This is a genomic window from Arsenicibacter rosenii, assembly GCF_001870735.1.
GTDB classification, from domain to species: Bacteria; Bacteroidota; Bacteroidia; order Cytophagales; family Spirosomataceae; genus Arsenicibacter; species Arsenicibacter rosenii.
In genome coordinates, this window is record NZ_MORL01000009.1 from 230,686 (window position 1) to 271,699 (window position 41,014).

Here is a 41,014-nt window from a genome sequence, read left to right on the forward strand (position 1 = left end):
TTTTTTCAGAAGCGGTTTGAACACCTCAAACCCCATTTACTGACCGATGAGCCGCTGAGTATGGAACGACAGCTCTTGCTGGGTGCGTACTTTACCATGGAGTATTCGCTTGAGTCGGCCGCACTCTTTAACCCGTCGATGATCTGGCACCCCGACCAGACCAATGTACCACCGGGTTTTAAGCGGTTTATCCTCAGTCTCCGTGCGACCGGTGAAGGCCATATTTCCTCCATTTCGTTCCGGATGGGTTATATCGACGAAGAAAGCAAGATTGTTTTGCGGAAGCCTTCGCGCTACGTTACGTCGCCCGAAATTGTGCCGAATCATATTTTCAGTAAACCGCAGTTTGAGCGGAAATTATACGAACTCCGGCTGATCAATGCCATTTCGGAGCGTATGCTGGCTGGTCTGGGCGACGAGTTTAGTCTGGCAGAACTGGAGACCGTCATTAAGCGGATTACGACCCAGTTCCGGTATAATGCAGAATATGAAACCATTGCCAACGGTATTCTGGCACTGGCCCGGTCAAACTATGAGCTGCACTTTGATGACGATCAGCAAATGGACGAACGGTGCATTTTTCCGAGCTCACCGAACGAAACGAACGGCATTGAAGATGCCCGTTTTGTACAGTTTACAGATGATAACGGCGATGTAACCTACTATGCCACCTACACGGCATATAACGGACAGGTGACCTTCCCGCAACTGCTGGAGACCAGGGATTTTACCCATTTTAAGGTCAGCACGCTCAACGGTGCCGAGGTGCAGAACAAGGGGATGGCCTTGTTCCCACGCAAAATCAACGGGCGTTATGCGACCCTGTCGAGGCAGGACGGCGAGAATATCTACCTGATGTATTCCGACGATCTGTATTTCTGGCAGACCAAAGAGCTGATTCTGAAACCGACTTATCCGTGGGAATACGTACAGTTGGGCAACTGCGGCTCCCCGCTCGAAACCAAAGCCGGCTGGCTGGTGCTGAGTCACGGGGTTGGTCCGATGCGGAAGTACGCCATCGGCGCGTTTCTGCTCGATCTCAACGACCCGTCGAAAGTCATTGGCCGGACCAAAGAACCAATCCTCAGTCCCGACGAAAACGAACGGGAAGGCTACGTGCCAAACGTTGTTTACAGCTGCGGGGGCATCCTCAACGGCGATGACCTGATCATCCCCTACGCCATGGCCGATTATGCCAGTAGCTTTGCCATTGTGAATGTAAACGATCTCTTAGCCGAACTGACCAGCGACAGCGGCCAATAGGCAGAATATATACAAAAGCGCGAAGGCCGTCAGATTGACGGCCTTCGCGCTTTTGTAACAGCAACAAACTTTGCTTTATTTTTTCTTGATGGTCTCCGTAATCACACGGTCACCACCAGCTCCGGCATATTTGTAGCTTAAAGTAAACGTTTTAGTAGCCGGATCATACGTATTAACGCCGAACTGTACTGTTGCTGCGCTGGCGGTTCCTCCCGGAACAAGCTTAACAGTATTATCGGCATTAACCGTTAACTGCATTGTTGCTGCAGAGCCAAGATCAGCAAACTCTGTTTCAGACGTTGTTGCATCAATCGTTGTCAGTGTTTTTTCACGATTGATATCACGAGGTCCGGCAGTCGGGTGGTCAAACTTACCTGTCGATTGATATTTCCCGGCATAGATATTATTTACTTTTATTGCAAAAACGGCATCTTTTAAGTTTGATGCGATAATAGCTCCATTTGCCCCGGTAATAGTCAGTGGCAATGCATAGCTTTTCTTCAAATCAATTTTAGACGTGGTCAGATTTACGACAAACGGAACGTCCCGTGTACCGGCTTTGATGGTCAGTTGCGTTGCCGGAATAGTATAGGTCGACGTCGGGAGTAATTCATAGGAAGTCCCTTTCAAGAGGTCCGGGTTTACGCCAATCGTCACCGTAATGTCCTGAGTCAACTTTTGAGGAGAACCCAGGTTTACATTGAACAATGTTGTGGCGATAGCCTTATCGCTAAAATCAACGCCTAATACCTTGTTGCCGCCATCCCCGCCAAAAATACTGACAATTGGCTGAGCGCCTTCGGCATTGATCAAGTCTGTATAGCCTTTGTCTTGCAAGCAACCGCTCAAACTGCCTGCCAGCAGGCCAATGCAGATACTTGTTAAAATATTTTTTCTCATTGTCGATTACATTTTAGGTTTGTCTGATTCCCTGACGGAAACCAGACAAACAAATTACTTCATCCAGAAAATCTTAGTATCAAACTGATTAATTGTACCCTGCGCTTTCACATTGTCAGAGTTAGTACCCAGCTCCTGGTTCGGATACAGTAACCGTGCAGGTTGCTTTGTTCCAACAGCACGAGTCGAAAGCGGCACTTTAGGGAAACCCGTCCGACGGAACTCGGCCCAGGCCTCAAATCCGCCAAACGCACCCAAGGCAATCCATTTCTGGGTAATAATTGCTTCCAGTTTATTAGAAGCTACTGTATATGAACCAGCTGCCTGATCTGAGTAATAGGTTGTGGCTGCTGTAGCGGCATTGGTCACTCCTAAAAATTTGAATGATTCTTTAATACCGGACTCATACAGTGACTGAGCTGTTGCGCCTGTCAGGTAACCTCTGAATGCAGCTTCAGCCTGTAAGAAGAAGCTTTCGGCTGACTGCATCAACACCTGTGACTGATCATATCCTTTCAGAATAGCCGGGCCAAACCCTGATGTTTTTGCATACAAATAGGGGTCGCTACCTTCGCCAAACGGAACGCCTCTCCATGCACCGTCATTTGCTTTTACGGCAAACCGGTCTAAACGCGGGTCATTGGCGTTAACCAGTGTTTTAATAAAGAAGTCAGCATTCGTGTAGAAATCATGGTTACCAGACAGTGTACCGGCAGCTGTAAAACCATAGTTCTCATAGAACGGGTTCTGCTTACCAGCCGTTTTAAGATAGCCTGGCGTTGATAATACATTTTCGTCAACCCCCAGGAAACCACCATCGGTAACTGCTTTTGCAATACCCGCCTGAATCGCGCTTGCTTTCGATGCAACGTTAGTCTGCCGCAGTAAAATGCGCAATTTCAGCGTATTAGCAAATTTCACCCATTTTGTCAGGTTACCCTGAAAGACGATATCAGCCGCTCCCGGACTAGGGTTCTCAGCCGTAATCGGCGATTTTAAGGCGACAACAGCGGCTTCCAGCTGCTTTACCAGATCGTCGTAAATGGTTTGCGCATCGTCATACTTAGGACGCAGAATCGCCGGACCTTTTAAGGCTTCAGAATAAGGCACATTACCATATGTGTCTACGAGACGTTGGTATACCAATACCTTCATTACTTTCGTAATACCCACAAAAGCCAGCTGCTTGTTGGTTGTTGCTGTTTTTTCTACATAGTCGTAGTCAGCCAGGTTATCATACGAACTGGTCCAGATTGCAGAGTAGAACGTACCGGGAATATCATACGTTTTTTCGCCGTTGAACCCAGACACTGATCCGGAAGGAGACCAATGGCCTGCCCAGAAATGGCCTAACTGGTTTGGGTTAAGCTGACCGGCGGTGGCATTCAATGCTGCTGATAAAACGAGTTCCGGAGTTGAGCTTACCGCATCGTTCGGGTTCTTGTTAATGTCCAGATACCCTTCTTTACAACTGCTGGCTAAGAATGTAGCTGCAATTACGAATATATATTTAATGCTACGAATCATGATGGTTGTTTATAATCAATTAAAACACAGCCCGTACAGTGAATCCATATGTACGCGTTGGCGGGGTAATATAAGTGGCGTTAACCCCAACAGCGTTTGAGGTAGTATTATTGAACTCAGGGTCAGTGTAAATGTTCTCTTTTGGCAGGAACATAAACAGGTTACGGCCAACTAAAGCAACGTTCACTTCTTTCAGGAAGCGTGATTTTGCCAACAATGTTTTCGGGAAATCATAGCCAAGCGTTAACTCACGGATTTTCCAGAATGAGCCACTTGTCACAAAGTTCTCACCGATGTTACGCAGGTTGCTGTCATAAGTACCTAAACCACCATCGCGCACCACAATATTGGTATTCGGTGTGTAGCTACCATCAGTATTCTTAGTTACTGAGTTCGGGAACACAAAACGCTCACGGCCATATGTTGTAGTTGCCCACGAAGAACCGGTAAACCACATTGTTTCGGCCAGACCATGCGCTACCAGGTTACCACCGCGGTATTCGGCTGTTCCTGCCAGTGTGAATCCTTTGAAACGCACCGAGGTATTGATACCAAGACGATCAGGTGGGTTTGTTTGCCCTAATGAAATCAGTTCAGGCGCCTTCAGGGGATATCCCGTTGCCGGATCAACGACAATCCGGCCGTCTTTGATCAGGTTGCCCTGCGCATCACGCTCACGCTCATAACCAATTACCTTAACAACCGGGAATTGCTGTCCCTTAACGGCAAAGATCTGATACAACGATGAGTTTACGGCACCGTAATATGAGCTCAGGTTAATTTCATTAAGCCCTTCAGCAATATCAACCACTTTTGTGCTTACCCGCGAGTAGTTGACGTTCAGGTCCCAGCGGAGACCGTTAGCCAGACGTAACGGAGTTGTTTTCAGGTCAATTTCAAAACCGTTGTTGTCTAATCGGCCGGTATTGATAACGGCACCAGAGAAACCGGTTGCCGGCGATACGTCAATACGTACAGTCTGGTTAATGGTCTTTTGCGTGTAATACGACAAGTCGACATTGATACGGTCGTTAAACAATGTAAACTCACCACCTACCTCGTAAGACGTTACAAACTCAGGCTGGATGTTCGGGTTGTTAGCCGTATTGCCCAGTGTATAACCAGCCAGGCTGCCATAAGGGAAACCACTACCCGGAGAAAATACGGTTTCTAACTGATAAGCACCAAAAGTACCCGGCAAGTTGATCTGGCCTACCTTTGTAGCGGCAACACGGAGTTTCGCTGCCGATAACACGTTATTTGCTTTCAGGGCCGGAACTGCATCCGTCAGCACAAATGACAGATCAGCACCAGGGTAGAAAAATGACCGGTTTTCTTTTGCCAGCAACGAACTCCAGTCATTACGTCCCGAAACGTGCAGGAACAAATAATCCTTGTAGCCTAATGTTAAGTCACCATATACACTTTGCTGACGGGCCATATAATCGCTTTCAGAGGCGCCAGGCTCTCCGACACGGTTGCTGACGTTGTACAGCCCCGGGATTACCAAGGCACTTGCTGATGTCTGAATCGATTTATTCTTGCGCTCCTGTACGTTTGTACCCAGGATTACAGTGCTCTTGATTGGCCCAAACGTTTTATTGGCCGTCAGGAAGAAGTCCTGGTTAATCCGCTGAGTATTACCTGAGTAATCTGTTACAGCCCCGGCAATATCCTTAGCACGGTACACATGCAGTTTAGCATAAGGTCCGAACGTATACTTTGACGTATAGTACTTTGAGTCATAAGCCTGGTTCGTGATACCAAAACGGTATAAGAAGTTCAGCCATTTTGTTGCCTGGTACTGTAGTTCTACGTTACCGGTCAAGTAACGGTCAATCCGGTTTTGCCGGTTGATGTCCTTGTCAAAATACGGATTCTGGAAGTAATCGTTGAAGTAATGATTAGGGTTAGCTGGGTTTAACTGACCGTTTTCCAGCCGGAAAGGCTCCCAGTTCCGGTAGTCAGTCATGTTGATGTTGGCCGCCTGATTCAATACGTTGTTGTAAAAACCACCGGTTGTCCCGTTGAAATTACCTACCCGATAATCAATATTAAACCCACCTTTGAACTTGCCATATTGCCGTGTTGCGTTGAAACGGCCACCTGTCCGGCGGTATGAATCACCCGGCAGGATACCTTTTGTCATGACATCCTGCAGTGAAATAAAGAATGAACCGCGGTCATCTCCTGATGAAAGAGAAAGGTCATTCTGAATAGTACTGCCAACGTCATAGGCATTACGCTTACCATTTTTAACCGGCGAGTAAATACCCTTAGCAATTGTTCCATCTTCCAGAGTCTGTCCCAGCACAACTTCTGAACCGTCAAACTCAGGACCATAAGACTGATTCTCAAACGGTATATAGACGCGGCTGTAAGCCTCAGTACCGGCACCAAAACGATCATTCAGCTTGGGCATAAAGCTGATGCTTTCAGCATAAGATGTATTCTGGAACGTAACTTTAGGAACGCCGGAAGAACCCTTTTTAGTAGTAATAATCAAGGCTCCGTTTGATGCTTCTGAACCATAAAGTGCAGCAGCATTAGCACCCTTCAGCACAGATACATTATCAATGTCATTCGGGTTAAGGTAGTTAATTGCGTCTTGCGGCACCTGAGTACCGTCAATCACAACCAATGCCTGATTGTTACCTAACAACGAACGGTTACCGCGCAAAACGATCCGTGTACCCGGGTTAACACCATTGTTAATTGTATTAATCTGTAGACCGGCTACTTTACCTGACAGTGCCTGAGCAACGTTAACGGCTTTACCCTGTACCAGCTTGTCCCCCCGCACGATATCTGTTGCAGAGCCTATCTCTTTCTGCTGACGCACTACCCCTAACGCTGTCACAACAACTTCATTCAGGGTTGAGGCATCCTGTACCAGTTTCACATCAATAACTGTTTTCGTACCAACAGAAATTGTTTGTGAAGCATGGCCTACAAAAGAGAACATCAAATTAGCATTTTGGGGTACCGTGATACGGTATTTCCCGTTTGCATCAGTGGTGGTACCGCGGGAAGTACCTTTCATTACAATACTTACACCGGGCAGTGGAGAATCATCATCGGCCGATGTCACTAAACCACTTACTGTAATATCCTGCGCCAATAATGGCAAACAGAATAGTAACGTCAGTAGCCAGCTACCGAGTAGAACTTTTTTCATAGGGAACGATTATTAGTTTGGTTATTTTGGAAAACTGCCCGCAAATTATAACTTTTTAATTAATCCAGTAAAATTTTAATAAAGTATACTAAACATTTTGCCGCATAATCGGTTGCAGTTTTCTCAATTCAATGTATCAATCAGGCCACTTCATTTAACTATTTCTTAATATGCCCCCTGATAAATACGATTTTTGCAACATTTCGGGGCTCATGTTAAAAAAGTTTAAAATTGGACTTTCAATAAAAAAGGCGGTCCGTACGGTCCCGCCTTTTTTATTGAAAAAATGCCAGATTACAATCGCTTAATACGTTCCGTAACAACCCGATCTCCACCTGATCCAGGGTATTTGTAATTCAGAATGAACGTCCGTGTAGTCGGGTCATAGCGATTTTCCCCGAACTGTGTGGTCGCCGTGCTCGACGCTCCTTTCGGCGTCAGGGTTACCGTATTGTCGGCATTTACTTTCAGCCACATGGTCCAGCCACTGCCGCCCAGATCCGCAAAGTTTGTTTCGCTGGTTGTCAGATCGATCGTTTGCAGCGTTTTCTGCTCATTGATCGCCCGGGCTCCGGCTGTCGGGTGCGTAAAGGTACCCGTGGCCTGATAAGAGCCCTCGTAGTTATTCCGCAGCTTGATGAAAATGATCTTTGTTGCGTAGTTACCGCTTACCGTCACCCCGCCTGTTGCACTTGTGATGCTGATTGGAATGGCAAACAGATCACTTGGCTTAATAGAGCCAGTACTGATCTGTACCGTTACCGGCGCCATACGTGTGCCTGCCTTCACCGTCACATTCGGCGTCGTGATCTGGTAGGTTCCCGCCGTCGGCAGCGTATAAGCCGTCCCGTTCTGGCTGTTATAGGTGTTCAGCGCGCTCTGGTTAATGCCCAGGGCTACCTGAATATCCTGCGACGGCAGATTCGGTGATGCAATATTTACATTGAACGAATAGGATGTCGGCGTTGAAGAGGCCAGAAAACTCTGGTTATCGGCAATGCCATAGAATGCCGACGACGGAATTTCCGCGATCGCACCGGCACCCTGAAAATCCACATAATGTTCATCGTCGTTCAGGCAGCCTGTCAGATTAAAAGCCGTCCCAACCGCAATGAGTATAGCAAGAAGTTTTTTCATGGTTGATTTCGTTTATTTAATCCAGAACACCTTTGTTGTAAACTGGCTGATCTGCCCCTGCGCCTGCACGTTGGTGCCGTTATAGCTATATTCGCTCTGCGGATACAGCAACCGCACCGGAATCTGACGCACGGTCACGCTCGGATCACGGGAGACCGGCACGGCCGGTAAGCCCAGCCGACGGTAATCACTCCACGCTTCGTATGGCGAAAACCCGTTCAGCGATGCCCACTTCTGGGTAATGATGGCTTCGATTTTATTCGGAGACGCATCCCAGCCGACGTTGGCAATGTTCTGTGAATAATACTCCTGTGCGTATTCTTCCGGCGTGCCGGTATCATCCTGCACGTCCAGATTCCGGTATGATTCGGTAATGGCTGTCTGGTACAACGTTTTCGCGCTACCGGTAATCCAGCCCCGCTGTGCGGCTTCGGCCTGCAGGAAGAAAGCTTCGTGCGACGACAGAATCACGGCATCCTGTTCAGCGCTATGCAGCAGTCCCGGTCCGATGCCCGATGTCTGGCTATTGACCAGCGTATTGATGTCGCCGAAATAGGTCCCCCGGTAGGCTCCGCCCGTCGAAGAGGCCGAATAGAAAAATCCCAGCCGCGAATCGTTGGTCTGCGTATAGAAATCGATCCCGTATTTGTTGCCGCGGTACTGGTTATTCAACTCAACCGTTGCTCCGCTCACCGAGTAGCCGAACGCACCGTAGAACGGGCTCTGCCGGTTGGTTGAGTTGGTATAGCCCGGGTTTACCGACGCGTTCTCGCCTTCATGCAGGAAGCCGATATTCGACGCCTTAATTTTGGCCAGTTCCGTCTGGATATAGGCCTGCCGGTCTGACTTTTCCGACTGACGAAGCAGCATCCGTAGTTTAAGCGTGTTGGTAAACCGCGACCACTTGCCCATATCGCCCTGAAACATGATGTCATTGGCACCAATATTCAGGGATTCCTCACCGGCGTTTACCCGCGCATTCCCCTGATTAATCAGAATCAGCGCCGAATCCAGCTGAACCATCAGGTTATCGTAAATAGCCTGTCCGTTTTCGTAAGCCGGCTGCAGGTTGGTAGCCCCTTTCAGTGCACCGGTGTAGGGCACATTACCGTACGTATCCACCAGAATCTGGAAGTGCAGGGCTTTCATTACCTTCGCAATTGCCTGCAGATACGGCTGACTAGCGGCGGCTCCCTGCTTTTCCACAAAATCATAATCTTTCAGCCGCGTATAGGCATCCGTCCAGATGTCGTTAAAATACGTCGTCGTAAACTGATAGTTTTTGTCCGACTGGCTGATTGAATAGTTACCGCTCCAGTTCCAGTAACCCATCCATAAATTAAGGAAGGGGAAGTTGGTAGCGAAATAGGTACCCGTTGCATTCAGGGCCGTTGGCAGTACCAGTTCCGGTGGTGCCGACGTCGCCTGATTCGGGTTATTGTTAATATCGAAGTAGTCGTCTTTACAGCCGGACACTGTCCCCAGCACCACGACCAACGCTCCGATGGCAAATTTCTTTATATTGTTCATGATGAGTTTTGCTTTTAAAAACCTACACTAACCCGGAAGCCGTAGAAACGCGTTGTCGGCGTCTGGTACTCGTTCGTAATCCCGATTGCGTTACTGTTATCCACTGAGAATTCAGGATCGGAGAACACGTTGGTTTTCGGGCGGAACAGCAGCAGATTACGCCCGTTGATGGCTACGTTCAGCGTTTTCACGAACTTCACTTTCTCCAGGAAGGCTGCCGGCACATCGTAGCTGATGGCCATTTCGCGTAAACGCCAGTAGTCAGCGCTGGTTACGTAGCTCGTGCCGGCCTGGTGGTAGGCAGAGTTAGTCCAGAAGAACAGGTTACCGTCGCGGGTGGTCAGGTTCGTGTTCGGTGCGAATGTACCATCGGTATTCTGCACGACTGAATTCGGGAACACGAAGTTTTCGCGGCCGTTGTAGGTTGACCGGATACCGGCACCGGTAAATTCAAGGGCGCTACCCACCGAGTTGTAAATCACAGCACCACCGCGGTACTCCCACAACATGTTCAGGCTGAAGTTGCCATACTTAAACGTATTCGAAATCCCCAGGCGGTGTTTTGGCTGCGTCGAACCGGCGTAAGCCAGATTCGGATCCAGGATGGTTTCGCCGTTGCTACCCACCACCGGACGCCCGACATACTGCCCGGAGGCATCGTAGTACGGGCTGTTCGGGTCGTTGTTGGCACGGGCAATGTCGCTCACATAAATGGCAGGATACGACTTACCAACGGCAGCATACACATCCGAACCGGTTCCGCTGTTGTACGGAATGTTCAGACGGTCCAGATCGCCGTACAGCGACAGTACCTTGTTGGTCAGGTAGGTATAGTTGCCACTGGCTTCCCACGTAAACTTACCGGCCCGGATAATCGGACGGATTTTCAGATCGACCTCGATGCCCTGGTTTTCCATTTCACCGGTGTTGATCAGGGCCGATGTATAACCCGTTGCCCGCGAAATCTGGATCGGTACGGTCTGGTTGGTCGTATTCATTTTGTAATACGCAACTTCCAGATTGAAACGGTTCAGGAAACCCAGTTCTACGCCAATCTCGCGGTTGGTCGTAAATTCCGGCTTCAGGTTCGGGTCATACTGCGTGTTACCCAGCTGATACCCCGACTGGCTGCCATAGGGGAACGAGGTGCCGTTGGTATAGGCGTTGGTTCCGGCAATGAATACGTTCTGTAACTGGTAAGGCCCGACGGTAATGTTACCCACTTTCGAAATACCGCCGCGAAGTTTCAGATAGTTCAGCCATGTAGTGCCCTTCAGTGCCGGAATGGCATCTGACAAAATCACTGACGCATCTACGCTCGGATAAAAGAATGACCGGTTGGCGCTCGACAGCAACGACGTCCAGTCGTTCCGGCCGGTTGCGTGAATAAACGCAAAGTTGCGGAAGCCCACGGTGATATCGCCGAAGACACCCATCAGGCGGCTGCGCTGCATATATTCCGATACTTCCGGCTGGCCAATCACGTTGGAGATGTTATACAGGCCCGGAATCTGCAAAGCAGCGCCGTAATCAGACTGTGTACGGTAGAAGTCCTGCTGGATATGATGGCCCAGAATCAGGTTCGTCGTAAACTCACCGAACTTAGGACTGAACGACACAAGGAGGTCACCGGTAAAGCGGGTTGTCAGCGACATGGCATCCTGCACCCGGGCATTTACCCGTTGCAGCGATGAAGCGATGTTACCCGCACCCCAGGGGTCACCCAGTGCATAGTCGGAGAACGTAACAGCCGCACGGTTGTATTTGTATGAGCTGAAACGCGCCTGGCCACCCACACGATACAGGACATTCATCCATTCAACCGGTTTGTAAGCCACATCCGCAAAGCCCTGCAACGCATAGTTATTGGTTTTCTGGCGCGAGTTTTCGCCCGTTACCTGCCACCATGGGTTCGGATAATAAGCATTGTAATAGCCGTTGACATTGCCATACGGAGAGTTGATATCCGTCAGCCGGGGATCACGGATCGGTACGTGCGCCGGGGTGTTCAGTACGTTCCAGTATACCGGGCGATCCTGTCCGAAGTCGCCGCCGGCCACGTTTGTATTCTGATAGGTGAAGTTAACGGCTGCATTTGAGGTAAACTTATCCACCACGCGGCCGCCTTTTACGCCAATTACCGTACGCTGGTAACGATCGTTCGGAATAATACCGCTCTGATCGAGCCGCTGCAGGTTGAGGCCAAAGTAATTGCTGTTATCACCAACGCGGAAGTTAATGTCGTGCTGCGACAATACGCCCGTGTTAAAGAAATCCCGGCGCGGGTCTTTTTTGGTGGCGCTATATGGCACCATCAATGTATCCAGACCAGATACACTACCGTCAGGATTCCGGATCTCAACGCCATAGCCCAGAGGGACCATGCTGCCGTTGTAGGCCGGGCCAAACTGCTGGTTTTCGTACGGTACATACAGGCGGCGGCCATCACGGTCCAGAAAGGGATTCCCCTCGCCCCCGTTTGAGCCGAACGAGCGCTGCAGCCCGGGCATGTAGGCAACGCTTTCAAACTGAGTTGAGTTTGAATACGAAATCTGCGGGCGGGTAGCGGCGCCACCGCGCTTAGTAGTAATCACCAGTACACCGTTCGACGCATCTGAACCATAAAGTGCTGCGGCACTCGGGCCTTTCAGCACCGTCATGTTCTCAACGTCATTCGGGTTGATGGTGCTCAGGAAACTGTTGTCCGTAATGATCCCGTCCACGACCAGCAAGGCCTGGTTATTTCCCAGAAACGAGCGGTTACCGCGCAGCGTCAGACGGACGTTACTACCAACCCCGCTGTTGACGTTGTTGATCTGCAGACCCGATACTTTACCGGCCAGACCCGTTGCTACGTTAATCGGTGAAGCCTGCACCAGCTGCTGGTTATTCACCTTTGCTACTGAGCCCCCGATTTCCCGTTCATTGCGCTGGATACCAAAAGCGGTAACCACGACTTCATTCAGTGTCGCGGCATCCGACTCAAGCACTACATTGATTGTACTCCGGTTTCCTACCACAACATCCTGCGATTTGTAGCCGACGAACGAATAGGTCAGCGTAGAGTTGCCCGGTACAACAACACGATAGGCACCGTTTCCGTCGGAGGTTATCCCCCGCGTTGTGCCCTTAATTACAATGTTCACACCCGGTAATGGGGAACCATCATCCGAAGCGGTAACCCGGCCACTCACTGTTACGTCCTGCGCCAGCAACGGAACACAGAAAAACAGCGTCAAGAGCCAGCCACCAAATAGAACTTTTCTCATAAACGACAATTGGTTAGCTAATTACTATTATTTGAAAAAGTGTCTACAAATCTAACTCAGACATTTTATTATTCGCAACTTTTTCCCGTCCACAGAATAATTTTTTGCTATTTATTAAATTAAAACCCCGTTAAAATCAAAAAACAGTAATTTAGCCGAACCGAAGGCAAAGAAATAAAACAATCCAATTATTTAACTTTTCCTAGTTAGCTGATAATATAAAATAAACATTTGCACGGTTCATTTGTTAACACCAACTGTTTAAGACGTTAACTGATTATAACACAACATTTTGTATACTAATTATTGACATAAATATACTTATCGGATATAAGGCTGTATTTTGGACTTTATCGTTATTTTTACCCGTCCTATCTTGAGCCTAACCGCCGACTACATTGAAAAAACTATTCTCAAACCTTACATTCTGGGTATTAACCAGCATTACACTGGGTATCTTACTGGGTCATTTCCGGCCCGACATAGCCCTTCAGCCAATTCTGGATGGTCCGGTTAAAACCCGGTTTATGGGGCAGGAGCTAACCATCGGAGCAACCATCAGTGAGCTACTCAGCGGCCTGTTTATCAGCGCGGTAAAGCTGTTCATCAACCCGATTATTTTCCTGACCATCACGCTGGGCATTGTTAGCATGGGCGATCTGAAAAAGGTCGGGAAGGTAGGCGCCAAGGCGTTACTCTATTTCGAGGTAGTGACAACGGTCGCACTTATCATCGGCATTGTGGTGGCCAACGTCATCCGGCCGGGCGACGGCGTCATGACCGAACAGCTCAAGGGAGGCGATATTTCAAAGTATACTAAAGGAGCGACCGAATTCAGCTGGCTGAAGTTTTTTCTCGACAATGTCACGCTGCAGGTCCTGGTGTTTGCCATCGTGCTTGGCATTATCCTGAGCCGTTACAGTGGCCGCGAACAGGTGGTTGCCCTGATGACGCGTATTTCTAAATATATTTTCTGGGGTCTGCACAAAGTCATGCTGCTGGCACCCATCGGGGCTTTTGGCGGCATGGCCTTTACCATCGGCAAATACGGCCTCGGTACCCTCCTGCCCCTGGCGAAACTGATGGGCACTGTCTATACAACTATGGCGGTTTTCATTTTCGGCGGCCTCGGCCTCATCATGCGCTCGTACAACATCAGCCTCTGGGGCTTCTTGAAATACATTCGCGAAGAATTATTGATTGTCCTGGGGACTTCCTCTTCGGAGGCAGCGCTACCCTCGCTCATGGAGAAACTTGAACGCATGGGCTGCGCTAAATCGGTCGTCGGCCTGGTGGTACCGGCCGGTTATTCATTCAACCTCGACGGCACGACCATCTACCTGTCGATGGCCACGATTTTTCTGGCACAGGTATTCAACGTACACCTGGATATGAATCAGTTGCTGACGATCATCGGCATTCTGATGGTCACCTCGAAAGGAGCCGCGGGGGTAACCGGCAGCGGTTTTGTGGTACTGGCCAGTACCCTGACGGCCATCAAAGTGATTCCGGTGGAAGGACTGGCCCTGTTGCTGGGCGTTGACCGGTTTATGTCTGAAGCGCGGAGTATCACCAACTTCATCGGCAATGGTGTGGCCACGGTCTGGCTGGCCAATAACGAAAAGGCCTTCGACCGCCAAAAAATGGCGTATGCATTCGGTAACGTTACCGAAAGTGAGGATATCAAAAAAGATAATCTGGATCCGTTGCCGGAGTAGGGGTTATTGCAGTGGTGGCACGACTCAAAGGCGTGCCACCACTAATTCAGCTTTTTATAAATATATCTCTCACTACCTCATCAGGAATAGCCAGATATGACTCCTTTATGAACGTATCAGGCTCCTCAGAAATCTCTATAATTGAACGACATAATTCCTTGTTACAAAGCGTCCCACCTCTAATACCGACATAATCCATAAATGAGCTGAACTCCCATTCATGTAGTTGATTAACGAGGCCGGCGCGTAATGGATTCTGATGAATGTAACAAAAGCAGGTGAACGCATAATCACTACCTCCCAGCAGCTTAGCTTTACTATTCTGCTGAAACAAAGATCCGGTTCTTCCTTCTTGTTTGTTAATAGCACGAGTATATGAGCTTAAAAGTAGCCGGTATGAATTCAGGAAATCATTGCATCTGAACTCATCTTCAGTCCTGATTAAAAAATGGAAATGATTAGGCATCAGACAGTATGCAAGTATACTTACATGGCCACCAAATGCCTGACGTACTTTCCTCAAAAAGAATAATTGATTCTCACGATCAAAAAAGATTAGTTGCCTATTATTTCCGCGATTATAGAGATGGCGACAAGATTCATAGTAAACACATGTTTGCTATGAGACGTAAAAAAACAGTGGTGGCACGACTTTGAGTCATGCCACCACTAAAAAAATCCTTTCTTTTACAAAGCTGACTAAGAATCAACGCTACAACGAAAAGCAGTGGTGGCACGACTTTGAGTCGTGCCACCACTAACTAACTACAACTCCTTCACCGTTTCGATGAAGCAGCGGACTTTATCGGGATCTGTATCCGGATAAACGCCGTGGCCCAGGTTAGCAATGTACTGTTGCTTACCAAAGGCATCTACCATCTTCCGCACCTCGGCCCGGATCTGGTCGTAGCTGGCATATAACACACACGGGTCGAGATTGCCCTGCAATGTCTTATTCGGAACCAGCAACCGCGACTCTGCGGGATCCATGTTCCAGTCAAGGCCCACCACCGAACAATTCAGCTCACCAATGGCCTTCCGGGCAAAAAAGGCCCCTTTCGCAAAAACCGTAACCGGCACATCGGTTGCCGGATCGACCGCAATGGCATCACAAATCTGCTTGATGTACGGCAGCGAATACGTATTGTACTGCTCCGGCGACAGAATACCGGCCCACGAGTCGAACAGCTGCACCAGATTGGCCCCTGCCGCCACCTGCGCTTTCAGGTAACCGATGGTACTATCGGTGATTTTCTGCAACAAAGCGTGCGAAAACACCGGATCGGTGTACAGCAGCTTTTTAGCTACAGAAAACGTTTTGGAGCCTTTGCCTTCTGTCATATAACAGAAAATTGTGAACGGTGCACCGGCAAAACCAATAAGCGGAACCCGGTTGTTCAGGCCTTTTTTGGTCAGCCGGATAGCTTCCAGCACATAGCCCAGATCGGTTTCTGCATCGGCAACACGTAACTGCTTCAGATCGTCGGCAGTCCGGACGGTTTTCGGGAATACCGGCCCGCGCTGCTCTACCATTTCATAGGGTAATCCCATGGCTTCGGGCACCACGAGGATGTCAGAAAAAATAATGGCCGCATCAACGCCCAGCAGATCAACCGGCTGAATCGTTACTTCGGCCGCCAGTTCGGGCGTGGTAGCCAGGCTGATAAAGCTGCCTGCTTTTTCGCGGACGGCCCGATATTCGGCCAGAATCCGGCCAGCCTGCCGCATCATCCAGACAGGCACCCGTTCGACCTGCTCTCCGCGTGCAGCCCGCAGCAATAAATCGTTTTGTAAGTTCATAGTCGTGACACCGGTACCCGCGAGGCTTCCGGTGAAGTCCGGAGCCGCTAACCGGTGATTGTTAAAGAATAATCGTCCGGTTCCGGTGAATGAACACCCGGTCGTTGAACACTAGTTTTAAGGCCTGTGACAGCACAATTTTTTCGACGTCCTTTCCTTCCGTAGCCATGTCGATGGCCGTATGCCGGTGATCGACTTCTTTCACGTTCTGGGCAATAATCGGCCCTTCGTCCAGGTCGTTGTTAACGAAGTGAGCCGTGGCGCCGATGATCTTCACACCCCGGTCATGGGCCTGCCGGTACGGACTGGCTCCGATAAAGGCGGGCAGGAACGAATGGTGAATATTGACAATCCGGTTCGGGTAATGTTTCACAAATGCCGGCGTCAGCACCCGCATGTACTTGGCCAGTACCAGGTACTCAGGCTGGTAGATGGACAGTGTACGCAGAATAGCGTCTTCGTGCTCGTCGCGGGTTTTGAGCTCGTGTGAGATGTAATGAAACGGAATCCCGAACTTGCTCACCAGCGGCTGCAGGTAGTTGTAGTTGCTGACTACGGCCAGAATATCCGCATCCAGCTCGTTGAAGGTGTACCGGATCAGCAGTTCGCCCAGGCAGTGATGTTCTTTCGTAACAAACACCACAATGTTCTTTTTCTTCTTCGGATTGATGCGCAGGTTAATGCCTTGCGGAAGCGTGTTCTGTAGTTCAGTCATCAACGCCTCCTTATCCAGCTCCCCTTCGAATTCGGTACGCATGAAAAACTGCCCGTCGGGACTAACGTATTCATCGTTCCGGATAATATTCAGATTGTGCCGAAACAACACACCTGTGACATGATAAATCAGCCCTTTGTTGTCGGGGCCGTCCATCAGCAATATATGTTTAGTAGCGTCGGACATAAAAGCCTTAAAAACGCAAAGGTACAGACTTTATGCCATTTGACGGTCAGGGAAATAAACGCATGTATCCGCCTTTCCATATTGGTGGCACGACTCTCAGTCGTGCCACCAATATTTCCCCCCTTTCCCGCTGTATAAATGCTTACCGGCAAACGAACGTCCTTGAGACTAAGTGTGTTACCGCATTGACCTTTATACCAACTCCTAGTTTATGGTTTCACTGGCTACCTTACGTGCCTTCGACTACTTCCGGGAAGTGCCTGATGAGCAGTTGCAATGGCTGCTTGAACGGTCTGAATCACAGGTTCACCCTGCCAAAACTACGCTGTATAAACCCGATGATCCCGTTGATCACCTGATACTGGTCGTAAGCGGACAGGTACGGCTCGACAGCGACGCCCAGAGTGCGAAAGAAGAGATTGCGCTCTACGGTCCGCACTCGGTCATGGGGGTGCTACCGTATTCCCGCATGAAAACGGCACCTACCTACTGGAATGTACAGGCAGAGGCTGAACTGCTTTATCTCCACCGGGACTACCTCCGCGAGATGACACAGCATTGCTACGAACTCACCGAGGCGCTCGTTCACCGGATGACGGCCCGCGTGCGTGACTTTACAAAGCTGGCCCAGCAAAACGAGAAAATGGCTTCCCTTGGGCGGCTGTCGGCCGGTCTGGCCCATGAACTCAATAATCCCGTGGCTGCAGTTGTGCGCAGCGCCAATACCCTGCGCAAACACATGCACGCAACGCCCGAACGGTTCAAAACCATCATGCGGCTTCAGCTGAGCGATGCACAGATCGACGTAGTGAATCAACTCCTCTTACGGCTATTGTCGGCACCGGCCAAACACCTGTCCTTGCTGGAACGCAGCAGCCTTGAAGACGAACTCATGGACTGGCTCGATGATCACGATATTACCGATAATGACGACCTGGCCGGTCAACTGATCGAATTTAACGTGTCGGCTGATGACCTTGACACGCTTTTCGAGGGAGTCGGGACAGGCAACATACAGGGTGTGCTCGACTGGCTGGTCACGAATCTGGTCACCGAAAAACTGGTGCTCGACATCTCCGACGCCTCCGGCAGGATTCAGACACTGGTTGGCTCGATCAAAAATTACACGTATATGGATCGCGGCGAGGGCAAAAGCAACCTGCATATCCAGGAAGGGATTCAGAGTACACTGACGCTCCTCAACCACAAGCTCAAACAAAAGCAGATTACCACGACCGTTGAGCTGGCCGACAACCTGCCCGTTCTTTGCGGCTGGCCCGGCGAGCTGAATCAGGTCTGGACCAACCTGATCGATAACGCAGTCGATGCCATGGATAACGGCGGCCGGCTGGAGATTACGTCGCAGATCGATCAGCGCCCGAATGGGCAGACGTTTATCCTGACGAAGGTGGTCGACAGTGGCAAGGGCATTCCCGAAAACGTGATTGACCGGATTTTTGATCCGTTTTTCACAACCAAGCCCATTGGCTCGGGCACAGGGCTGGGCCTCGACATTGTCCAGGGCATTGTTCACCGCCACAACGGCAGTATCAAAGTTAAATCACAACCCGGCCATACAGAGTTCAGCATCTGCCTGCCGGTGGAATAAAGAGTGAACGAATGAAAGAGCGAAAGAGTGATTTTGTCCGGCTTTCGCTCTTTCGCTCTCTCCGCTCTTTCACTCTTTACACAATACAACATGAAGCTTCCTATAATTTTTGCAGTTGACGATGATCAACAGGTATTAAAAGCGGTGCAGCGCGACTTGCGGCAGCAGTACCGGAAAGAATACCGCATTCTGGCCACAACATCAGCCAATGAGGCGCTTGAAAGCCTGGTCGAGCTCAAAAAAAAAGGCGAAGAGGTTGCCCTCTTTCTGTCCGATCAGCGGATGCCCGAAATGGCGGGTGTCGATTTTCTGGTCAAGGCACGGCAGCTATACCCTAACGCCAAACGCGCACTGCTGACGGCTTATTCTGATATTGACGCGGCCGTCCGGGCTATCAACGAGGTACAGCTCGACTATTACATCGGTAAGCCGTGGGACCCGCCCGAAGAACGGCTGTATCCGGTGCTGAATGAACTACTCGACGACTGGCAGTCTAACTACCAGCCGGCATTTGAAGGGCTTCGGCTGATTGGTTACCAGTTTTCGCCCAAAACGCACGAAATCAAGGATTTTTTATCGGGCAACCTGTTCCATTATCAATGGCTCGATGTTGAGACCAACGCAGAAGCAGAATCAACCCTGGCGCTGCATAATCTCAGTCGCACAGACTTACCCGCTGTGATTCTGGCGGATGGCACTCCGCTGATTAAGCCGAAACTTACCGAACTGGGCGAGCACCTGGGCCTGAAACCCAAGGCGGCTGAAAGCTTATACGACCTGGCCATTATCGGGGCAGGGCCGGCAGGCCTGGCAGCAGCCGTATACGGTGGTTCCGAAGGACTGAAAACGATTCTGATCGACAAACGGGCGCCAGGCGGCCAGGCGGGTACCAGCTCACGGATCGAAAACTACCTTGGTTTTCCGTCCGGCCTGAGCGGCGCCGAGCTGACCCGCCGCGCCATTACCCAGGCAACCCGCTTCGGTGTGGAGTTTCTGGCACCGCAGGAGGTCGTCAGTATTAAGTCGAGCGGGCAATATAAACACATACACATGTCGGATGGCAGTGAGGTTGTTGCCAAATCGATTATTCTCTGTACCGGTGTATCGTATCATAAACTGGATACCGAAAGCCTGAGCCGTTTTACCGGCGCCGGTGTTTATTATGGTGCAGCTACCACAGAAGCATATGCCTTTAAAGGCAAACCGGTATATGTGGTCGGTGGTGGCAATTCGGCGGGGCAGGCTGCCATGTATCTGTCACGTACGGCGGCGCAGGTCTTTATCTGCATCCGCCGCGCCGACCTGTCGGCCACCATGTCGCAGTACCTGATCGACCAGATCGGCAATACGCCGAACATTACCGTGGTACCCTTTACCGAAGTCGTAGAAGGTCTGGGCAATGAACGGCTTGAATGCCTGGTCCTGCAAAACAGCCAGACCAAAGAGCGGGAAACGGTGGAGGCGGCCGGCCTGTTTATTTTCATTGGCACCAAACCATTTACAGAATGGATCGAGATGAGCATTATCAAGGACGAACGCGGATTTATCGAAACAGGCCGCAATCTGCTCCGTTATGACTCGTTCCGTAAGTCATGGAAACAGAAACGTGATCCGTTCGAACTCGAAACCTGTAGCCCCGGCATTTTTGCGGCGGGCGACGTCCGGGCGACCGCCATGAACCGCGTGGCATCTGCTGTCGGTGAAGGGGCAATGGCGGTTAGCTTTGTACACAAATATCTGGCCGAAATGTAGCTATACAGGCCCGTAAGCCGGAAATTACCGGTTGTTTTCCGGCTTACGCTCTGATTCCTGTCCACGTTTAAACATTCATTCCTACACCGGAGTTAGGTTGTTGTTTGTCTTGTTTTTCAACAAAAGAGTAACCTATAGAAAATCATTTCCATAATTAGTAACAAAGCAAATATGGACTATATTTTTTCATATGCTATTGTTACGATTTATGTTGATAGGCAACAAAAACTTCAATAATTTGCCACAATCACAACACTGATTTATCCAGAAAGAATTAGTAACTATAACACTATTCTCATGCTTTCTGAAGTCCTGCCTTTAACGCAACCTGCATTTGTCGATCGGTATCGGACTATACGCACATATTCGGAGGCTATCTGCCGCTATCTGGAGACCGAAGACTATGTCGTACAGCCCATTGTCGATGTCAGCCCGCCCAAGTGGCACCTTGGGCACACAACCTGGTTTTGGGAAACCTTTATTCTGGTGCCCAATCTGCCCGGCTATACTATTTTTCACGAAGACTTCAGTTTTGTCTTTAACAGCTATTACGAGAGCGTCGGTAAACGGGTCTTACGTACCGACCGCGGTAATCTGTCGCGGCCAACCGTGGCCGACGTATACCGATACCGTGCATACGTTGATACGTACATGGATACGTATCTGATGGAGCATGAACTGTCACCGGAAATCAGCGCCCTGGTCGAACTGGGGCTTAATCACGAGCAGCAGCATCAGGAACTGCTGATTACCGACATCAAGTACATTCTGGGCCACAACCCGTTGTTTCCGTCGCTGGACATTCCGATCAATCAGGGAGGCTTGTTCGGTGGCGCGTCTTACGATGATGTGCAGCTATCTGAAGGCATTTACACCATTGGCTACAGCGGCAACGGCTTCTGTTTTGACAACGAGCTTGGTGTGCACAAGACCTACCTGAACCAGACGACCCTTTCAGGCAAGCTGGTGACCAATGCCGGGTACATTGATTTCATTAAAGCCGGTGGGTACCAGAATTTCCGTTACTGGTTATCCGATGGCTGGGCGTGGGTTAAAACCGAACAGGTGAAGGCGCCGCTGTACTGGTACGAAATCGACGGCCAATGGTACAGCTATACGTTCAAAGGCCTTGAGCCGGTTGATCCTGACGAACCGGTTTGCCATGTCAGCTACTACGAAGCCGACGCCTATGCCCGCTGGTGCGGGCAGCGGCTGCCAACCGAATTTGAGTGGGAAGCCGCCAACGAGCGGTTTGCCTGGGGTGAGCGCTGGGAATGGACTGGTTCGGCCTATCTGGCGTATCCTGGTTTTTCAACCGCCGAGGGTGCCGTCGGCGAATACAACGGCAAATTTATGAGTAGTCAAATGGTCTTGCGCGGGGCGTCGGTTGCTACGCCTGCCGGGCATGCCCGATCAACATACCGCAACTTTTTCCAACCCGACAAACGATGGCAGTTCACCGGAATACGACTAGCGAAGTAGCCTTTGGCATGGCTGACGATGTTCGCTATGGCCTCCAACAAACCCCAAAGCGGCTTTCCTCGCAGTTTTTCTACGATGCGGTGGGTAGTCACCTGTTTCAGCAGATCATGCATTTGCCGGAATATTATCTGACGCGCAGCGAATACGAGATTCTGGACAACCACAAAGCCGATCTGCTCCGGCATTTCGCTCCCGACCAACAGCCGTTTGAACTGGTTGAGCTGGGCGCAGGTGATGGTCTGAAAACCAAAATCCTGCTCCGCCACTTTCTGGACGAACAAACGTCGTTTAGCTACGTACCGATTGATATTTCTGAGGATGCCCTGATCGACCTGGCAACGTCGCTGCAAAAACAGTGGCCGACGCTGAATATTCAGCCGCAGCATGACGAATACTTCCATGCGCTGGAATGGCTCTCGGGCACGTCAGACAAACGGAAGGTTGTTTTATTCCTGGGCTCCAATATCGGCAATTTTTCGCCGGAAGCCGCTGTCGGCTTCTACCAGCAATTGTCGGACAGCCTGCGCCCCGGCGATCTGGTACTGACCGGTTTCGACCTGCAGAAACATCCGGCCGTTATCCTGGCGGCTTACAACGACCGGCAGGGCGTTACACGGGCGTTTAACCTGAACCTGCTGCACCGCCTTAATGAGGAACTGGATGCCAATTTTAACCTGGCCATGTTTGATCACTATCCAACCTATTGCCCCGAAACCGGTGAAGCACGGAGCTATCTGGTGAGCCAGAAAAAGCAGACGGTTCATATCGGGGCGCTCGATCTGGATGTCGTGTTCGACTATGGAGAAGTCATTCATACCGAGATTTCACGCAAGTTTACGCCAAAGCAGATTCAGGAGCTGGCCGACGCGACCGGCTTTAGCGTAAACGCGACCTTCACCGACTGCAAAGGCTATTTCGTTGACGTCATTTTCGAGAAAAAAGCATAAAAAAGTGGTGGCACGACTTAGACAGGTTTGCCTGCCGGTCGTGCCACCACTAAAAATTTATACATATTATTGAGTGAATGAGCAATCACTCATTCACTAACCCACTCAATAGATTACGCCATTTCGAACTTGCTCTGCATCCGCTTACGCTCGTTCTCGTCGAGGTAAATCTTCCGCATCCGGATCGACTTAGGCGTTACTTCCAGGTATTCATCTTTCTGGATATATTCCATCGATTCTTCCAGTGAGAACTGGATTTTCGGTGCAATTTTCACGTTGTCGTCCGAGCCCGATGCCCGCATGTTGGTCAGTTTTTTCGCTGTCTGCAGGTTCACCACGATGTCGTTCTGACGGTTGTGCTCCCCGATTACCTGACCGGTATAAACTTCTTCACCCGGATCAACGAAGAACACGCCGCGATCCTGCAGTTTATCAATTGAGTAGGCCGTTGCTGCACCACTGTTCATCGAAATCAGGGAACCATTGATCCGCTCAGGGATAGGACCACGGTATGGCTCGAAGCTCTTGAACCGGTGGTTCATTACCGCTTCACCGAAGGTAGCTGTCAATACGTTTGACCGCAGACCAATCAGACCACGCGACGGAATTTCGAACTCAAGGTGTTGCAGATCGCCTTTTGGTTCCATGATCAGCAACTCGCCTTTACGCTGCGTCGCGAGCTCAATTACCTTACCGGCTGTTTCTTCCGGCACATCAACCACCAGCGTTTCGATTGGCTCCAGACGCTGTCCGTTTTCATCTTCTTTATACAGTACCTGTGGCTGACCAACCTGCAGTTCGTACCCTTCACGACGCATGGTTTCGATCAGTACTGACAAGTGAAGGATACCACGGCCAAATACCAGGAACTGGTCTTCACGGTCGGTTTCCTGCACACGCAGCGCCAGGTTTTTCTCAGTTTCCTTGAACAGACGGTCACGGAGGTGACGGGATGTTACGAACTTACCTTCTTTACCAAAGAATGGTGAGTTGTTGATCGTAAACAACATGTTCATCGTTGGCTCATCCACCGAAATCCGTGCTAATGCTTCCGGATTTTCAGCGTCAGTCAGCGTATCCCCGATTTCAAAGTCATCCAGACCTGTAACGGCACAGATTTCACCGGCCTTCACTTCTGTTACTTTCTGCTTGCCAAGACCTTCAAACACCTGAAGTTCTTTGATTTTCACTTTCTTGATGCTGCCGTCTGACTTTACAAGGGCCATGTTAGCCCCTTCTTTCAGCGTACCACGGTGTACCCGGCCGATAGCAATCCGGCCAACGAACGCCGAATAATCCAGCGACGTTATCTGCATCTGCGGCGTACCTTCGTTTTCAGGAGCAGCCGGAATATTTTCGATGATTGTGTCCAGGAGGAACGTAATATCGCCGGTAGGTGTCTTCCAGTCCGGCCCCATCCAGCCTTGCTTCGACGAACCGAATACGGTTACGAAGTCCAGCTGATCTTCGGTTGCCCCGAGGTTAAACATCAGGTCAAACACTTCTTCGTGCACTTCTTCCGGCCGGCAGTTTTCTTTATCAACCTTGTTTACAATCAGAATAGGCTTCAGCCCTAAGCTCAATGCCTTACCCAACACAAAACGCGTCTGAGGCATCGCGCCTTCGAACGCATCGACCAACAGACAAACGCCGTCGGCCATTTTCAGTACCCGTTCAACTTCCCCACCAAAATCGGAGTGGCCCGGCGTGTCAATGATATTGATCTTGACATCCTTGTACCGCACCGAAACGTTTTTCGACACAATCGTAATGCCCCGCTCCCGCTCCAAATCGTTATTGTCCAAAATCAGGTCCTGAAACTCCTGATTATCCCGGAAGATTTTTGACGCGTGGATGATCTTGTCAACCAGCGTAGTCTTACCGTGGTCAACGTGGGCAATAATGGCGATATTTCTTATAGATTGCATACTTTGCGAACTGTGACTCAACAACTTAACCTGACGGAGATTTTCTGGACTATTATTTACAAATGCGTCAGTTCCGTTGTGAAATCGGCCTAATCAGTCTTCTGACATTTTAAGGCGCAAAGATACGCTTTTTTTGTCTGAAACACAGATTTTTACAATTCTTTTTAATAGAAAAAGGCCCTGAATGAGGGCCTGACTAATAGAAGTACAATTTCTTAACAATTGCTTAATGCTTCGGGCATCCACAATTGTTTTTGCGAAACAAGCCCCAGAGGAAACCTTTCTTTTTCCGGTAGCCTTTTCGCTTCCTTAAAATTTGCTCGGGCCGTGCAAAAACAGTTGTTTGTTCACTGACCAAAGCCGCCTCTGCCGTCTCCGCCAACGGCAACATCATCGCGAAAATAAGACCGATTATTCCTAACTTTTTCATGGCTAACTAGCTGGCTCTACAGAGAGTTAACGAAAGTAAATCTCTTTTTGGTCAATTCCTGCCTAAAACTTATTGCGGCGTCTCAATATTGAACATATTCACCCGTTCTTCCCGCTTGCGGATACCAAAATTATACCGCAGGGTCAGACCAAACCGGCGCGTGTCGTTCCGGCGCAGACCCGTTGCCGCCACCGTTCCCTGTTGCAGCGTAAACCGGTAGTAGTTCGTGAACAACAGATCATTAGCCGTCAGGGTGATCAGTAGTTTATCCTGCAGAAATTTGCGGTTGACACTCAGGTTGAGCATGCCGAAATTGCTCAGTTCGTAAAACTGAAGCTGTCCCTTCGTCCGGATAAACCCGTTCATGGTTGCCGTCGAACGCTTGTCGATTTTGAAAGAATGGAATGTAAAAAACGACCAGCTGCCCCGCTGGAAATTCAGCGGACGGTTTTCGTACAGACCGGCATAATCGTTATAGTTGTACTGCGTGCCGACGACAAAAAAATAGCGTTTACCCGGCGGAATGGCTCCCAGTAACCGGAAGTAGGTTTCACGGTTGACACCGAGGTTATCATACGTCCGGACCGCAATACTCCGGTTGACCGGATCCTGATAAACGACGTTCGTAAAAATGTCGCGGGTATAATTCCGGCCCACGGCAAAGATCGGTCGCTCGTCAACGCTGATATTCACCTCATAGTTTTCGGTAAACTGCGGGCGCAGGGCCGGATTTCCGGTTTCGTACAGGTACTGGTCCACGTAGCGGGCAAACGGGTTCAGGTAGTCGTAGGTCGGGCGGGTGATCGACCGGCGATAGACCAGATACCCCCGCAGATCAAAACCGGCGATTTTCATCAGGCGGCGGCTCAGAAACACATACGGGAAGAGATCCGTCCGGTGAATGGCAAACGATGTATCTGCCGGAATCCGCTGATGGCCTACCATGTTGGTATTTTCCATCCGCAAGCCGCCTTTCAGCACAAACGCGCCAAAGGTCTGAGAAGCCTGTAAATAGGCTGCATTGATATTCTCGCGATAATCGAACGCATTGGTACGGGCCAGATCCGGTTTACGCACGCCCCCCACGATGTTCACATAATCACCGTTGCTGGTAAAGTTCTGAATACTGGTTTTCGCGCCGGTTTCCAGCATCAGGCCCTTCATCAGTTTGTAACGCAGATCAACCTGTGCCGCAAACAAATGCCGCTGGTTGTCGAAACTGCCTTCGCCCATCGTTGCCGGCCGTTCGGGCAAACGGTATTGGGTATTGTACTCCTGCCCGCCACGGTTACCGATAAAGTTGTACGACATATCCGTTGTCAGCTCCGACCCCGCCGAATCAATCCGGTATTTAGTTGCTACTCCCTGGCTAAATGAGACCACGTTATTACGGTTCGTAACCGTGTTCAGGTTATCTGATACAAGCTTTCCCGTACTCAACCGGCTGATCAGGTTGTTGTTCGTTGACTCTGATGTAGCTCCGTTCCAGGAAAAGCGGCCATCCAGATTCAGCTCCCATTTTTTGGGCAGCTCAAACCCGAGTCCGTAACCGGCGTAGAAAATCTGCGCGGGATAGGTGGTGTAGGCGTTCTGCGCCAGGGCCGAGTCGGCCGAAAACTTCCGGCTGCTTTGTACCTTCTCGTAGTTGTTGCGGAGGGTATAGTTTAGGTTCAGATACGAGGTCCGGCCGTTGTTATTATTATTGATATTTACCCCGGCAAACTGGTTGCCGAAGCGCCCCTGATTAAAACCGGCATTTGCTGAGCCCGTCATTCCGATTTTGACTCCCTTTTTGAGAATGATGTTTACCACCCCGCCGCTGCCGCTCGCATCGTACCGCGCCGACGGTGTCCGCAGAATCTCCATGCGGGCAATGCTGTTCGGGGGCAGGCTTTTGAGCATGGTCGCAATATCGGCCGCGCTCATTTTCTGCTCCCTGCCGTTGATGTAGATCGTGGCAGGCGTTGTACTGCTCAGGTAAACATTCCCATCGGGGTCCAGAAAGAGCCCCGGTGTTTTTTCCATGATTTCGTAAGCACTGGTACTGGTATTGGCAATCGGTTCGGGATCAACAATGGTTTTGTCGTCCTCCTGCCGGACCAGCGGTTTAGCTGCCGTGACCGACACCGCCTGTAGCATCACGTTGTCGGACGGCATTACAAATGTCAGTCCTTCCGGTGTATTCGCCGATACCACATTCCGGAGCAGCGGCTTGTAGCCTACCGATGTGGCCCGCAACTGGTAATTCCGGGCAACGGGTACCATAAATTGTGCCCGCCCTGCCGTATCAGTCACGGCATAAACGCGGCGTGTCGTATCGCTGGCGTCGATCAACTGGAGGTTAGCGCCAATAACCGGCTGCCCGCCCGTTTCCCGCAACCGGATCCGGAACGGGCTGTTTTGCCCGAAGGCGGTATACGATGTACAGGTAATGAGAAGAAGTGCAAATAGCCAGCTACGATGTTGCATCAGGTTGTTATACTTTAGTAAACAAAGTTACTTATACCACTATGCACCGGTACACAGAACTTGATGAGCGGTTATCCTGCCGGTTTATAACAGCAAAAGCCGGCTCTGTAGAGACAGAACCGGCTTTTGCCTGCAACATTCCCCGGCCTTACCGGCGGTAGGAACGCGGCCCACGGCTGCGGCCACCGTCATAATGACGGCCATAGGCTGGCGGGGCAGACCGGTAGTACCGGGGATACGACCGGTATACGACCCGCGGCGGCGGTGTTACGATTACCCGGCGAGGCCGGTAGTAGCCCGGACCATACCCATAGGCAGGTCCGTAATTCGGGCCGTAGCCGGTTCGTACACCTACGTATGACGGACCACAGCTACTAAGTATCAGTGTCAATACCAGACCCACTAGTAAAGCACTTGCTTTCAACGTTTTCATGGTATTTGCGATTTATGTTCGTTAGACAAAAGACAACTGGTAAGGTTTAAACCCCTATCCCTTAAAAACGTTTAAAAAGCCAAAAAAATGCCCCGGCCGCTCAAAAGCAGTCGGGACTGATGTATGTCTGACCGGTAAACCGGCCGGTTTATGCTTTTAGGCGCTCTTTCAGGTAATTCAGTGCCAGTTTGTAAGCATCTGCCGACGCTTCTTTATCATATACCGGATTGCTTGGATTGGCAAAACCATGGCCGGCATCGTACATTTTAACGGTCACTTTTTCGCCGGCTTTCTGCATGTTTTCTTCAAACTGCTTTACTGACTCCGGCGAAATACCTTTGTCGCGGCTACCGAAGATACCCAGTACGTCGGTTTCCAGGGTTTTCAGTTTTTCTACATCCTGTTCCGGACGGCCGTAATACATCACACAGGCAGCGGCTTTTTTACCTTCCAGCATGGCCGACTGTAGCGACAGCATCCCTCCGAAACACCAGCCTACACTACCAAAAGTGGCCTTCGGACCGGCATAGGCAATAGCACCTTTCATGATGGCCTGCAAGCGGTCTTTCGACGCACCCTGCATCAGTTTACCCGCTTCAGAAGCTTCGGTTGCTACTTTGCCATCGTACATATCAACCGCCAGCACGTTTACATCTTTCAGATCATTGTAGAACTGCTCGGCCTGCTGTTTGATATTATCGTTCAGACCCCACCATTCCTGATAAACCAGTAACCACTTATCTGATTTTTTCTTCGACTTCAGTAAAAAGCCGTTGGCCGTTTGCCCGTCAGGCGTCGAAAACCTGATCATCTCTCCCGCTGCACTGACATAATGGAACGGAATCGGATTAGCATGCAGTTTCTGGAATTCAGGATCCGCCGCCATTTCCGACATATCGTTACCTTGTCCGTGACAAACCGGAATCTCAGTTTTTTCTTCTTTTACCGGCGAAAACAGGGAAACAAACAACGTAATCAGGGAGATAAACGTGATTTTCATTGGTTTATGGTTGTTTTAGGCTTTTATGTGTACGTACAACTAATTTAGGTAATTAATTGTTCAAAAGCCATTGCCAGCCGGCGAAAAGGGAGGCCATGTTGGGAGATTGAAAATACCTGGGCGACCACGTGGGAGACTGAAAATTGTGGGGCGACTACGTGGGGTCGCCCGTACGGGAAGAATAAGCAAATGTAATTTATCAGGCCTTTGTCAATTCGAAAATGGTGATCTCGGGCAGAATGCCGATGCGGCCGGGATAACCCAGATAGCCGTAACCACGGTTGACATACAGCTGCTGATTGCCTTCCTTGTAAAGCCCTGCCCATTGCTTGTATACGTACTGCGACGGGCTCCATTTGATGTCGCCGATTTCGACACCAAACTGCATTCCGTGTGTATGCCCGGCAAACATGGCGTCAATGTCGGGGAATTTCGGCCGTACCTGCGCATCCCAGTGGCTCGGATCGTGCGACAGCAGGAGTTTTACCGGATAATCTTCGGTGCCTTTGTAGGCCTTTGCCAGATCACCGTATTTCGGCCATCGTGCACCCGCACCCCAGTTCTGGATACCAATCAGGGCAATTTTATCACCGTTTTGTTCGATGATGCGGTTTTCGTCCAGCAACAGATTCCAGCCCAGCTGCCGGTGTGCGGCCACAAGGTTATTCAGGTTCTGCTGTTTGGCCTGCAAACTCCCCCATTCGACATAATCGCCGTAATCGTGGTTACCCAGTGTTGAATACACGCCCATCGGGGCTTTGACCTTGTCGAATATATTAATGTAATCCTGTACCTCATCAGCCGTATTGTTCACCAGATCGCCGGTAAAAAAGACCATATCCGGCTTTTCGCGCAACAGCATCTCAACGCCTCCCTTTACGGCCGTTTTATTGAAAAAACTACCCGAGTGAATGTCTGACAACTGGGCAATTTTCATGCCTTCGAATCCGGATGGCAGGTCTTTCAGCGCTAACTTGATCCGGCGGATGCGGTAGTCATGAGCCCCGGAAATGATACCATACGAAAAACCAACCAGCGGCACAGCGCTGGCAATAAGCGCCGTTTTCATCAGAAACTCCGAACGAGGAATCACATCTGTCGCCGGCATGGTACTGCGGGTTGCATCATCGGCCGCCTCCCGCACGTCGGGACGGTAAAACAGCGACACCACCCACCGGAAGAACCGGCCCAGATCGTCGATGAACAGAAAAATAACCGCAAAAAGCTTTGAAAAATACGGGATCAGCACGGCCGCCCAGATCAGGCTCCGCGTTGACCGGCCGAGCGCATCGGGCGGCAGCAGCTGCATGATGATGTATGTCACCAGCGAAATCCCCGTCAGACTCCAGTAGGCCGTTGTAATCACCCGCTGCGTTGTCTCGGAAAGGCTGCGGCTCAGATTCCGTACGGCCTGAAACACGTACAGATCCATCAGAAAGAAGACGGCCGCAATGAGGAGAAAAAAGACGATTCTGTTCATGATTCTTTGTTTAAACAGCAAACGGTTGCTATTGTTCAGCCGGAGCCGGAAGCAATAACAACCGTTTACATAGGTGTTTATGGTACGTTAAACCGCTTCGGGCTCCGGTTCGCGCTTCATGGCCAGCGCCGGATCTTTTTTGCCGAACCACTTCATTCGTATCCGCTCGTTGATCCAGTACAGACATGGTACAATTACCAGCGTCAGGACGGTCGAGAAGGTCAGACCGTAGATAATGGTCCAGGCCAGAATGTTCCAGAACACCGCACTGGCCCCGCCCACCATCACGTTTGGCTTGAAGTCACGGAAGAGCGAAACAAAGTCGACCGTCAGACCAAATGCCAGCGGAATCAGACCTAATACCGCCGCCGACGCGGTGAGCAGTACCGGCGTCAGACGGATACCACCGCCTTCGATAATGGCTTCCCGCAGCGGGGTACCACGGCCCCGCAGTTCGTCAATAAACTCAATGAGCAGGATACCGTTCTTCACCACAATACCGGCCAGCGCAATGATCCCTACCCCCGACATGATAACGGAGAAGGTTTTACCGGTAATCATGAAGCCCAGTAACACGCCGATAAACGACAGCAGAATGGTTACGAAAATGATCAGCGGCTTAATAACCGAGTTAAACTGCGTGGCCAGAATCAGGTAAATCAGCAACACCGCAACGCCCAGCGCCGTCATCAGGAAGATGGCCGACTCCTGCTGGTCTTCCTGCTCGCCCCCGAGCCGGACCGTATAACCGTTCGGAACCTCCATCTGATCGATCACCTGCTGGATCTGCTGGTTGATCTGGTTAGCGTTGAAGCCGGGCACCACATCCGAACTCACCGTTACCAGACGTTCCTGATTTTTCCGGTTAATCTGGCTGAACGTCGTTGAGTACGAAATATCGGCGACCGACGAAATCGGCACCTGACGCAGCTGTCCGCCCAGGTTCATGTCGCGGTACACAATGTTCAGGCTCAGCAGTTGTTCGATTTTACTCCGGTCGTTCTGCTTCAGACGGATCATAATCGGGTATTCGTCTTTGGCATCACGGAATTTCGAAATCTCGGTACCAAACAGGGCCGTCCGGATGGCAAAGGCAATCTGCTGGGCCGAAATACCTTCGCGCTGGGCCTTTTCTTTATTGATATTGATGACAATCTCCGGTTTGTTGGTTACCAGATCGGATTTCAACTGGTCAATCCCTTCGATACCGGCCTGCGAGATTCCTTTCCGCACGGTTTTCTCCAGGGTCTGTAATGTATTGAAATCTTCACCCGATAACTCAATCGAAATCGCTTTACCGGTTGGCGGGCCGCTGCTTTCACGTTCTACCGAAATTTCGGTACCCGGAATGCCCTGCATCGCCACCCGTACTTTACCCAGAATTTCTTCGGTTGAGCGGCCGTCACGATCTTCACTTTTCACGAACGCAACGGTTACTTTCGACTTATGCGGGGTCGCGGCACGGTCCGGGTTAAACGGATCACCGGCATTTTTGCCAACGTTGGCGATGACCGAGTTTACGATGTTCATCGCTTTCTCGTCTTCCAGCACCTTAAACACGCGTTTTTCAATCACCTTGGTTACCGAGTCTGTCACGCGGGCATCTGTACCGATCGGCATCACGTTATAGACGTACACATAATCCGGATCACCGCTCGGGAAGAAAATCACTTTAGGCTGTACAACACCCATCAGCATAAACGTGCCGATCAGGAGGATGAACATGCTCACGACGGCCCATACCGGACGCCAGCCGTGCAGAATCCACGAAATCAGTTTCCGGTAGCCGTTTTTCAGGCGAGGCAGTAAGCCTTCCTGGAACGGCACAATGATCTTCGGTGTCAGCACGTAGTGGTTAAACACGTACAGAATGATGAAGAAAATCATCAGGTTACCGATGCCCCGGTCGATGACATAGCCGATGCCAGCCAGTACAGCCATGATAATCAGTGGCCGCTTCAGGCTGTCGAAGCTCGTATCGACAGCTTCGTGCCCGTTTTCGTCGTGACGCTTCATAAACGTTACCGCAAATACCGGGTTGATTACGTAGGCCACAAACAACGACGCAAACAGGGTCAGGATCAGCATCAGCGGCAGGAATTTCATGAACTCCCCAACGATGCCCGGCCAGAACAGCAGCGGGAAGAACGGCGCAATGGTCGTCAGCGTTCCCGACATAACCGGCACGAATACCTCACCGGCCGCCGCCTTCACCGCATTTTTAATATCCCAGTCCTTATGCTGGTTGAACAGACGGTGTGAGTTTTCGATAACTACAATCGCATCATCCACTACCAGACCCAGACCGAGCAGGAAGGCAAACAAGACGATGGTATTGAGGGTAAACGCGGTGCCGACAATCGGTCCGACCACCGGCATACACACGAACGCCACAAAGGCCGACAGGGGTACCGATAAGCCAACGAAAATCGAATCCCGAACACCCATGAAGAACATCAGAACGAGTACGACAAAGATAAAGCCCAGCACAACCGTGTTTACCAGGTCATGCAGCTCCGCCCGTGTCCGTTCCGACTGATCGGCGGTGATTTTAATATCCAGCCCTTGCGGGAAACGATCTGCTTTATATTTGGCAATTGTTTCTTCGATTTTGTCCGACGCCGAAATCAGGTTGGCGCCTGAGCGTTTGATCACGTTCAGCGACACAACCGTTTTCTTGTCCAGCCGCGAGAAATCCTGTTGTTCTTCGAAGCTATCCTGTACGTCGGCTACATCGCCGAGACGTACGGTTGCGCCCGTAGCCGTCCGGATCTGGAGATTCCGCAGCGTTTCTACCTCACTGAATTCGCCTTTTACGCGCAGGGTCCGGCGCACCCCATCGACGTTCAGTTCACCACCCGACACGTTGATGTTTTCACCCTGTACCGCCTGCTGAATGTCGTAAAATGCTAATCCTGACGACTGCATGCGTGGCAAATCGACGTTGATCTGCACTTCGCGTTTCAGGGCCCCGACGATATCAACGCGGCTGATTTCCGGCATGGCCTCAATAGCATCCTGCAAATCTTCGGCATAATCCTTTAACTGGTTCAGCGAAAAATTACCTGCCATGTTGATGTTCATGATCGGAAACTCCGAGAAGTTTACGTCCTGCGCTGTCGGGCCGGAATCCAGCTTTTGCGGTAAGTCCCGCTTCGACTTATCAATCGCGTCGCGAACCCGCTGCAAGGCATCGGATACCTGCACATCCGGATTGAATTCCACCAGAATAACCGAAACGTCCTGCAAGGCATTGGATTTAATCCGTTTTACGCCTGAGATCGACTTCAGTTGTTTCTCGATGGGTTTATTAATGGTATTTTCGATATCTGCCGGAGCCGTTCCGAAATAAATCGTATTGATGTAGATCTGCGGCACCTTGATATCCGGAAACTGTTCTTTCGGGAGGTTGTTATACACCAGTAACCCGCCCAGTGTAATTATGAACGTAAAGATGTAAATCGCCGTCCTGTTTTCGATACACCAGTTGGTGAAACCGAGCGTTTTATACTGTTCAAATTTCATGTTGACAGGGGTTGTTGCTTACCGAAACCAAACTACCGTCTCGACGAGCGGTTCCACTAAAAGTTTATAGGTTGTCCGTCTACTAACTCCTGATAGCCTTTGGTTACCAGCTGATCACCGGCTTTCAGGCCATCCAGCACTTCGATCTGCCCGCCATAACTCTGTCCCGTCCTGACCTGCCGGGCGCGTGCGAGTTTCTTTCCGCCTTCGTTGACGGCCACGTAAACCAACTGTCCTTGTTCTGTACTTTGAATCAGGTTCTGATCAATCACCACAGCATTGGCTTTCGACGCATCGTTGATCTTCACCTGGGCCAGCATATTGGGCTTCAGCCTGTTATCTGATGGAAGCGGGGCCTCAATGGTGAATGTCCGGCTCAGCGGATCTACCGTTGTCGATACAAAGTTGATGCGTGTATTCAGATTTTTGTTTACATCAGGGAAGCTCACCTGTACCTGATCACCATTCCGAACGCTGCCCGCGTAGGTATCGGCTACCTTTGCTACTACTTTCAGCGCCGACAGATTCACGACCTGGAACATCGGTGCTCCGGGCATACCCATCGCACCGGCTTTCACAAACACCTTATCAACCACACCGGCAATCGGGGCTTTCACCACCGACTGGCTCAGCTGGGTATTCAGCGTAGCCAGCCGCTTTTCCAGCGATTCCTTATTGTTTTTCGCCTGTAAATACTGGATTTCAGTACCGATCTGCTGTTTCCACAAATTTGCCTGCTTCTCAAACACCGTATTGGCCAGTGTCAGCTGATTTTTCACCTCTTCAATCGACTGACGCAGAATCTGGTCATCTACCTTCGCCATGACGGTGCCGGCTTTCACCTGGCTACCCTCCTGCACATAAACCGCCGTTATGGTTCCACCGGCCTGCGGGCTCACCTGTACGTTGTTTTTCGCGTCGATAGACCCCTGCAGCTCAATAAAGTGACGGAACGTTGAAGCCACAACCGGCGACACAACAACATCTTTCACTTTCGCCTCTTCTGCCTTTTTCGGGTCCAGTTTCGCCACCTCAGCTTCCAGCGTCCGCACTTTTGTATTCAGTTCGGCCTGCTGCTGCTTTAGCGTAGCTAACTCTTCTTTCTTTGCTTGTAAGTCGTTTTTCTTTTCCTGAGAACAAGACCATAACAGACTCATTGTCAGGGCGAGGATGTAATATTTTTTCATGATGGTTGTTTTTGCGTTAGTGAATAGGGATTAATTACCGGCATACAGTTTTCCGGTTGCCTTATCGGCATCAACCTTAGCCAGCATAAAGTCCAGCAATGCAGAAAAATAGTTCGTTTGCGCTTCACGGGAGGAGATTTCAGCATTCAGCACCTCGATGTTTGAGCCAACTCCCTCTTTGTATTTGATCCGTGTCACCCGTAAGATTTCCTGTGCCAGATCGAGGTTACGCTTCTGCGTCTGCAAACTTTGCAGGTTGTTCTGCAACATGATCTGTGCCTGCCGGATCTGCAGATCAATCGAGTTTTTCAGCAGCTCGCCGCTGTTCTGCGCTTTTTGCAGTGTAATCCGCTGTTGTTGCAGCCGGTATTTTTTGGCAAACCCATCAAAAAGCGGTGCCGACAGGTTAATCCCGACCGACGACAAGGCAAACCATTTGTTTGTGATCATATCACTCAGCTTGTCGCGCCCGTTGTTATACCCGTAGTTCAGAAAGGCCGACAAACGCGGGTAGTACTGCTTCCGGGTATTCTCAATATCCAGTGCCGCCAGCTTCAGCTGGGTTTGCAGCGTTGAATATTCAATCCGCTGGTTGTAGTCAAACGTTTTGGCTTCGTATTGTGCCAGCCGCTCCAGTTCTTCCAGGTTCTGTTCCTGGATTTTGTCGGTCAGCTTAATCGGTTCATCCACGCTCAGACCCATCTGATATTTCAGCAATACGTAGCTCAGCTCGATCAGGTTAACCACCTTCTGGCGTTCTGTCCGCAGGTTGTTGGCCTGTACTTCTAAGCGGTCAATGTCGATTTTTTCGACAAAGCCCTGGCGGTTCAGTTCCCGGGTTTCGCGCAACGTCGAATCCAGCCGGCCAATATTCAGGTCGAGAAGTTTAATGCGCTCTTCGCTGACCAGTACGCCGTAATAGGCCTTAGCCACCTGACCGGCTACTTCGATTTTCGACGATGTAACGTTTTTCTGAGCCAGTTCACGGTACGTATCAGCGGCCTTCAGACCAACCTTATACGAGGCATCAAAAATCAGCTGGTTGACCGCTGCCACCAGACTGCCAGAGTATTTTACCCCGAAGCGAACCCCCTGCGGACCGGCTGATTCAGGCAGCTGAAAAAAGGCCGGTGGCAGGAAAACTGTTTGAATCGCAAGGTTTTTCAGCGCCTGGCCCGAAATACTGGCCTGCGGCAACGCCACCGACCGGATTTCCTGTATACGTGCCTCGGCACTGGTAGCATCCAGCTTTGTATTCTGCACATTTATGTTGCGTTCAGTCGCAAACTGAATGGCTTCATTTAGTGAGTACTGTTTCTGGCCATACACGATTTCTATACTACAGAACGTCAGCATAAGCATCAGTCCCGTCCGGATCGTAGTAGTGCTATAATTCATGGTTGAATTGGTTATAAATAGTAAATCCTTTTTCGGTCAGCATCCCCCGCAGAAAATGGTGCAGGAGTTCAATCTGTATATCGGTCAGGCCAAAGCGGTCATGGGGGAAAACAGCCTCGTCCATGGCCAGATGCATTGATTCCAGCCGTAGCCGTGCCAGTACTTCTACATTGATATCATCGCGGTATAAGCCATCCCGTATGCCCCATTCCAGGTTTTCTATGATGGAGGCAAACACAAACTCTTCCTTATATTTCCGGTATTCTTCCCAGGCTTTGGGATAGTGGCGCTCAATATCGAAAAGCAGATTCGGGTTGTTGCTATCTGCGTATTTCCGCACCATTACCGATAGCATCAGCATGGCATCGACGGCGTTGTGAGCGTCTATTTTGTGGCAGTTAACATTTTCTTTTTTCGCGTTGAAATGATTAACAACGACCTGATAAACGAGGTCTTCCTTATCTGAGAAATGCTGATAAAGCGTCTTTTTGGATATGCCCAGACGCCGGGAGATGTCATCAAGTGTGACTGATTTTACGCCGTACTTCCAGAATAACCGTTCGGCCTCGTCAACAATTTTGTGCTTTATAGAAGTATGTTCCTTCATGTGTTCCTGGTAAGGGAACCATGGAAACTTTCTTATGGTTCATAGTTTCCGTTAAATTTTTGTTGTCTTGTTCATTAGCGCTGCAAATTAGCCCGGAAGCCGCAACCGGTAAACAAATACTTCATAAAGTGGAGATTTTGAGGGGTGAACGGCATGAATTCTCCGACGAACTTCCGCTTCCCGAAAGCAACCGGCCATCGGGTTTCGCCGGTTGATCCCGAAATAATGACATTTCAAACACAACGGCATTGAAAACAGGGTCGGTAACACCCACTTTTGTCCCATCATTACGCCGCTATTAACGCAACAACACGAACACAAAAACAACAATACAATGAAAAACGCATTACAACGCATCGCCTTTATGATTCCGGTCTTTGCCCTTTTTGCTATCCAGGCAGAAGGACAGGCCACAGCCAAAAAAGCAGCCCCTGCCGCGAAACCTGCTCCAGCCGTAGCGCGTACATCCGAACCGGCTAATGTGGCTGGTCAAAAGACCCGGCAAGCCGCAACACCACCGGCAACTGCGAAGCCGGCAACACCGCCGGCCGCTACCCAACAGCCGGTTCAGACCCATACAAGCGCAGCGCCGAAACCGGGAGCAACTACACCGGCGAAAAAGCAGCCGGTTTTCGCGAAAGCCGCTCACCGGACATCGTATCTGAACGGTGGTATCGGCCTGGCCTCCTACTGGGGTGGTGGTATTCCGATCGGGGTATCGTTTGAGACTGCCCTGGCCGAAAACCTGTCGGTCGGCGGTTCGGTCGACTATGCTCATTACGGCCGGAATTATGGTGGTTATAAGTGGAGCTACAACTTTATCTATGCCGGCGCCCGTGGCTCGTATCATCTTGGTGAAATCCTGCAGACAGGCGATAAATTTGACCCCTATGCCGGTATTTCGCTAGGCGTCCGGATTGCCAGCTATAAAGACAACGCAGGCTATGGCGACTATTATAACCCGTATAACAATGGCTTATATTTAGGAATCCACGTCGGTGGCCGCTACTACTTCACCGAGAAGGTAGGTGGTTTTGCCGAAGTCGGCTACGGTGTCACAGCACTCCGTCTGGGGGTCACCGCCAAATTTTAACCATTAATCTTATCTCCGGACGGTTAAGCCATTAGTTGTAATCTCTTTTACAGCTAATGGCTGTCTTATATTTGCGTCGTTACGAAAACTCTGTCCTAAACAAATGAGCTACGATACCTGGTATCTGTTGTTTCTGGGAACGGTCATTGCGATGCTGATGCTGAATCTCATTCAGTGGTGGCTTTATCGGGAGCGTGTGTATGCGTTATACACTTTTTATATGCTTGCCTGGATTGCGTTCTTTTGTTTACTTAATGCAGCTGACACATGGCCTGTCATCCGGTTTGTGCAGGTTGCCATTCCGATGGCGGCCTATATTGCGTACTTTGAACTGACAATCTACTTCCTGAATTTACAGATTACCCGGCCTGGTTTAATCCGGATTTTCCGGACAACGCAGGTGGTGCTGATTACCTATATCGTCCTGGAAATCCTGCTTTGCTTTCTGACGGATTGGTGGCAGCAGCCTTTTCATGGCATTTTACATACCGTCGTACGTAGTGGTCTGGCGGGGCTGTCTTTTTACATCATATCTATCATTTACCGGTGGGAAAACATTGTTGCCAGATTGTTTATTACCGGTAGTACGGCGCTGGTTATCGGAGCTATTGCGGCCATGCTGGCCACGTTATTTTTTTCACAGCCCTGGGGTGATATGGCCTGGCATAAGCCGCTGGCCTATATGCAGACCGGCATTCTGGCCGAACTTCTTTTTTTCTCCACGGGCCTTACCTACCGCCACCGCAGTCAGGAAATCCGGCAGGCAGTACGCAAAGCGCTTGTTGAAAAAGAACTGATACAGGAACGTGAACAACGGCAGCGCGAACAACTGGAAGCCGCCCTGAATGTTCAGCAATTGAAGCAGGAAAAAACGGAAGTTCAGATACGGGCTCTGCAAACCCAGATCAATCCACATTTTTTGTTCAACAGCCTGAATACCTTATCCTCGCTCATTGACGAAGACCCCTTACTGGCTACCACTTTTGTTGATGAACTCAGCACTGTTTACCGCTATCTTTTACGCAGTAATGTACTGGAACTAACCACCCTGCAACTGGAGCTCAATTTTATTCAATCGTACCTGAATCTGCTTAAAACACGGTATGGGCGAGGCTTAATTACTGAAATTCAGGTCCGGCCCGACCATGCCGGCCTATTACTACCTCCGTTAACGCTGCAGCTCCTGACCGAAAATGCGGTCAAACACAATGTAATCCTAGCCAATAAACCATTAGTGATCCGGATTAAAACCGATGACGACCGGCAAATTATTGTGGAAAACTCCCTGCAACGAAAAACGCTGCGGGTCGAATCAAACGGTATCGGCTTATCTAATATTACCTCGAAGTACAAGCTATTGGGTAGCCGGCCTCCTGTTTTTGAGGAAGATATTCACTCCTTCCGGGTAATCCTTCCGGTTATTGAAACCCTGAAAGAGTTTTCGGCTACGAAGGAAGCGTGGTAGATTCAGTCGTTTTTTTTACCACTTCGCCCGCCTTTTTTTACTGTACAGGAAAAATTATATTGAAGAAGCGCCATTTTTAATAAATATTTGAGCAAAAGTCCAGGCAATAGCAATGAATGTTTTTTTAATCGAAGATGAAGAGTTAGCTGTTCGCAAGCTGAGTAAGCTGTTACAGGAAGTTGCTCCGGATATACAGATTGTCGGTACAGCGGCCAGCGTGCGGGCTTCTGTCGCATGGCTTGATAGTAACACAGCTCCCGATTTGATCCTCATGGACATTGAGCTTGCCGATGGTCAGAGCTTCGAAATTTTTGAACAAACAACGGTTAGCTCGCCGGTTATTTTTACTACGTCTTATGATGAATATGCGTTGAAGGCGTTTAAAGTAAATAGCATCGACTATCTGTTAAAGCCCATTAAACGTCATGAACTGGAAGCGAGCTTAAGTAAATACCAGCGATTGCATCAGGGTACAGACCTGAATCTGCCTTCTACAAAAAATGATACAGATTCAGCGGCGGCCATTGATGCACTGGTTCAACAATTACGTCAGCAAATTCAGCCGACTGATTTCCGGAGACGGTTTCTTGTTAAACATCGTCAGCAATGGATACCGATTGAAGTCAATGATATTGCGTTTTTCTATACAGAAGAAGGCATCAGTTTTTTCCGGACTACTACTAATCAGAAGTACGCAGTAGACTATACGTTAGATGAGCTGGAGAAAATGCTGGATCCGGATCAGTTTTTCCGGGCTAACCGGCAGTTTATTACCCACATTCAATCGGTTCAGCAAATTCATCCTTATTTTAACAATAAGCTGAAATTAATTCTGAAACCTGTAACCGACGAAGAAGTGGTCATTAGCCGTGAAAAAGCTACTGACTTTAAAAAATGGATGGGGAAGTAACTTTTAAATGTAGATATTTCTGTCTAGGCCCGTTGTTATACACGGGCTTTTTTTGGGTAATGTATAAACGACAAGA

At 50.0% G+C, this 41,014-nt stretch carries 28 protein-coding genes (1 of these 28 cut by a window edge); 9 read left to right on the forward strand and 19 right to left on the reverse strand.

The window, feature by feature from the left end:
* A protein-coding gene (locus BLX24_RS17900; RefSeq protein ID WP_071504549.1) for a glycoside hydrolase family 130 protein crosses the window boundary here: on the forward strand, nucleotides 1-1,263 show its 3' portion. It extends 201 nt beyond the left edge of the window; the window shows 1,263 of its 1,464 coding nt (coding positions 202-1,464); its start codon lies beyond the left edge, outside the window; it ends in the stop codon at nucleotides 1,261-1,263.
* A 75-nt stretch (nucleotides 1,264-1,338) separates the two neighbouring features.
* Here the strand turns inward: BLX24_RS17900 and BLX24_RS17905 are convergent, their stop codons facing one another.
* From BLX24_RS17905 to BLX24_RS17930, 6 genes are all read right to left on the reverse strand, one after another.
* Nucleotides 1,339-2,163: a BT_3044 domain-containing protein gene (locus tag BLX24_RS17905; protein ID WP_071504550.1), complete on the reverse strand. Its 825-nt coding sequence runs from the start codon at nucleotides 2,161-2,163 to the stop codon at nucleotides 1,339-1,341.
* 54 nt (nucleotides 2,164-2,217) lie between these two features.
* Nucleotides 2,218-3,690, reverse strand: a complete 1,473-nt coding sequence (locus BLX24_RS17910; RefSeq protein WP_083422040.1) for a SusD/RagB family nutrient-binding outer membrane lipoprotein — start codon at nucleotides 3,688-3,690, stop codon at nucleotides 2,218-2,220.
* 19 nt (nucleotides 3,691-3,709) lie between these two features.
* Nucleotides 3,710-6,868, reverse strand: coding sequence for a SusC/RagA family TonB-linked outer membrane protein (locus BLX24_RS17915; protein WP_071504551.1), 3,159 nt, complete (start codon nucleotides 6,866-6,868; stop codon nucleotides 3,710-3,712).
* A 294-nt stretch (nucleotides 6,869-7,162) separates the two neighbouring features.
* Nucleotides 7,163-8,005 carry a BT_3044 domain-containing protein gene (locus tag BLX24_RS17920; RefSeq protein WP_071504552.1) on the reverse strand — a complete coding sequence of 281 codons (843 nt, stop codon included), beginning with the start codon at nucleotides 8,003-8,005 and terminating at the stop codon, nucleotides 7,163-7,165.
* A gap of 12 nt (nucleotides 8,006-8,017) precedes the next feature.
* Entirely contained in the window at nucleotides 8,018-9,535 is a 1,518-nt protein-coding gene (locus BLX24_RS17925; RefSeq protein ID WP_071504553.1) for a SusD/RagB family nutrient-binding outer membrane lipoprotein, read from the reverse strand.
* Nucleotides 9,536-9,549: 14 nt separating this feature from the next.
* Nucleotides 9,550-12,804 (reverse strand): SusC/RagA family TonB-linked outer membrane protein, encoded by a 3,255-nt coding sequence (locus BLX24_RS17930; protein WP_071504554.1) that lies wholly within the window; start codon nucleotides 12,802-12,804, stop codon nucleotides 9,550-9,552.
* Between the two features lie 398 nt (nucleotides 12,805-13,202).
* On the opposite strand from BLX24_RS17930, the gene BLX24_RS17935 reads away from it, so the two are divergent.
* Nucleotides 13,203-14,522: a cation:dicarboxylate symporter family transporter gene (locus BLX24_RS17935; protein ID WP_071504555.1), complete on the forward strand. Its 1,320-nt coding sequence runs from the start codon at nucleotides 13,203-13,205 to the stop codon at nucleotides 14,520-14,522.
* Nucleotides 14,523-14,568: 46 nt separating this feature from the next.
* On the opposite strand, the gene BLX24_RS17940 is transcribed toward BLX24_RS17935, so the two are convergent.
* The 3 genes from BLX24_RS17940 to purU all read right to left on the reverse strand — a co-directional run bounded on the left by BLX24_RS17940 (nucleotide 14,569) and on the right by purU (nucleotide 17,223).
* On the reverse strand, nucleotides 14,569-15,045 hold the full coding sequence (locus BLX24_RS17940) for a transposase (RefSeq protein WP_071504556.1): 477 nt from the start codon (nucleotides 15,043-15,045) through the stop codon (nucleotides 14,569-14,571).
* A 242-nt stretch (nucleotides 15,046-15,287) separates the two neighbouring features.
* Nucleotides 15,288-16,322, reverse strand: coding sequence for a uroporphyrinogen decarboxylase (gene hemE / locus BLX24_RS17945; RefSeq protein ID WP_071504557.1), 1,035 nt, complete (start codon nucleotides 16,320-16,322; stop codon nucleotides 15,288-15,290).
* 61 nt (nucleotides 16,323-16,383) lie between these two features.
* A complete protein-coding gene (gene purU, locus BLX24_RS17950; RefSeq protein WP_083422042.1) occupies nucleotides 16,384-17,223 on the reverse strand; it encodes a formyltetrahydrofolate deformylase in 840 nt (279 codons plus the stop codon).
* Nucleotides 17,224-17,434: 211 nt separating this feature from the next.
* On the opposite strand from purU, the gene BLX24_RS17955 reads away from it, so the two are divergent.
* The 4 genes from BLX24_RS17955 (at nucleotide 17,435) to egtD (ending at nucleotide 23,013) form a co-directional block, all read left to right on the forward strand.
* Nucleotides 17,435-18,832 (forward strand): ATP-binding protein, encoded by a 1,398-nt coding sequence (locus tag BLX24_RS17955; protein WP_071504559.1) that lies wholly within the window; start codon nucleotides 17,435-17,437, stop codon nucleotides 18,830-18,832.
* Nucleotides 18,833-18,922: 90 nt separating this feature from the next.
* Nucleotides 18,923-20,584: an NAD(P)/FAD-dependent oxidoreductase gene (locus BLX24_RS17960; protein ID WP_071504560.1), complete on the forward strand. Its 1,662-nt coding sequence runs from the start codon at nucleotides 18,923-18,925 to the stop codon at nucleotides 20,582-20,584.
* Between the two features lie 297 nt (nucleotides 20,585-20,881).
* Nucleotides 20,882-22,066, forward strand: a complete 1,185-nt coding sequence (gene egtB / locus BLX24_RS17965) for an ergothioneine biosynthesis protein EgtB (RefSeq protein ID WP_071504561.1) — start codon at nucleotides 20,882-20,884, stop codon at nucleotides 22,064-22,066.
* Nucleotides 22,033-23,013 (forward strand): L-histidine N(alpha)-methyltransferase, encoded by a 981-nt coding sequence (gene egtD / locus BLX24_RS17970; protein WP_071504586.1) that lies wholly within the window; start codon nucleotides 22,033-22,035, stop codon nucleotides 23,011-23,013. The genes egtB and egtD overlap by 34 nt, the downstream gene beginning before the upstream one ends.
* A gap of 113 nt (nucleotides 23,014-23,126) precedes the next feature.
* Here the strand turns inward: egtD and typA are convergent, their stop codons facing one another.
* The 10 genes from typA to BLX24_RS18020 form a co-directional block, all read right to left on the reverse strand.
* Entirely contained in the window at nucleotides 23,127-24,941 is a 1,815-nt protein-coding gene (gene typA, locus BLX24_RS17975; protein ID WP_071504562.1) for a translational GTPase TypA, read from the reverse strand.
* A gap of 226 nt (nucleotides 24,942-25,167) precedes the next feature.
* On the reverse strand, nucleotides 25,168-25,371 hold the full coding sequence (locus tag BLX24_RS17980) for a hypothetical protein (protein ID WP_071504563.1): 204 nt from the start codon (nucleotides 25,369-25,371) through the stop codon (nucleotides 25,168-25,170).
* A 69-nt stretch (nucleotides 25,372-25,440) separates the two neighbouring features.
* A complete protein-coding gene (locus tag BLX24_RS17985; RefSeq protein WP_071504564.1) occupies nucleotides 25,441-27,840 on the reverse strand; it encodes a TonB-dependent receptor in 2,400 nt (799 codons plus the stop codon).
* A gap of 148 nt (nucleotides 27,841-27,988) precedes the next feature.
* A complete protein-coding gene (locus tag BLX24_RS17990) occupies nucleotides 27,989-28,273 on the reverse strand; it encodes a hypothetical protein (protein ID WP_071504565.1) in 285 nt (94 codons plus the stop codon).
* A 148-nt stretch (nucleotides 28,274-28,421) separates the two neighbouring features.
* Nucleotides 28,422-29,273: a dienelactone hydrolase family protein gene (locus BLX24_RS17995; RefSeq protein WP_071504566.1), complete on the reverse strand. Its 852-nt coding sequence runs from the start codon at nucleotides 29,271-29,273 to the stop codon at nucleotides 28,422-28,424.
* Between the two features lie 199 nt (nucleotides 29,274-29,472).
* Complete coding sequence (locus tag BLX24_RS18000; protein ID WP_071504567.1) at nucleotides 29,473-30,753, reverse strand: metallophosphoesterase; 1,281 nt, start codon at nucleotides 30,751-30,753, stop codon at nucleotides 29,473-29,475.
* 87 nt (nucleotides 30,754-30,840) lie between these two features.
* Nucleotides 30,841-34,278, reverse strand: a complete 3,438-nt coding sequence (locus BLX24_RS18005) for an efflux RND transporter permease subunit (RefSeq protein ID WP_071504568.1) — start codon at nucleotides 34,276-34,278, stop codon at nucleotides 30,841-30,843.
* A 56-nt stretch (nucleotides 34,279-34,334) separates the two neighbouring features.
* The gene (locus tag BLX24_RS18010; protein WP_071504569.1) at nucleotides 34,335-35,465 is read right to left on the reverse strand and encodes an efflux RND transporter periplasmic adaptor subunit; all 1,131 of its coding nucleotides are present in this window, start codon (nucleotides 35,463-35,465) and stop codon (nucleotides 34,335-34,337) included.
* A 30-nt stretch (nucleotides 35,466-35,495) separates the two neighbouring features.
* Nucleotides 35,496-36,863, reverse strand: a complete 1,368-nt coding sequence (locus tag BLX24_RS18015; protein ID WP_177225863.1) for a TolC family protein — start codon at nucleotides 36,861-36,863, stop codon at nucleotides 35,496-35,498.
* The gene (locus BLX24_RS18020; RefSeq protein WP_229201838.1) at nucleotides 36,853-37,470 is read right to left on the reverse strand and encodes a TetR/AcrR family transcriptional regulator; all 618 of its coding nucleotides are present in this window, start codon (nucleotides 37,468-37,470) and stop codon (nucleotides 36,853-36,855) included. Before BLX24_RS18020 ends, BLX24_RS18015 begins: the two co-directional genes overlap by 11 nt.
* Before the next feature lie 334 nt (nucleotides 37,471-37,804).
* On the opposite strand from BLX24_RS18020, the gene BLX24_RS31745 reads away from it, so the two are divergent.
* From BLX24_RS31745 to BLX24_RS18035, 3 genes are all read left to right on the forward strand, one after another.
* Nucleotides 37,805-38,563, forward strand: a complete 759-nt coding sequence (locus BLX24_RS31745; RefSeq protein WP_083422043.1) for a putative outer membrane beta-barrel protein — start codon at nucleotides 37,805-37,807, stop codon at nucleotides 38,561-38,563.
* Nucleotides 38,564-38,666: 103 nt separating this feature from the next.
* A complete protein-coding gene (locus BLX24_RS18030) occupies nucleotides 38,667-40,028 on the forward strand; it encodes a sensor histidine kinase (RefSeq protein ID WP_071504570.1) in 1,362 nt (453 codons plus the stop codon).
* Nucleotides 40,029-40,140: 112 nt separating this feature from the next.
* Nucleotides 40,141-40,938, forward strand: a complete 798-nt coding sequence (locus tag BLX24_RS18035) for a LytR/AlgR family response regulator transcription factor (RefSeq protein ID WP_071504571.1) — start codon at nucleotides 40,141-40,143, stop codon at nucleotides 40,936-40,938.
* The last annotated feature ends 76 nt before the right edge of the window (nucleotides 40,939-41,014 follow it).

Excerpts from the sequence above, each read along its gene's own strand:
- typA (WP_071504562.1), bottom strand. The coding sequence starts at position 24,941 with ATGCAATCTATAAGAAATATCGCCATTATTGCCCACGTTGACCACGGT.
- BLX24_RS17920 (WP_071504552.1), bottom strand. The coding sequence starts at position 8,005 with ATGAAAAAACTTCTTGCTATACTCATTGCGGTTGGGACGGCTTTTAAT.
- BLX24_RS18005 (WP_071504568.1), bottom strand. The coding sequence starts at position 34,278 with ATGAAATTTGAACAGTATAAAACGCTCGGTTTCACCAACTGGTGTATC.
- egtB (WP_071504561.1), top strand. The coding sequence starts at position 20,882 with ATGCTTTCTGAAGTCCTGCCTTTAACGCAACCTGCATTTGTCGATCGG.
- BLX24_RS17990 (WP_071504565.1), bottom strand. The coding sequence starts at position 28,273 with ATGAAAACGTTGAAAGCAAGTGCTTTACTAGTGGGTCTGGTATTGACA.
- BLX24_RS17925 (WP_071504553.1), bottom strand. The coding sequence starts at position 9,535 with ATGAACAATATAAAGAAATTTGCCATCGGAGCGTTGGTCGTGGTGCTG.
- BLX24_RS18010 (WP_071504569.1), bottom strand. The coding sequence starts at position 35,465 with ATGAAAAAATATTACATCCTCGCCCTGACAATGAGTCTGTTATGGTCT.
- BLX24_RS17995 (WP_071504566.1), bottom strand. The coding sequence starts at position 29,273 with ATGAAAATCACGTTTATCTCCCTGATTACGTTGTTTGTTTCCCTGTTT.
- BLX24_RS18015 (WP_177225863.1), bottom strand. The coding sequence starts at position 36,863 with ATGAATTATAGCACTACTACGATCCGGACGGGACTGATGCTTATGCTG.
- BLX24_RS18000 (WP_071504567.1), bottom strand. The coding sequence starts at position 30,753 with ATGAACAGAATCGTCTTTTTTCTCCTCATTGCGGCCGTCTTCTTTCTG.
- BLX24_RS17930 (WP_071504554.1), bottom strand. The coding sequence starts at position 12,804 with ATGAGAAAAGTTCTATTTGGTGGCTGGCTCTTGACGCTGTTTTTCTGT.
- egtD (WP_071504586.1), top strand. The coding sequence starts at position 22,033 with ATGGCAGTTCACCGGAATACGACTAGCGAAGTAGCCTTTGGCATGGCT.
- BLX24_RS17985 (WP_071504564.1), bottom strand. The coding sequence starts at position 27,840 with ATGCAACATCGTAGCTGGCTATTTGCACTTCTTCTCATTACCTGTACA.
- BLX24_RS17955 (WP_071504559.1), top strand. The coding sequence starts at position 17,435 with ATGGTTTCACTGGCTACCTTACGTGCCTTCGACTACTTCCGGGAAGTG.
- hemE (WP_071504557.1), bottom strand. The coding sequence starts at position 16,322 with ATGAACTTACAAAACGATTTATTGCTGCGGGCTGCACGCGGAGAGCAG.
- BLX24_RS18020 (WP_229201838.1), bottom strand. The coding sequence starts at position 37,470 with ATGAAGGAACATACTTCTATAAAGCACAAAATTGTTGACGAGGCCGAA.
- BLX24_RS17960 (WP_071504560.1), top strand. The coding sequence starts at position 18,923 with ATGAAGCTTCCTATAATTTTTGCAGTTGACGATGATCAACAGGTATTA.
- BLX24_RS31745 (WP_083422043.1), top strand. The coding sequence starts at position 37,805 with ATGAAAAACGCATTACAACGCATCGCCTTTATGATTCCGGTCTTTGCC.
- BLX24_RS17905 (WP_071504550.1), bottom strand. The coding sequence starts at position 2,163 with ATGAGAAAAAATATTTTAACAAGTATCTGCATTGGCCTGCTGGCAGGC.
- BLX24_RS17910 (WP_083422040.1), bottom strand. The coding sequence starts at position 3,690 with ATGATTCGTAGCATTAAATATATATTCGTAATTGCAGCTACATTCTTA.
- BLX24_RS17980 (WP_071504563.1), bottom strand. The coding sequence starts at position 25,371 with ATGAAAAAGTTAGGAATAATCGGTCTTATTTTCGCGATGATGTTGCCG.
- purU (WP_083422042.1), bottom strand. The coding sequence starts at position 17,223 with ATGTCCGACGCTACTAAACATATATTGCTGATGGACGGCCCCGACAAC.
- BLX24_RS18030 (WP_071504570.1), top strand. The coding sequence starts at position 38,667 with ATGAGCTACGATACCTGGTATCTGTTGTTTCTGGGAACGGTCATTGCG.
- BLX24_RS17915 (WP_071504551.1), bottom strand. The coding sequence starts at position 6,868 with ATGAAAAAAGTTCTACTCGGTAGCTGGCTACTGACGTTACTATTCTGT.
- BLX24_RS18035 (WP_071504571.1), top strand. The coding sequence starts at position 40,141 with ATGAATGTTTTTTTAATCGAAGATGAAGAGTTAGCTGTTCGCAAGCTG.